The 57,671-nt window shown below is 71.8% G+C and carries 46 protein-coding genes and 2 tRNA genes (2 of these 48 cut by a window edge); 8 read left to right on the plus strand and 40 right to left on the minus strand.

The genetic code is table 11. The annotated features are described in order from the left end of the window. The 3 genes from ACGFRG_RS11925 to leuS all read right to left on the minus strand — a co-directional run. Positions 1 to 260 carry the start of a DegV family protein gene (locus tag ACGFRG_RS11925; protein ID WP_361430056.1) on the minus strand. Its footprint begins 586 nt before the window's first position, so 260 of the gene's 846 nt are visible here — the first part of the coding sequence; its start codon is at positions 258 to 260; its stop codon lies off the left edge, out of view. A gap of 158 nt (positions 261 to 418) precedes the next feature. After that, entirely contained in the window at positions 419 to 1,126 is a 708-nt protein-coding gene (locus ACGFRG_RS11930) for a hypothetical protein (RefSeq protein ID WP_393263354.1), read from the minus strand. 115 nt (positions 1,127 to 1,241) lie between these two features. Beyond that, positions 1,242 to 4,130, minus strand: coding sequence for a leucine--tRNA ligase (gene leuS, locus ACGFRG_RS11935; protein ID WP_393263356.1), 2,889 nt, complete (start codon positions 4,128 to 4,130; stop codon positions 1,242 to 1,244). 426 nt (positions 4,131 to 4,556) lie between these two features. Between leuS and ACGFRG_RS11940 the strand changes: the two genes are divergently transcribed. After that, positions 4,557 to 5,753 (plus strand): hypothetical protein, encoded by a 1,197-nt coding sequence (locus ACGFRG_RS11940; RefSeq protein ID WP_393263358.1) that lies wholly within the window; start codon positions 4,557 to 4,559, stop codon positions 5,751 to 5,753. Then, positions 5,750 to 7,318 (plus strand): ferredoxin, encoded by a 1,569-nt coding sequence (locus tag ACGFRG_RS11945; protein ID WP_361430049.1) that lies wholly within the window; start codon positions 5,750 to 5,752, stop codon positions 7,316 to 7,318. The genes ACGFRG_RS11940 and ACGFRG_RS11945 overlap by 4 nt, the downstream gene beginning before the upstream one ends. A gap of 50 nt (positions 7,319 to 7,368) precedes the next feature. Here the strand turns inward: ACGFRG_RS11945 and ACGFRG_RS11950 are convergent. Next, positions 7,369 to 7,441, minus strand: a tRNA-Ala gene (locus tag ACGFRG_RS11950). A 117-nt stretch (positions 7,442 to 7,558) separates the two neighbouring features. On the opposite strand from ACGFRG_RS11950, the gene ACGFRG_RS11955 reads away from it, so the two are divergent. Continuing rightward, a complete protein-coding gene (locus tag ACGFRG_RS11955; RefSeq protein ID WP_393263360.1) occupies positions 7,559 to 8,758 on the plus strand; it encodes a glycosyltransferase 87 family protein in 1,200 nt (399 codons plus the stop codon). Here the strand turns inward: ACGFRG_RS11955 and ACGFRG_RS11960 are convergent. The 3 genes from ACGFRG_RS11960 to ACGFRG_RS11970 form a co-directional block, all read right to left on the minus strand. Continuing rightward, positions 8,727 to 8,960: a hypothetical protein gene (locus ACGFRG_RS11960; protein WP_188278056.1), complete on the minus strand. Its 234-nt coding sequence runs from the start codon at positions 8,958 to 8,960 to the stop codon at positions 8,727 to 8,729. The genes ACGFRG_RS11955 and ACGFRG_RS11960 overlap by 32 nt on opposite strands. 1 nt (position 8,961) lies before the next feature. Continuing rightward, positions 8,962 to 9,126 (minus strand): hypothetical protein, encoded by a 165-nt coding sequence (locus ACGFRG_RS11965; protein ID WP_361430046.1) that lies wholly within the window; start codon positions 9,124 to 9,126, stop codon positions 8,962 to 8,964. 72 nt (positions 9,127 to 9,198) lie between these two features. After that, positions 9,199 to 10,560, minus strand: coding sequence for an MFS transporter (locus ACGFRG_RS11970; RefSeq protein WP_361430103.1), 1,362 nt, complete (start codon positions 10,558 to 10,560; stop codon positions 9,199 to 9,201). 181 nt (positions 10,561 to 10,741) lie between these two features. On the opposite strand from ACGFRG_RS11970, the gene ACGFRG_RS11975 reads away from it, so the two are divergent. Beyond that, entirely contained in the window at positions 10,742 to 11,611 is an 870-nt protein-coding gene (locus ACGFRG_RS11975; protein WP_361430045.1) for a helix-turn-helix transcriptional regulator, read from the plus strand. A 159-nt stretch (positions 11,612 to 11,770) separates the two neighbouring features. On the opposite strand, the gene ACGFRG_RS11980 is transcribed toward ACGFRG_RS11975, so the two are convergent. From ACGFRG_RS11980 to ACGFRG_RS12010, 7 genes are all read right to left on the minus strand, one after another. Beyond that, positions 11,771 to 11,843, minus strand: a tRNA-Ala gene (locus tag ACGFRG_RS11980). A gap of 162 nt (positions 11,844 to 12,005) precedes the next feature. Next, complete coding sequence (locus tag ACGFRG_RS11985; protein WP_188278340.1) at positions 12,006 to 12,662, minus strand: histidine phosphatase family protein; 657 nt, start codon at positions 12,660 to 12,662, stop codon at positions 12,006 to 12,008. Next, a complete protein-coding gene (rsfS, locus tag ACGFRG_RS11990; protein WP_393263363.1) occupies positions 12,659 to 13,093 on the minus strand; it encodes a ribosome silencing factor in 435 nt (144 codons plus the stop codon). The genes ACGFRG_RS11985 and rsfS overlap by 4 nt, the downstream gene beginning before the upstream one ends. 78 nt (positions 13,094 to 13,171) lie before the next feature. Then, complete coding sequence (locus ACGFRG_RS11995) at positions 13,172 to 14,902, minus strand: LCP family protein (RefSeq protein WP_393263365.1); 1,731 nt, start codon at positions 14,900 to 14,902, stop codon at positions 13,172 to 13,174. Between the two features lie 14 nt (positions 14,903 to 14,916). After that, complete coding sequence (nadD, locus tag ACGFRG_RS12000) at positions 14,917 to 15,537, minus strand: nicotinate-nucleotide adenylyltransferase (RefSeq protein WP_361430041.1); 621 nt, start codon at positions 15,535 to 15,537, stop codon at positions 14,917 to 14,919. A gap of 50 nt (positions 15,538 to 15,587) precedes the next feature. Then, positions 15,588 to 15,749, minus strand: coding sequence for a hypothetical protein (locus tag ACGFRG_RS12005; RefSeq protein ID WP_361430039.1), 162 nt, complete (start codon positions 15,747 to 15,749; stop codon positions 15,588 to 15,590). Positions 15,750 to 15,955: 206 nt separating this feature from the next. After that, positions 15,956 to 16,189 carry a hypothetical protein gene (locus ACGFRG_RS12010; protein ID WP_361430110.1) on the minus strand — a complete coding sequence of 78 codons (234 nt, stop codon included), beginning with the start codon at positions 16,187 to 16,189 and terminating at the stop codon, positions 15,956 to 15,958. A 108-nt stretch (positions 16,190 to 16,297) separates the two neighbouring features. Between ACGFRG_RS12010 and ACGFRG_RS12015 the strand changes: the two genes are divergently transcribed. Then, a complete protein-coding gene (locus ACGFRG_RS12015; protein WP_393263367.1) occupies positions 16,298 to 17,521 on the plus strand; it encodes a M48 family metallopeptidase in 1,224 nt (407 codons plus the stop codon). Positions 17,522 to 17,831: 310 nt separating this feature from the next. Here ACGFRG_RS12015 and ACGFRG_RS12020 read toward each other — a convergent pair whose 3' ends face one another. From ACGFRG_RS12020 to ACGFRG_RS12055, 8 genes are all read right to left on the minus strand, one after another. Then, positions 17,832 to 18,827, minus strand: coding sequence for a quinone oxidoreductase family protein (locus ACGFRG_RS12020; protein ID WP_393263757.1), 996 nt, complete (start codon positions 18,825 to 18,827; stop codon positions 17,832 to 17,834). A gap of 135 nt (positions 18,828 to 18,962) precedes the next feature. Continuing rightward, entirely contained in the window at positions 18,963 to 20,036 is a 1,074-nt protein-coding gene (locus ACGFRG_RS12025) for a hypothetical protein (protein ID WP_361430037.1), read from the minus strand. Positions 20,037 to 20,219: 183 nt separating this feature from the next. Further along, positions 20,220 to 20,882, minus strand: coding sequence for a hypothetical protein (locus tag ACGFRG_RS12030; RefSeq protein ID WP_361430036.1), 663 nt, complete (start codon positions 20,880 to 20,882; stop codon positions 20,220 to 20,222). Positions 20,883 to 20,983: 101 nt separating this feature from the next. Then, positions 20,984 to 22,267: a glutamate-5-semialdehyde dehydrogenase gene (locus ACGFRG_RS12035; RefSeq protein ID WP_361430035.1), complete on the minus strand. Its 1,284-nt coding sequence runs from the start codon at positions 22,265 to 22,267 to the stop codon at positions 20,984 to 20,986. A 160-nt stretch (positions 22,268 to 22,427) separates the two neighbouring features. Then, positions 22,428 to 22,913 carry a hypothetical protein gene (locus tag ACGFRG_RS12040; protein WP_361430034.1) on the minus strand — a complete coding sequence of 162 codons (486 nt, stop codon included), beginning with the start codon at positions 22,911 to 22,913 and terminating at the stop codon, positions 22,428 to 22,430. Positions 22,914 to 23,069: 156 nt separating this feature from the next. After that, entirely contained in the window at positions 23,070 to 24,197 is a 1,128-nt protein-coding gene (gene proB, locus ACGFRG_RS12045; RefSeq protein WP_361430032.1) for a glutamate 5-kinase, read from the minus strand. Positions 24,198 to 24,340: 143 nt separating this feature from the next. Continuing rightward, entirely contained in the window at positions 24,341 to 25,315 is a 975-nt protein-coding gene (galE, locus tag ACGFRG_RS12050) for a UDP-glucose 4-epimerase GalE (RefSeq protein ID WP_361430030.1), read from the minus strand. Positions 25,316 to 25,500: 185 nt separating this feature from the next. Next, positions 25,501 to 27,642 (minus strand): PIG-L family deacetylase, encoded by a 2,142-nt coding sequence (locus ACGFRG_RS12055; RefSeq protein ID WP_361430029.1) that lies wholly within the window; start codon positions 27,640 to 27,642, stop codon positions 25,501 to 25,503. Positions 27,643 to 27,860: 218 nt separating this feature from the next. On the opposite strand from ACGFRG_RS12055, the gene ACGFRG_RS12060 reads away from it, so the two are divergent. Then, a complete protein-coding gene (locus ACGFRG_RS12060) occupies positions 27,861 to 28,871 on the plus strand; it encodes a hypothetical protein (RefSeq protein WP_361430027.1) in 1,011 nt (336 codons plus the stop codon). Further along, on the plus strand, positions 28,868 to 31,684 hold the full coding sequence (locus ACGFRG_RS12065; protein WP_361430026.1) for a stealth conserved region 3 domain-containing protein: 2,817 nt from the start codon (positions 28,868 to 28,870) through the stop codon (positions 31,682 to 31,684). Before ACGFRG_RS12060 ends, ACGFRG_RS12065 begins: the two co-directional genes overlap by 4 nt. An 82-nt stretch (positions 31,685 to 31,766) precedes the next feature. Here the strand turns inward: ACGFRG_RS12065 and ACGFRG_RS12070 are convergent, their stop codons facing one another. From ACGFRG_RS12070 to rplU, 4 genes are all read right to left on the minus strand, one after another. Beyond that, the gene (locus tag ACGFRG_RS12070) at positions 31,767 to 33,503 is read right to left on the minus strand and encodes a stealth family protein (protein WP_361430025.1); all 1,737 of its coding nucleotides are present in this window, start codon (positions 33,501 to 33,503) and stop codon (positions 31,767 to 31,769) included. A 271-nt stretch (positions 33,504 to 33,774) separates the two neighbouring features. Then, a complete protein-coding gene (gene obgE, locus ACGFRG_RS12075; RefSeq protein WP_361430023.1) occupies positions 33,775 to 35,214 on the minus strand; it encodes a GTPase ObgE in 1,440 nt (479 codons plus the stop codon). Positions 35,215 to 35,341: 127 nt separating this feature from the next. Beyond that, positions 35,342 to 35,596, minus strand: coding sequence for a 50S ribosomal protein L27 (rpmA, locus tag ACGFRG_RS12080; protein WP_049715810.1), 255 nt, complete (start codon positions 35,594 to 35,596; stop codon positions 35,342 to 35,344). A 14-nt stretch (positions 35,597 to 35,610) separates the two neighbouring features. Continuing rightward, a complete protein-coding gene (gene rplU / locus ACGFRG_RS12085; protein ID WP_015033583.1) occupies positions 35,611 to 35,931 on the minus strand; it encodes a 50S ribosomal protein L21 in 321 nt (106 codons plus the stop codon). 341 nt (positions 35,932 to 36,272) lie between these two features. Here rplU and ACGFRG_RS12090 point away from each other — a divergent pair, with 341 nt between their 5' ends. Then, a complete protein-coding gene (locus tag ACGFRG_RS12090) occupies positions 36,273 to 38,096 on the plus strand; it encodes a hypothetical protein (RefSeq protein WP_361430022.1) in 1,824 nt (607 codons plus the stop codon). A gap of 72 nt (positions 38,097 to 38,168) precedes the next feature. Here the strand turns inward: ACGFRG_RS12090 and ACGFRG_RS12095 are convergent, their stop codons facing one another. The 14 genes from ACGFRG_RS12095 to ACGFRG_RS12160 form a co-directional block, all read right to left on the minus strand. Then, a complete protein-coding gene (locus tag ACGFRG_RS12095; RefSeq protein WP_393263373.1) occupies positions 38,169 to 42,245 on the minus strand; it encodes a ribonuclease E/G in 4,077 nt (1,358 codons plus the stop codon). Positions 42,246 to 42,480: 235 nt separating this feature from the next. Continuing rightward, entirely contained in the window at positions 42,481 to 43,257 is a 777-nt protein-coding gene (locus tag ACGFRG_RS12100) for a TIGR03936 family radical SAM-associated protein (protein WP_361430018.1), read from the minus strand. Between the two features lie 132 nt (positions 43,258 to 43,389). Next, positions 43,390 to 44,391, minus strand: a complete 1,002-nt coding sequence (locus ACGFRG_RS12105; protein ID WP_393263375.1) for a hypothetical protein — start codon at positions 44,389 to 44,391, stop codon at positions 43,390 to 43,392. Positions 44,392 to 44,454: 63 nt separating this feature from the next. Next, the gene (locus tag ACGFRG_RS12110) at positions 44,455 to 46,383 is read right to left on the minus strand and encodes a TIGR03960 family B12-binding radical SAM protein (RefSeq protein WP_393263377.1); all 1,929 of its coding nucleotides are present in this window, start codon (positions 46,381 to 46,383) and stop codon (positions 44,455 to 44,457) included. 88 nt (positions 46,384 to 46,471) lie between these two features. Continuing rightward, entirely contained in the window at positions 46,472 to 48,010 is a 1,539-nt protein-coding gene (locus ACGFRG_RS12115) for a CHAD domain-containing protein (protein WP_393263379.1), read from the minus strand. A gap of 91 nt (positions 48,011 to 48,101) precedes the next feature. Then, positions 48,102 to 49,292 (minus strand): rod shape-determining protein RodA, encoded by a 1,191-nt coding sequence (rodA, locus tag ACGFRG_RS12120; RefSeq protein WP_361431917.1) that lies wholly within the window; start codon positions 49,290 to 49,292, stop codon positions 48,102 to 48,104. 4 nt (positions 49,293 to 49,296) lie between these two features. Then, positions 49,297 to 51,528 carry a penicillin-binding protein 2 gene (gene mrdA / locus ACGFRG_RS12125; RefSeq protein ID WP_361431915.1) on the minus strand — a complete coding sequence of 744 codons (2,232 nt, stop codon included), beginning with the start codon at positions 51,526 to 51,528 and terminating at the stop codon, positions 49,297 to 49,299. 16 nt (positions 51,529 to 51,544) lie between these two features. After that, complete coding sequence (mreD, locus tag ACGFRG_RS12130) at positions 51,545 to 52,222, minus strand: rod shape-determining protein MreD (protein WP_361431913.1); 678 nt, start codon at positions 52,220 to 52,222, stop codon at positions 51,545 to 51,547. Between the two features lie 12 nt (positions 52,223 to 52,234). Beyond that, positions 52,235 to 53,296, minus strand: a complete 1,062-nt coding sequence (mreC, locus tag ACGFRG_RS12135) for a rod shape-determining protein MreC (RefSeq protein WP_361431910.1) — start codon at positions 53,294 to 53,296, stop codon at positions 52,235 to 52,237. A gap of 136 nt (positions 53,297 to 53,432) precedes the next feature. Beyond that, positions 53,433 to 54,452: a rod shape-determining protein gene (locus ACGFRG_RS12140; protein ID WP_053727412.1), complete on the minus strand. Its 1,020-nt coding sequence runs from the start codon at positions 54,450 to 54,452 to the stop codon at positions 53,433 to 53,435. A 305-nt stretch (positions 54,453 to 54,757) separates the two neighbouring features. Then, positions 54,758 to 55,171 (minus strand): nucleoside-diphosphate kinase, encoded by a 414-nt coding sequence (gene ndk / locus ACGFRG_RS12145; protein WP_361431907.1) that lies wholly within the window; start codon positions 55,169 to 55,171, stop codon positions 54,758 to 54,760. A 90-nt stretch (positions 55,172 to 55,261) separates the two neighbouring features. Then, positions 55,262 to 55,630, minus strand: a complete 369-nt coding sequence (locus tag ACGFRG_RS12150; RefSeq protein WP_361431905.1) for a DUF4233 domain-containing protein — start codon at positions 55,628 to 55,630, stop codon at positions 55,262 to 55,264. Positions 55,631 to 55,636: 6 nt separating this feature from the next. Then, the gene (locus tag ACGFRG_RS12155; protein WP_393263382.1) at positions 55,637 to 57,151 is read right to left on the minus strand and encodes a glutamate ligase domain-containing protein; all 1,515 of its coding nucleotides are present in this window, start codon (positions 57,149 to 57,151) and stop codon (positions 55,637 to 55,639) included. Positions 57,152 to 57,243: 92 nt separating this feature from the next. Further along, a protein-coding gene (locus ACGFRG_RS12160; protein ID WP_393263384.1) for a sensor histidine kinase crosses the window boundary here: on the minus strand, positions 57,244 to 57,671 show its final stretch. It continues 676 nt past the right edge of the window; the window shows 428 of its 1,104 coding nt (coding positions 677–1,104); its start codon lies beyond the right edge, outside the window; the stop codon is at positions 57,244 to 57,246.

Below are 57,671 nucleotides of genomic sequence, written 5' to 3' on the forward strand. Positions count from 1 at the left end.
GAGACGATCCCGGCGGCGCCCGCGTCGGCGGCGGCCCGATAGGCCGCGGCGAACACTTCGGGGCTCGGCCGCGAGGTGGTCACCGAGCGGCGTTTCTGCAGCGCCAGGGCGAGGGAGCGGGCGGAGATCTCGGTGCCCTCCTCCAGCGCCTGATCGCCGAGGACCACGGTCAGCGGCACCGCGGTGATGCCGTGCCGCTCCATCGTCTGCGGCGGCAGGTAGGCCGTTGAATCGGTGACGATCGCGACATGGCGGGACATGAGCGGGAGGTTACCCGCCAGGGCCGCCGCGCGGCAGCCCGGCCCCGGTCCAATGATCGGTTCGGGTGGACGGATGATCGGTTCCAGCGTCCGTCCCGACGTACGCGCGCACCCGCCGGCGCGTGCCGACCGCTCGGCCTCCGGCGCCCGCCCGCCGCTCAGTTCGTCGTCTCGGGCCGGGCCGTCTTCTGCCATGGGTACACGGGCGCGGGCCCGGCCGCGGCGATCGCCTGCGGGGCGTCGGCCACTGTGGCGGACTCCGGCCACTTCCGGTCGGCCTGCCCGCCGGACGTGTCCGTCGTCGCCGAGGTGGTCGGGCCCTTCGTCGCCCAGTCCCGCAGCGCGCCCGACTCGACCTCGATCTCCGCGCTGAGCGAGGCCAGGTCGTCGTCGGCGAACTGCCGGGCCCGGTCCCGCACCGCCCAGCGCAGCGAGTCCGCCGCGTGCGTGATCCGCTCCGTGCGCTCGCGCAGCTCCGGCATGCGCTCGGCCATGCGCCGCTTGTCGGGCTCGCGCTCAAGGCGCTTGAGCTCGTCGTCCAGCTCGTGGCCGTGGCCGCTCAGCCGCTCGAACAGGCGCAGCGACTCCTTCAGGGACTCGTCCTGCTCCACGCGCGCGTGGAGCGAGTCCTGGGTGGTGCGCATCGAGGTGCGCAGCGTGAGCCGCAGCTGGGCCAGTTCGCCCGCCACACCGACCTGGCCCATGCTCTTGGCCCGCAGCGTCGTGTCCTCGACCGCCTTGCGGGCCTGGGTGACCGTGCGCTCCACGCCCCGCTTGGCGGCGCCGACCGCCTTCACGGTCAGGTAGGCGCCCAGCACGACGAAGGCGACGAACATCAGCGCCAGGATCGCGATCGCGGCTTCCATGAACGTCCCCTCGGTGTCAGCTGTCTTCCCTCCACCGTAAACGGAACGGGCAGGTTGGGGGTTCCCCGGGAACCCCCAACCTGCCCGTAGGGGAAACCCCCGGTACGGCCGCGCGTCAGGCGGTGACGATGTTCACCAGCTTCGGCGCCCGCACGATGACCTTGCGGATGTCGGCGCCGCCCAGGGCCGCCACGACGGCCTCGTCGGCCAGCGCCAGCTTCTCCAGCTCCTCGTCGGAGATGGCCGGCGGGATCTCCAGGCGCGCCTTGACCTTGCCCTTGATCTGCACGACGCAGGTCACGGTCTCGTCCACGACGTACGCGGGGTCGGCGACCGGGAAGTCCTGGTGGACGACCGAGTCCTGGTGGCCCAGCTTGCGCCACAGCTCCTCGGCGATGTGCGGGGCCAGCGGCGCCACCAGCAGCACCAGGCGCTCGGCGACCGAGCGCGACAGCGGGCCGCCCGCCTTGGTCAGGTGGTTGTTCAGCTCGGTGATCTTGGCGATGGCGGTGTTGAAGCGCATCTCCGCCAGGTCGCCGCCGGCACCGTCGATCGCCTTGTGCAGGGCACGCAGCGTCGCCTCGTCCGGCTCGGCGTCGGTGACCGTGGCCTCGCCGGTCGTCTCGTCGACGATGTTGCGCCACAGCCGCTGCAGCAGCCGGTACTGGCCGACCACCGCGCGCGTGTCCCACGGCCGCGACACGTCCAGCGGACCCATGGCCATCTCGTACAGGCGCAGGGTGTCCGCGCCGTACTCGGCGCAGATCTCGTCCGGAGTGACCGCGTTCTTCAGGGACTTGCCCATCTTGCCCAGCTCGCGCTTGACCGGCTCGCCCTCGAAGAAGAACTTCCCGTCGCGCTCCTCGACCTCGGCGGCCGGTACCGGGAAGCCGCGGCTGTCCCGGTAGACGTACGCCTGGATCATGCCCTGGTTGTACAGCTTGTGGAACGGCTCGGCCGACGAGACGTGGCCCAGGTCGAACAGGACCTTCGACCAGAAGCGCGCGTACAGCAGGTGCAGCACGGCGTGCTCGGCGCCGCCGACGTACAGGTCGACGCCGCCGTGCGGCTGGCCCTCGCGCGGGCCCATCCAGTACTGCTCGATGGCCGGGTCGACCAGCTTCTCGCTGTTGTGCGGGTCCAGGTAGCGCAGCTCGTACCAGCAGGAACCGGCCCAGTTGGGCATGGTGTTGGTCTCGCGGCGGTACTTCTTGGGGCCCGCGCCGTCGCCCAGGTCCAGGGTGACGTCGACCCACTCCTCGTTGCGGGAGAGCGGGGTCTCCGGCGAGGTGTCCGCGTCGTCCGGGTCGAAGGTGCGCGGCGAGTAGTCCTCGACCTCCGGCAGCTCCAGCGGCAGCATCGACTCGGGCAGCGGGTGCGCCACGCCGTCCTCGTCGTAGACGATCGGGAAGGGCTCGCCCCAGTAGCGCTGGCGGCTGAACAGCCAGTCGCGCAGCCGGAAGTTGACGGTGCCCTCGCCGATGCCGCGCTGCGACAGCCACTCGGTGATCTTCACCTTGGCGTCGGTGACACCGAGGCCGTCCAGGGAGATGTCCGCGCCGGACGAGTTGACGATCTTCGCGTCGTACGAGGCGAAGGCGTCGTCCCAGGTCGAGGCGTCGGTGCCGCGGTCGTCCGACGGCTCGACGACACAGCGCATCGGCAGCTCGAAGGCGCGCGCGAAGGCGAAGTCGCGGACGTCGTGCGCCGGGACGGCCATGATCGCGCCGGTGCCGTAGCCCATCAGCACGTAGTCGGCGATGAAGACGGGGACCTTGGTGCCGCTGACCGGGTTGATCGCGTACGCGCCGGTGAAGACGCCGGTCTTCTCCTTGGCGTCGGCCTGGCGCTCGACCTCCGACTTGGACGCGGCGAACGCGCGGTACTTGGCGACGGCCTCGGCCGGGTTGGCGTGGCCGCCCGTCCACACCTCGTGCGTGCCCTCGGGCCAGGCGGCCGGGACGATGGCGTCGACCAGCTCGTGCTCGGGCGCCAGCACCATGTAGGTGGCGCCGAACAGGGTGTCCTGGCGGGTGGTGAAGACCGTGATGCTGTCGGCGCCGCCGGTGACGGTGTCGACGGCGAAGTCCACGCGCGCGCCCTCGGAGCGGCCGATCCAGTTGCGCTGCTGGAGCTTGATCGCCTCGGGCCAGTCCAGCGCCTCCAGGTCGTCCAGCAGACGGTCGGCGTAAGCGGTGATGCGCATGTTCCACTGGCGCAGCTTCGCCTTGAAGACGGGGAAGTTGCCGCGCTCGGACCGGCCGTCGCCGGTGACCTCCTCGTTGGCCAGCACGGTGCCCAGGCCCGGGCACCAGTTGACCGGCGCGTCCGAGGCGTACGCCAGGCGGTAGCCGCCCAGGACGTCGGAGCGCTCGGCGGCGCTGAGCTCGCTCCACGCGCGCGTACCGGGAGCCTGACGCTCACCGCTCTCGAACTGCGCGACCAGCTCGGCGATCGGACGGGCCCTCTTCGCCTCGTCGTCGTACCAGGAGTTGAAGATCTGCAGGAAGATCCACTGGGTCCACTTGTAGTAGTCCGGGTCGATCGTCGCGAAGGAGCGGCGCTTGTCGTAGCCCAGGCCCAGCCGGCGCAGCTGCGCCTTCATGTTCTCCATGTTGGCCTCGGTGGACACGCGCGGGTGCGTGCCGGTCTGCACCGCGTACTGCTCGGCGGGCAGGCCGAAGGCGTCGAAGCCCAGCGTGTGCAGCACGTTGTGGCCGGTCATGCGCTGGTGGCGGGCGAAGACGTCGGTGGCGATGTAGCCGAGCGGGTGGCCCACGTGCAGACCCGCGCCCGAGGGGTACGGGAACATGTCCATGATGAACTTCTTGGGCCGCGCGACGACCGCGGGGTCACCGGCCAGGTCGCCGCTGGGGTTCGGCGCCGCGTAGGTGCCGTCGGCGTCCCAGAAGTCCTGCCAGCGTGCCTCGATGTCAGCGGCCATGGCGGCCGTGTAGCGGTGCGGCGCGGCCGACTCTGCGGCAGCGGTGTTCGTCTCGCTCATGATCCTTAAAGCTCCATCGATCGTCTCTGCCAGCGGCTGCGACATTCACCAAACGAAAAAGCCCCTCGCACAGGAGGGGACGCCGCGCCGATTCCGGCCGGCTCTTCATCGGTCGGGACTGATCAGCGCGGCTCGCTAAGCAGAAGGCGTACGGCACGCATGGCGTCAGGGTACCGCAGGCCCCGCACGGACCGCACAGAGTAGTCGCGGGGCGCCTCAACGACCCCAGCCGGATGAGGTTACTCCGCGTACCGCCCTCTTCTGGGGCAACCAATCAAACGCCGTACCCCTCGGTATGGGGCGACCTAGCATGCGGCCACGGGACCACTTTGCTGAACCTTTCGGAGTCGCCCCATGAACCCTCACAGTCCCCGCTCAACGCTGAAACTGAACATCCCGTCCCTTAAGGGACGGTTGAAAGGAGGGATGTCCGGCGCTCTTCTGATCGCCTCGGTGGTGCTCATACCGGTGGTGGGCGCTCTCTCGGGCGGCGCGTTCCGGGCCGCCCTGGACTTCACCACCGGCGTCCTGTCCCTGGTCACGCTGTCGTCCTCGATCGCCTGGGGCCTGCTCGCCACCGACCGGCTGTTCCTGTCGATCCGCCAGCGCCTGGTCGCCCAGGCCATCCACCGCGCGACCGCCGTGTCCTCCATCGGCTTCCTCCTGGTGCACGTCACCGTGAAGATCGCGAACGGCCACACGTGCCTGCTCGGCGCCCTGATCCCCTTCGGGCTCGGCGTCTCCGGCTCCGACGCACTGATCGGTCTGGGCTCGCTCGCCGCCCTCCTCATGGTCGCCACCGCCGCCACGGGCGCGCTGCGCAGCGCCTTCGCCAACCCCGACCGGGTCGCCGGCCACTGGCGCGCGGTGCACATGCTGGCCTACCCGGCCTGGTGCTTCGCCCTGGTCCACGGCCTCTACGCGGGCCGTCCGGCGGCCGGCTGGGTCGTCACCCTGTACAGCCTCTCGCTGGCCGGTGTGGCCGGCGCCCTGGTCGTCCGCTCGCTGCCGCGCCCCGTCCAGCGCCGCATCGCCCGGCGGCTCGCCCCGCTCCTCGCGCGCGTGGAGAGCGCCCAGGCCGTCGCCCCGGACGCCTCGACCCCGCAGCCGCACCCGGCGGACCCCGCCTCGCCCCGCTACGAGGCACCCGCGCCGCATCCGTACCCGGCGGACGCCTTCGCGAGCGACCCCTTCGCGAACGGCTCCTTCTCGGCCGACCCCCTCACGGCCGACCCGTACGAGAGCGCGCAGCTGTACGACGCGGGGCAGCCGCGTGCCGTGCCCGGGCAGCCGAAGCCGGCCACCGGCATCTCGGCCGCCTACCGCGCGGTCTCGCTGGCGCCCGCCCCGCCGCAGTACGCCCCGAGCTGGCCGACGCCCACCCCGCGTCCGCCGGAGAACATGCCGGTCCACGAGAACGGCTTCAGCGGCATGGGCGGCTTCGACGAGACGGCACCGCTTCCCACCGTCCCCTACGGGGACAGTGGCCCCCTGTTCGAGAACCCTTCCGGGCCGCCTCCCGAGTACGCAGCGCCACAGCCCGAACCGTCCCCGCAGCCCAGCCCGTTCCACCAGCCCGTCGCCGGTGAGCCCTGGCACAGCCCCGCAGGAGATCGCCCGTGAACGTGCCCCTGCCCGACGTCCCCGAGGTGCGCGTCGTCGGACTGCCGCAGCTCACCGCCGGGTTCGACCTGGTCGAACGGCTCGGCCTCGACATGCATCTGAAGGTGCACGGCCCGCTGGAACCGGTGCCCGGCGAGCGCCTGGCCCAGCTGGCCGAGGAGATCTCCCTCAACGGCCGCGGCGGCGCCGGGTTCCCGTTCGCCCGCAAGCTGCGGGCGGTCGCCAAGTCCGCGATCCGCCGGGGGGTGCGCCCGGTCGTCGTGGTCAACGCGAGCGAGGGCGAGCCCGCCTGCCGCAAGGACACGGTGCTGGTGAACCGGGCCCCGCACCTGGTCCTCGACGGCGCCCTGCTGGCCGCCGAGGCGCTGGGCGCGCGCACGCTGGTCGTCGCCGTGACCCGCGACTCCACGGAGGCGTCCATCCGCGCGGCCTTCGCCGAGCGCGGGCTCGCCGACCGGCGCGGCACCGCGCTGCGCGCGCGCGTGGTGCGCACCCCGGAGCGGATGGTCTCGGGCGAGGCCTCGTCCGTGATCCGGGCCGCGGGCGGCGGCCCCGCGCTGCCGCCGGGGCGCAAGGTGCGCGCCTCGGACACCGGCATCGGCGGCGCGCCGACGCTGCTGTCGAACGCGGAGACGTACGCGCAGCTCGCCGTGGCCGCCCGGGTCGGCCCGCGCCGCTACAGCCACCACGGGCTGCCCACCGAGCCCGGCACGGTCCTGCTCACGCTCTCCGGGGCGGTCGCCCGCCCGATGGTGGTGGAGGTCCCGACCGGCGTGCCGCTGCGGTACGTACTGCAGCTGGCCGGTGCGCCGCCGGTGCCCCAGGGAGTGCTGACCGGCGGCTACCACGGGAGCTGGCTGGACGCGGCGGCCGCCCATGACGCGGTGGTCTCGCGGGACTCGCTGGCGGCTCTCGGCGGGGCGCTGGGCGCGGGCGCGATCTTGCCGATCGGGCCGGAGACGTGCCCGCTGGGCGAGTCGCTGCGGATCGCCACCTGGCTGGCCGCCGAGACCTCCGGCCAGTGCGGCCCCTGCCGGCTCGGTCTGCCGGCCGCCGCGGGCGGTCTGGCGGATGTGCTCAACGGCGGCGGCCCGGCCGCCCTGGAGGCGCTGCGCGAGGTCACCGGGGCGGTCAAGGGGCGCGGCGCGTGCAAGCACCCGGACGGCTCGGCCCGTTTCCTGACGTCGACCGTCAACGCCTTCACCGACGACCTGGCGGCGCACGTCCTGGCGGGCGGCTGCGGCCGCCCGACGCTGGGCCTGCTGCCGCTGCCGGGCGACGGCTACGCCGAGGAGGGCATCCCCAGCGGCGAGAAGGTGCTGGTCGACTGGACGCTCTGCCAGGGCCACGGGCTGTGCGCGGACCTCATCCCGGAGCTGATCCGGCTGGGCGCCGACGGCTATCCGGCGGTGGCCGACGCCACTGTCCCGATGCATCTGCGCGGGCGCGCGCAACGTGCCGTGCGCCGGTGCCCCGCGCTGGCACTCCGTATCGAGCAGGCGCCCGCCGCCATGCCCGCCCTGCCCGCCCCCGCCCGCAAGGCCCTGGGCAGCGGCCGTAGTTGACGCATGACAAGAAGGCGGCCACCCGATCCGGGTGGCCGCCTTCCTTATTGTGGAGCTAAGGAGAATTGAACTCCTGACCTCCTGCATGCCATGCAGGCGCTCTACCAACTGAGCTATAGCCCCTTGTTCTGTTTGCCGCCCGGTTTCCCCCGGCGACATCGAGAACATTACACGGTCCCCCCGGTGCTCCACCAAATCGATTGCCGTTCTGTACCGACAGGGCCGGTAACGTCCCCTTTCGTGACCGTGAACGTGCTCGCGCACACCGCCACCCGTCCCGCCTCCGCCCGCCGTCCCGTGCTGCTCGCCGCCACGGCCTGCCTGCTCTCGTTCGGCGCCTTCTGGATCGCTCAGCGGGCCGCCGGGGTCTCGATGATCGACCTGATGGTCTACCGGGCGGAGGGAGGCGCGGTACGGGCCGGGGCGGACCTCTACGCGATGCGCGCCACGCACGCGAGGCTGCCCACCACCTACCCGCCGTTCGCCGCGCTGCTGTTCACCCCGCTCACCCTGCTCGGCGTTCCGCAGATGCGCACGCTCGCCACCGCCGCGAACCTCGCCCTCCTTGTCGCGCTCGCCCATCTGTCGCTGCGCCTGGCGGGACGCGAGCGGCCCGGGGCCGCGCTGTGGGTGGCGGCGCTGGCCGTGTGGTGCGAGCCGGTGTGGACGACGCTGCGGTACGGCCAGATCAACCTGCTGCTCGCGGTGGCGGTCCTCTGGGACCTCACCCGGCGCCCGGGCCATCGCGGAGCCGGCGCGGGCATCGGGCTCGCGGCCGCCGTGAAGCTCACGCCCGCCCTGTTCGCGCTCTTCCTGCTGCTGACCGGACTCGTACGCGCGCGTGCGGACGGCTGGAACACCTGGCTGCGGCAGGCGGCGACGGCGCTCGCGGTGTTCGCTGGGGCGACCCTGGCCGCCGCCGTGGTCCTGCCACGGGACTCGCGGCGCTTTTGGACCTCCACGCTCTTCCAGACCGACCGGGTCGGCCATGCCGAGGACACCGCCAACCAGTCGCTGCGCGGGGTGCTGGCGCGCCTGCTGCACACCGGGGATCCCGGGACGTGGTGGACGGTCGCCGCGGCCGTCACGGCGGCGCTGGGGCTGTACGCGGCGGTACGGGCCGAGGTGCGCGGGGAGCGGGCCTGGGCGGCGCTGTCCTGCGCCGTCACCGCGCTCCTGGTGAGCCCGGTCTCCTGGTCGCACCACTGGGTGTGGTGCGTTCCGGTCCTGGTGCTGCTCGGGGCCCAGCGGCTGCGCGGGGCGGCCGCCGGCGCGCTGTTCTGCTCGTACGCCCTGTGGTGGGTGCCGCATGGGGCGGGCCGTCCCGAACTCGCGCAGAACGGCGTGCAGATGGCGCTCTCGGCGCTCTATCCGCTGGCCGGCGCCGCTTTTGTGGCGGCGGCCGCGCTCAGGCCGTGGCGAACGAGTAGAACCTCTTGAGGGTGCAGTGCGCCTCCAGGAGGCGGCCGTAGATCGGCTCGCCCTCAAGCTCCCGGTAGGTCTCGATCGGGTCGCCTTTTATGATCAGCGCCCGCGCGCATTCCTCGCACCAGTACTGGTAGTCGGCGTTGATCGGTTCCATGTCCCGGACGATCGGCGTACCGCTGCCGCACCAGTCGCACTTCCGCCTGTGTGCACCCATCTCAGCTCCAGCTGTGGCCGCAGGCCGTGCACACGTAGGAGACGCCACCGCCGTCGTCGCCGAGCATCTGGGCGACATGGGAGGAACCGCAGGCCGGACAGGTCAGGCGGGCGGCCGAGGTCGGTGCAGCGGACAGGTCCGGGAACTCGTCGCGGCTCGCAGGCATCGCGGTCTCCCTCCCGTTCGGTCCGTCGTCCCCCTCCGGCCGTCACGATTCTGCCATGGCCGCGCAAGAGGGTCAGCGGCGTCGTGATACGAGCGCCGTCAGCACCCCCACCAGGGCCGCTCCGGCCAGCGCGACGGAGCACGCCCACAGCGCGTCGCCGGACGCGTGCGCCCCCGCCGAGAGCCGGTTCAGGAAGAGCGTGCCGAAGCTCGCGACCCCGATGAGCTGGCCGAGCTGGTTCACCGTCGCCAGCAGTCCGCTGGCGTCGGCCGCGTCCTCGGGCCGTACGTTCGCCAGAGCCCCCGCGAACGTGGGGCTGAAAGCCAGCGCCAGACCGGCGCCGACCCCCGCGTAGGTTCCATAGATGGCGAGGCCCCCGGTGCCGCCGTTGTGCAGCAGCGCGCCCGTGGCCGTCGTGGACAGCGCGGTCAGCGCGAACCCGCCCGGCACCAGCGCCCGTTGCCAGGAGGCGGGCCAGCGCCGCCAGGTGAGCCCGACCGTGCCGAAGACGGCGGCGGTCGGCGCGAACGTGAGCCCCGCGCGCAGCGCGCTGTAGCCGAGGCCGCCCTGGATGTGCAGCGTGAGGGTGAACAGGAAGCCCGCGTTGATCGCCATCGCCACCGCGATCCTGGTGACCGCGAGACCCATGCCGGGGATCCGCAGCACCCTGGGCGCGATCAGCGGGGCGCCGCCGTGCCGCGCGAGCCGCGACTCGTACGCCCAGAAGGCGGCGAAGAGCACCGCGCTCGACGCCAGCGACAGCCAGGCCCACAGCGGCCAGCCCTCCTCCTGCCCGAGCACCAGCGGCACCGTGAGCAGCGACACGGACCCGCCGAGCAGCACCAGGCCGGGCAGGTCGAGATCGCGCATCAGCCGGGCGGCGCCGCGCCGCTCGCTCCGGTCCTTCGGCAGGTGGCGCGCGCCGAGGGCCAGCAGGGCCATGCCGATGGGCACGTTGACGAGGAACACCGGCCGCCAGCCCGCCCCGAAGAGGTCGGCGCTGACCAGGATGCCGCCGAGGACCTGGCCGGCGGCGGCGCCGGTGGCGAGCACCGCGGAGTAGACACCGAGGGCACGCACGCGTGCCTCTCCGGTGAAGTTGCGCTGGATGAGGCTCAGCACCTGCGGGATCATCAGTGCCGACCCCACGCCCTGCGCCAGCCGGAAGGCGATCAGCTGGCCGGTGCTCCCGGACAGGCCGCAGGCCAGCGAGGCGACGGTGAACACGGCGAGCCCGACGAGGTAGAGCCTGCGGTGCCCGAGCAGTTCGCCCAGGCGCGCCCCGGTGATCAGCAGGACGGCGTACGCGATGGTGTAACCGGCGACGACGAGCTGCAACCCGGCGCCGGAGGCGTGGAGTTCGGTGCGGATGGTGGGGGCGGCGACGTTGACGATGAACACGTCGAGGAGCGCCATGAACTGCGCGGCGAGCACGATCGCGAGCAGCAGCGGGGGCCGATTGTCAGTGGCAGCGTCTTTACTGAGCAAGGGACTTGGCCCCGTGCGAAGTGCTGTGGTCATGGCAGCCAGCCTGACCGCAGTCGGATACGGGTAACGAGAGCCCGCTGATGCTGGTACTGACAGCACCTGGCAGCGGTGGGCGACGGGATGGACGATGGGGGACGTGACGACTGTGGCTACACCGAACGGACGCCGCAGGCCGGAGCTGGCGGCCTTCCTGCGCGGCAGGCGGGCGCGGGTCACACCGGCCGATGTCGGCATGGCACCGGGACCGCGGCGGCGCACGCCGGGGCTGCGCCGCGAGGAGGTCGCCACGCTCTCCGGAGTCGGCGTCACCTGGTACACCTGGCTGGAGCAGGGCCGTCCCATCAACGCCTCGCCGCAGGTCCTGGACGCGGTGGCGCGCACTCTGCGCCTGGACCGGCCCGAGCGCGAGCATCTGTACCACCTGGCGGACGTGCCGTTCGAGCCGGACCGGGAGGCGTGCGCGGTGGTCGTCGGCCCGGAGGTCCAGGGCCTGATCGACGCCCTCGACCCGCACCCGGCGGTGATCTACAACGGGCGCTACGACATCCTCGCGACCAACCCCGCCTACCGGGACCTGTTCGACCTGCCCGAGATCCGCGCGATGGGCGTGCGCAACGTGCTGTGGACGATGTTCATGCTGCCGGAAGCGGAGTGCCCGGTGCTGTTCCGGGAGAAGGAACTGCCGGTGATGGTGGCGACGCTGCGCTCCGAGTACGGACGCCACGTCGGCGAGCCGGCCTGGGAGACGTTCATCGAGAGGCTCTCGGCGGCCAGCCCGTACTTCGCGGAGCTCTGGCAGAACGGCGACGTGGTTCCGCCGGGCCCGCGCGTGAAGACCTTCCGGCACGAGGCGGTCGGCGAGATACGCATGACGTCGCTGTCCCTGTCGATCAACGGCATGCCGGACTTCCGGCTCGTCACCTACACACCGAACGACGAGGAGAGCCGCGCGCGTACGGCGGCCCTGCGGGAGATGCGGGAGAAGCTCTGGGCGTGAGGTGTCCGCGCGGGCACGGGGCCGCGCGGACACCTCACTCCCGCAGGACCGCGCCGCGCGCGAGGCCGAGCCGGGCCGGGTCGGGTCGGGTCGGGGCCAGCTCTGGGGAAAACGAAAGATCCCGCCCGGTCGAACCGACCGGACGGGATCTCGTCACTGTGGAGCTAAGGAGAATTGAACTCCTGACCTCCTGCATGCCATGCAGGCGCTCTACCAACTGAGCTATAGCCCCGCTGTTCGCTTTGTTTCCCGCGCTCCTGCGCCGCGAACAAGAAGAACTTTAGCCTGTGACCTGCCGGAAAGTGAAATCCGGTGGTCGCACCGCCCGAGCGGCCGGTCGGCGCCCCTTGGCGGACGCCTCGGTCGCCGCCCAGTCGTCGCCCCGGGCGTCGCCTCAGTCGTCGTCGCCGAGGACCGGCTCGGGGAGCGTGCCGGCGTTGTGCTCCAGGAGCCGCCAGCCGCGCGCGCCCTCACCGAGGACGGACCAGCAGCAGTTCGAGAGGCCGCCCAGGCCCTCCCAGTGGTGCGCCTCCAGGCCGAGCAGGCGGCCGATGGTCGTACGGATCGTTCCGCCGTGGCTGACGACCACCAGGGTGCCGTCGTCGGGCAGCTTGTCGGCGTGGCTGAGCACCACCGGGGCGGCCCGGTCGGCCACCTCGGTCTCCAGCTCGCCGCCGCCCCGGCGCACCGGCTCGCCGCGCTTCCACGCCGCGTACTGCTCGCCGTAGCGCTCCACGATCTCCTCGTGGGTCAGGCCCTGCCAGGCGCCCGCGTACGTCTCCCGCAGCGCCTCGTCGTACGCCACCGGCAGTCCGGCCACGGCGGCCAGCTCGCCGGCGGTCGCCGCGGCCCTCTTGAGGTCCGAGGCGATGATCGCGTCCGGCTTGAGGGCCGCGAGCAGGCGCGCCGCGCGGCGCGCCTGGCCGAGACCCGTCTCGGTCAGCTCGATGTCCGTGGAGCCCTGGAAGCGGCGCTCCAGGTTCCACGCCGTCTGACCGTGCCGCCACAGGACGACGCGGCGGCCCCTGGGCTTTACGTTGCCGGCGTTCAGCTCAGCTCACCGTCCTCCGTCCCGCCGTGCAGCTGGGCGTGCTCGGCGGCCTTGCCGCGGGTCTTCACCGCGTCCTCGGGCAGCGTGATCTCGGGGCAGTCCTTCCACAGCCGCTCCAGGGCGTAGAAGACGCGCTCCTCGCTGTGCTGGACGTGCACGACGATGTCGACGTAGTCCAGCAGGATCCAGCGGGCGTCGCGGTCGCCCTCGCGGCGCACCGGCTTGGCGCCGAGCTCCTTGTTCAGGCGCTCCTCGACCTCCTCCGCGATGGACTTGACCTGGCGGTCGTTGGGGGCGGAGGCGAGCAGGAAGGCGTCGGTGATCGACAGCACGTCGCTGACGTCGTACGCGATGATGTCGTGCGCGAGCCGGTCGGCGGCCGCCTGAGCGGCGGCGGTGATGAGCTCGATGGAACGGTCCGTGGCGGTCACAAGCAGGCTTTCGTCGGCGGTCAGATCGATTCAGATCGTTCTCCAGGATCTCACGGACCGCCGACAGCCCCGAAAGGATTACTTGACCTTGTAGTCCTTGCCGAGCACCACGGTCACATCGGCGTTCGCCGCGGCCTTGCCCTGCTTGACCGCACCGGCCGGCAGACCCAGCGTCTTGGCGACCTCTTCGGCCTTCGCCTTCTGCCCCGCGTCACCGTAGGTGACGGTGGACGCCGCCTGGGTGCCCGCACCGCCGGCGTCGATGACGGCGTAGCCGCCGTTGACCAGATCGACCCGGGCCTTGTCGGCCGCCTTCGCGTTGCCGCTGCCGTTGGCCACCCCGACCCGGACCGCCGCGCCCTTGTCGGGAGCCGTGACCGTGCCGCCCAGGATGTCCTTGACCACGCTGTTGCTCGCCTGCGCGCTGAGCGTGCCGTCGCCCTGGACCGGCAGCAGGGCCGTCTTGTACGCGCCGATCTTGGCGTGCTCGGCGAGCTTGGCCAGCGAGGCGCCCAGGTCCGACTCGGGAAGTGAGGGGTCGAGGATCTGCGCGAGCGTCTGCACGGTGATCGTCGCGGCCTTGGGATCGTCCGAGATCTTGCGCAGCACGCCGTACATCACCTGCCCGAACCGCTCCAGCTGCTTGGCGTCGGCCTCGCCCGGCCCCTTGTAGGTGGCGTACGCGACGGCCATCTGTCCGGTGAGCGTCTGGTCGTCGCCCTTCTTCACCACCGGGTCCGCGCCCGCCTTGGCGCTCGGCACATCGGTGTCGGTGCTGATGTCGATGTTGCCGACCAGGTCGACCAGGTTCTCCAGGTAGGGCGTGTCCAGGCGCCAGGTTCCGGTGATCTTGGTGCCGAGCAGGGTGCCGATCGCCTCGCGCGTGCCCTGGGAGCCGTCGCCGTCGACGGACTTGCCCAGCGTGGTGCGGGTGCCGTCGTCGTTGGAGATGGCGAGCGAGTTGGGCAGCAGAACGGTGGTGCCCTGCTTGGTGGTCGCGTTGTTGACGAGCAGCGCCGTGGAGGTGCCGCCCTTCTGGGTGTTGTGCAGATGCACGACGATCACGTCCCGCTTCTGCGCCCCGACCGCCGCCGGGGCCTTGGAGCCCGAGGACGACGACAGGCCGGGCAGCTTGCCGACCGACCACAGGTAGCCGACGCCGCCGACCGCCGCGAGGGCCAGCACCACGATCAGCGCGACGATCCGGTTGCGGCCGCGGCGCCGCGCCTCCTCGCGCCGCTCGCTGCGGCTCTCGGTGAACTTCAGCCAGTCGATGACGTCTTCGGAGTCCTCGTCGGGCTCCTCGATGAACGCGAACTGCCCGGTGCCGCCGTCGCGTTCGTCCTTGCGCTGCTGCGGCAGGACCGGCACCTGCTCGGCCACCGCCTCCGGCACGGCCTCCTGGACGGGGGCCTGCACCTGAGCCTGGACCGAGGTCCGGTCCGCCGCCTCGCCGACCGCCGGCTGCTGCTGCTGCGCCGGAGCCTGCTGCTGGTTCCACTGCTCCGCGGTGTCGTAGCCGTAGCCCTGTTGCTGCTGCGGCACGGAGGGCTGGGCGCTCTGGCCGTACGGGTCGTATCCGTAAGAAGGCTGCGGTTGGGCGTACGGGTCGTACCCGTAACCGCCCTGCTCCTGAGACTGCTGGGACTGCTGGGACTGCTGCGGCGGCTGGTTCTGGTGGGACTGGGCGTACGGGTCGTACGAAGCCTGGTGCGGCACTTGCTGGTACACCGGCTGGCCGTACTCGTCATAACCGACAAGTTGCACCTGTGGTGCATAGGGGTTGTTCGGGTCCTGTCGGTCGTTCACCGGGTGCCCTTCTCTCACTCGCCGCGGTACAGCTGGCGCTTGTCGATGTAGCGCACCACACCGTCCGGAACCAGATACCAGACCGGATCGCCCTGCGCGACCCTCGCCCGGCAGTCCGTCGACGAGATCGCCAGCGCGGGCACCTCGACCAGCGACACGCCACCCTCGGGCAGACCGTCGTCCGTCAGCAGATGGCCGGGGCGGGTCACGCCGATGAAGTGGGCGAGCGAGAACAGCTCGTCCACGTCCCGCCAGGTGGTGAGGATCTGGGAGAGGGCGTCGGCGCCCGTGATGAAGAAGAGGTCCGCGTCGTTGTTGAGCGCGCGCAGGTCCCGCAGGGTGTCGACGGTGTACGTCGCGCCGCCGCGGTCGATGTCGATGCGGCTCACCGAGAACTGCGGGTTGGACGCGGTCGCGATGACCGTCATCAGATACCGGTCCTCGGCCGCGGAGACATGCTTGTGGCTCTTCTGCCACGGCTGCCCCGTCGGTACGAAAACGACCTCGTCCAGATGGAACTGAGAAGCCACCTCGCTGGCGGCCACCAGGTGTCCGTGGTGGATCGGGTCAAACGTTCCGCCCATCACGCCGATGCGGCGCTTGACCGGACCGGTAGGCACTTCCTGCTCTCCCATGCGTGCAGAGCCTACTGGCCCGGTGGAAACGCCCCGACTCGGCGGTCGCGTCAGCGGTCGCGGTTGAAGCGCGTGGTGATCCACAGCAGAAGCAGCAGGATGACCAGGGCGCCGCCACCGGTGACGTACGGGCTGAGGCTTTCGTGGTTGCCGCCGTGCTCGGTGCCCTCGGCGAGGGTGACCATGTTGGCGGCGGTGCTGGTGAGGCTCATCGTCGGCAGGACCTATCCGGGAGTCGGAGCGGAGACTTCGGGCTCATCGTATGCGGGCGGCCCGGGCACGCTCACGCCGACTCAGCCGTTCAGTCCCGGGCGGGGGTTCACGGTCGGCCTGGGGTCGGTCCCGAGTGGCGTTCGCGGCGGGGTACCCGCGCTGAGCCCGACGGCGCTCGCGGCGGGATACCCGCGGTGGGCCGGACTCAGTCCCGGGTGGCGTTCTCCGCGGCGGACCGGTCGTCCTTGCCGCGCTCGCCGGCGGGCCCGGACGTGGTCGACTCGCCCGTCGACTCGTCGTCGTTCGACCGGTAGCCGCGCAGCAGCAGCCAGGCGAGGGCGGCCCCGCCCACGATGGAAACGACCAGCACGATCCGCAGCACATTGCCGGGTCCTTGGTGGTCGGAGGCGGCGGCGAGCAGCGTCACGGCGTCCGGCATGGCAGGTCTCTCCTCGGTTATCCACAGGCCCCCGTCACACGGTAGCCCCACCGCCTAGTGTGGATGTCGTCAGGGGGACGAGCCGAGACTCTCAGGCAGGGGGACACCATGACCGACGACCTTCAGGACAGCGTGCCGAGCAGGCAGCGCCGACGCTTCCCCGGGATCTCCTCCCGGGCCTACGAACACCCCGCGGACCGCTCGGCGCTGGTCGCGCTGCGCAAGCTCAGCGGGTTCGACACCGTCTTCAAGGCGCTCAGCGGACTGCTGCCGGAGCGTAGCCTGCGCCTGCTCTTCCTCTCCGACTCGGTGCGGGTGAGCGACGCCCAGTTCGCACACCTCAACGCCATGCTGCGGGACGCCTGTTACATCCTGGACCTGGAGAAGGTCCCGCCGATGTACGTGACCCAGGACCCCCAGCCGAACGCGATGTGCATCGGCCTCGACGAGCCGATCATCGTCGTCACCACGGGGCTCGTGGAGCTGCTCGACGAGGAGGAGATGCGCGCGGTCGTCGGCCACGAGGTCGGCCACGCCCTGTCCGGCCACTCCGTCTACCGCACGATCCTGCTCTTCCTCACCAACCTGGCGCTGAAGATCGCCTGGATCCCGCTGGGCAATGTGGCGGTCATGGCGATCGTGACGGCGCTGCGGGAGTGGTTCCGCAAGTCGGAGCTGTCGGCGGACCGGGCCGGACTGCTCGTCGGCCAGGACCTCCAGGCCTCGATGCGGGGCCTGATGAAGATAGCCGGTGGCAATCATCTGCACGAGATGAACGTGGACGCGTTCCTGGAGCAGGCCGAGGAGTACGAGGCGGGCGGCGACCTGCGCGACTCGGTCCTGAAGATCCTGAACGTGCTGCCCCGCTCGCACCCGTTCACCACGGTGCGCGCGGCCGAGCTGAAGAAGTGGGCCGCGACCCGCGAATACCAGCGGATCATGGACGGTCACTACCCGCGCCGCGAGGAGGACAAGGACACCTCGGTCAGCGACTCGTTCCGCGAGTCCGCCGCGTCGTACGCCGATTCGGTACGGACGAGCAAGGATCCGCTGATGAAGCTGGTCGGCGACATAGCCGGCGGCACGGCGGACCTGGGCGGCAAGCTGTACGGCAAGTTCACGGGCGCGGGCTCCGGCTCCCGTACGTCGGACTCCCGCCCCTCGGACCGGCCGACGGACGGACCGGTGGACGGATCGCCGGACGGACCGGCGGGCCCGGACCGCCCCTCCGGCCCGGCGGCGGACGGCGGCGGACCGCACGACGAGCCGAGGGACGGCGACGGGGGCACCAAGGGCGACGGCAGCGGCGGCTCGGGCGGCGGCAAGGGCTGACCGTCGGCGCGAGAGCTGGTGACGGCGGGCACCACCACGCACTACGTACGGGAGCGCCCGGACCGCCCTGCCGCCCCAGCTCCTGGCCCGCCCTACGTGTTCTGTCCCGGGAGTTGTGGACGGGTGAGCCAGGTCTCGGCTGAGGGATCTTGAAGGGGGTGTGACCCAGATACGCCAGAAGCCCGCCAGGAACCCGCCAGACTTGATCTTGGCCTGCTGAGTGCCTGACGCTGTCGGGGATCTTGGCGATGACGGTCGGCCATGCCCTCGACATCTCAGTCTCCAAGATCCCCGACCTCGCCACCCGCGATCAGCTCCGCGTCTCCTCGCGGCGCCCAACAGCGGCCGCATCGGGTATGACGAGCAGCTTGCCGGTGGTACGCCGAGCTTCCAGGTCGCTGTGGGCCTGGGCGGCCTCGGACAATGCGTAGCGGCCCGTCACGGTGACCTCAAGCGCCTTGGAGCGCACCCACTCGAACACATCGGCGGCCCGTCGGAGCAGTTCGGACCGATCGGCGATGAAGTCCCCGAGACTGGGCCGGATCAGGGTCAGCGAACCGCCGTGGGCGAGCCGGATCGGATCAAACGGCGGCACGGCGCCACTTGCCGCGCCGAAGAGCACGAGATGGCCGCGGGGCCGCAGGCTGGCGAGGCTCGCATCGAAGGTGTGCGCGCCGACGCCGTCGAAGACAACCGGCAGTCCCTGACCGCCGTTGAGCCGCCTCACCTCGGCTGCGAGATCGTCGACCGCGGAGGAAAGGATCACCTCAGCGGCCCCGGCACGCTTCGCCAGCTCGGCCTTCGCCGTGGTCGACGTCGTGCCGATCACCCTGCCGCCGAGATGGGTGATGAGCTGGGTCAAAAGCAGCCCCATGCCACCAGCAGCCGCATGCACGAGGACCGTGTCGCCCCCCTGAACCGGGTAGGCGTCCTTGACGAGATAGTGCGCGGTCATGCCTTGGAGGAGCACGGCGGCGGCTGTCTCGAAGCCGATATCGTCGGGCAGCGGCACCAGCCGGGAGGAGTCCACGACGGCCCGCTCGGCATACGTGCCGGGAATCTCCACCCAACCGACCCGGTCCCCGACCGCGACGTCAGCGACGCCGGGTCCGACTTCGACGACCGTGCCGGCGCCCTCAGCGCCCGGGGTGAAGGGCAGCGGGAGGCTGTACCGGCCTTCGCGGTGGTAGACGTCGAGGAAGTTGACCCCGGATGCGGCGACCTCCACGAGCGCCTCGCCCGGACCCGGCCGCGGCTGGTCCACCTCGGCCTCCCGCAGCACCTCGGGACCGCCCACTTCGTACACCTGTATCGCTCGCAAGACCCCTCCAATAACGGTTCGTCCCCCACCAACCCCGTTGACGGCGATCCGATTCCCGGCGAGCAGACCAGCCCGCCGCCCCCGCCGGGAGCGGAGACGCCTGCTGACGAGGCAATACACCTAGGGCGTCGGCTGGGCGCTGGTGGCGAGGGTGCCGCAGAGGGCGGCGGTGGCGGGACCGGTCGCGTACGGGTCGGTACCCGCCGGGCCGACCGTGCTGGTCCGCTCCCCCGCCAGCAGCGGCCGCAGCTGCGCCGAGACATCGGCCGAGCACGCCTGCGGTCCGGCCTCCACATAGCTGACCTGGAGCTCCACCCGGTGCAGGCGCAGGTCGTCGCGGTCGAAGCGGAAGTGCAGCTCGCGGCGGACGGTGAAGAGCGAGGCCGCCTTGGCCGAACCGGTCGCGGCCGGGCGCAGGGCGTACGTGAAGGTGTGGTCGGACGTCACGTCCAGGGTGTCCTGGCTGGACTCGGCGTAGTGGAAGGTGCCCTGCACCCGTACCTGGGTGTCGGCGAGCGCCACTTTGGCCGGATCGAATCGCACCAGCCAGCCGGTGGCCGCGTGGCGGCCGTCGTCGGCGGGGTTGTCGATGCTCTGGTCGAACTGGGCCAGCAGGTCCGGGTCGAGCAGCGCCCGCACCTGGTGCACGGATTTGCCGGTGAGGACCTGGGGGTCGAGAGAGGACTGGACCAGATACTCCTTGGCGGTGGTCACGCCGGCGATGATCTGGCTCTCGGAGAAGTGGGAGGTCCTGCGGACCGCCGGGAGGTTGATGCCTTCGGCGCCGGTGCGGAACTGGGCGGCCGGGCTGTGGTCGAAGAGCTGAGCGGCATCGATGCCGGGAACGGCGCCCTGGGGCGCCAGGGGTATGACGGTCATGCGCAGCGGCTCGGCGGCGACGCTGCCGCCACCGGGCTGATACGGGTGGCGCAGGCCCATGTACACGGCGGTACCGAAGGCGACGAAGAGGAGGACGACGAGCGCGACTATCTGCTTGGTGAAGGGCCTGAAGGACCAGCTGGGGCGGCTGCGCACCGCACGCGCGTGCTCACGCATCCGTTCCTGTGCGGAGAACTCCTGCAGACGGGCAGCGCGGACGAACGATTCGTCGAAGACGACGGATCGGTATTCGTCCTCACCTCCGCCGGGGAGACCCTCCGGTGTCCCCTCGGGTGGCTCTCCACGCCCTGCCATACCTTCAGGGTAGGTCGCCGGAGGGGCCCGTAAACGCGCTGGTACGCGACAAGTTCTGGCGAGTTATCGACCACTCGGCCAGCGGGGCGTCAGGGAGCCGCCGCAGAGCCCTGGGAGAGCTGTCGGATGCCTGTCCCGGCGGGGCCCCAGCCTGTCCGGCGGGGGGAGCCCCCCAACCCCCGCTCAAGGCGTCCGAGGCACCATCGAAGCCCCCGCAACCCCCGACCCCACCGGCGCGGCCGAAGCCGCGGGCGCGGCCGGGGCCGAATAGTCCGCCGAGGCGCTGGGGCCCACCGTGACCGGGACGGGCAGCCCGGGCCCGTCGGCTCCGCCCGGCCGGCCGGGCCTGTCGGCTCGGTCCGGCTTGTCCATGTTGCTGGTGGCCGGGGGCGGGGCCGGGTCGTCGCGGCCGGCGGAGGCGCCCCGGTAGACGGCTGCGAAGGCCAGGGCGATCATGCCGACGCCCATGATCAGGGCGAGCAGCCAGGCGACCGGGCGGTGCCAGCGGGAGCGGCCTCGGTAGGGGCGCAGGGCCCCGCCGTGCGGGCCGTAGGGGCCCGCTTCGGCGCCGCCGGGGAGGCCGGGTCCGAAGGCGTCCGGGTCGCGGGCCGGGTAGGTGAAGTCGTCGTCCGGGCCGGCGCCGGCCCGGGCCCTTGCCGCGTCGGCCTCGGCGCGCGCCTGGGCCGCGGCCAACAGCCGTTCCACGGCGCTCGGTTCATGGATCTCGGCGGCCCGTACGAAGTCCTCGTCGAAGACCACGGAGGCGAATGCGTCGTCCGCGCCCCCGCGGTCGTCGTCGGGCTCCCAGCCGTCCGGGAACGGCCTGCCCCCCACGTCGTCCGGCACGGGTTCAGCGTAGCCCCGGCGCGGTCGTTTTGGGCAGGGAGTGTCCGAACTCTCCCCCTCGGGGCCGCCGGATCCACCCACCGGATCCACCCACCGGGCCGCTACCGGATGTGCCCGTCCCCCGTGACGATGTACTTCGTCGACGTCAGCTCGGGCAGGCCCATCGGCCCACGGGCGTGGAGTTTCTGGGTGGAGATGCCGATCTCGGCGCCGAAGCCGAACTGGCCGCCGTCGGTGAAGCGGGTGGAGGCGTTCACGGCGACGGTGGTGGAATCGACCAACTGGGTGAAACGGCGGGCAGCGGCCTGCGAGGTGGTGACGATCGCCTCGGTGTGGCCGGAGGTCCACTGCCGGATGTGCGCCACGGCCGCGTCCAGGGAGTCGACGACGGCGGCCGCGATGTCGTACGAGAGGTACTCGGTCTCCCAGTCCTCGGCGGTGGCCGGGACCACGGTCGCCTTCGTGGCCTCGGCGTAGGCCAGGACCCGCTCGTCGGCGTGGACGCTGACTCCGGCGTCGGCGAGCGCGTCGAGGGCGCGCGGCAGGAAGGCGTCGGCGATGTCGCGGTGGACGAGGAGCGTCTCGGCGGAGTTGCACACCGAGGGCCGGGACGCCTTGGAGTTGATGAGGATGTCGACGGCCATGTCGAGGTCGGCCTGGGCGTCCACGTACACATGGCAGTTGCCGGTGCCGGTCTCGATGACGGGGACGGTGGACTGTTCGACGACGGTGCGGATGAGGGAGGCGCCGCCGCGCGGGATGAGGACGTCGACGAGGCCGCGGGCGCGCATCAACTCCTGTACGGAGTCGCGGGATTCGCCGGGTACGAGCTGGATGGCGTCGGCGGGCAGGCCCGCGCCGCCGACGGCGTCGCGCAGCACGCGTACGAGCGCGGTGTTGGACTCGTACGCGGAGGACGAGCCGCGCAGCAGGACGGCGTTGCCGGACTTGAGGCAGAGGGCGGCGGCATCCACGGTCACATTCGGCCGTGCTTCGTAGATGATGCCGACGACGCCGAGGGGGACCCTGACCTGGCGCAGGTCGATGCCGTTGGGGAGGGTGGAGCCGCGGACGACTTCGCCGACGGGGTCGGGCAGGGCGGCGACGTCCCGTACGTCGGCGGCGATGGCGTGGACGCGTTCGGGGGTGAGGGTGAGCCGGTCGATGACGGTCTCGCTGGTCCCGGCCTCGCGAGCCTTGGCGATGTCGAGGGCGTTGGCCTCGACGATCTCCTGGGTGCGGGCTTCCAGGGCGTCGGCGATCGCCTGGAGCGCGTCGTCCTTGGCCGCGCGCGGCAATGGCGCGATTTCGGCGGCGGCCGTGCGGGCCCGGTGGGCGGCCTGGAGGACCGGGGACATGTTCTCGTACGGGGATTGCGCGCTCATGCACGCAGGGTAATGCTCCCGGCGTGGGCGTTCCGTCGGTATTCCACTGTCCGAGACGGGGCTCTCACAGTGCGGTCGCGGTGGCGCGGGGAGGACCGGGGCCTCGGCCCTGGTCTCGCGAGGGCCCGTTCTCTCACGGGCGGCCGCTGCCTCGAAGGGCTCAAAAGGGATGGACCCCGACCGGGGCGGCCGGGGGCGGGCCGTAGCCCTCGGCCAGGCGCTGGTGGTAGGTCTCGCGGTCGATGACCTCCAGGCCGACGATCTCCCAGGGCGGGAGTTTGGCGGTGGAGCGGTGTTCGCCCCACAGGCGCAGGGCGACGGCGGCCGCGTCGTGCAGGTCGCGGGCCTCTTCCCAGTAGCGGATCTCGGCGTGGTCGCCCGCGTATCTGCTGGTCAGTAAGAAGGGGTGGTCGTGGGCGAGCTGTTCGAGGCCGCGGCGGACCTCTTTGAGCGGGGCCTCGGCGCCGGAGACGCTGAGGGTGATGTGCCAGAGCCTGGGGGTGTCCCCGGGCTGTTCCCGCTCCTCGCTCTCGGTGATGTCGGCCCCTGTGCCCACGCTGGTCAGGGTCGGCCCGTCCTCCCCCACGGCCCTGCGGGCGTGGGTTCCCCCGACTCGGGGCGCCGCCCCCGGGCGCGCTCGTCTCACCGGCGGCCTCCTGTGATGCTGTGATGCCGTGATGCTGAGTAGTACCCCGCGACAGTCACCCCCGCGAGTACCCAGCAACAAAGTTGACCAGCCCGGGGCGGCGCGCGGGGCGGTTTTCGTGAAGGTGTCCGGTGGAAGGCTGGACTTTCAGCCGTTTCAGGGGTGCAGCACGACCAGATCGTCCCTGTGTACGACTTCGCGCTCGTACTCGGGGCCGAGTTCGCGCGCGAGTTCGCGGGTGGAGCGGCCGAGCAGCTGGGGGATCTCCTTGGCGTCGAAGTTGACGAGGCCGCGGGCGACCGCGTGTCCGGCGGTGTCGCGCAGTTCGACGGGGTCTCCGGCGCTGAACTCGCCCTCGACGGCGGCGATTCCGGCGGGCAGCAGCGAGGAGTGGCGTTCGACGACGGCGCGTACGGCTCCGTCGTCGAGGACGAGGTGGCCCTGCGGGGTGGAGGCGTGGGCGAGCCACAGGAGGCGGTCGGCGGAGCGGCGGCCGGTGGGGTGGAAGCAGGTGCCGGTGTCGCGGCCGGCCAGCGCGTCGGCGGCGTGGCTGGCGGAGGTGAGGACGACGGGGACACCGGCGGCGGCGGCGATGCGGGCGGCTTCGACCTTGGTGACCATTCCGCCGGTGCCGACACCGGCCTTGCCCGCGCTGCCGATCTGTACGTGGGCGATGTCGTCGGGGCCGTGGACGTCGGCGATGCGGGTGGTGCCGGGGGTGCTGGGGTCGCCGTCGTAGAGGCCGTCGACGTCGGAGAGCAGGACGAGCAGGTCGGCGCGGACGAGGTGGGCGACGAGGGCGGCGAGCCGGTCGTTGTCGCCGAAGCGGATCTCGTCGGTGGCGACGGTGTCGTTCTCGTTGACGACGGGCAGGGCGCCCATGGCCAGGAGCTGGTCGAGGGTGCGGTAGGCGTTGCGGTAGTGGGCGCGCCGGCTGGTGTCGTCGCTGGTCAGCAGGACCTGGCCGACGCGTACGCCGTAGCGGGCGAAGGAGGCGGTGTAGCGGGCGACGAGGAGGCCCTGGCCGACGCTGGCGGCGGCCTGCTGGCGGGCGAGGTCCTTGGGGCGGCGGCGCAGGCCCAGGGGGGCGAGTCCGGCGGCGATGGCGCCGGAGGAGACGAGCACTATCTCCTTCTCGCCGCCGCTGCGGGCTTTGGCGAGGACGTCGACGAGTGCGTCGACGCGGTCGGCGTCGAGGCCGCCGGAGGCGGTGGTGAGGGAGGACGAGCCCACCTTGACGACGATCCTGCGGGCCTGGGTCACGAACTGCCTTGCCACTGTCACACCGGCGAATCTATGCCAGGCCGCGCGGCGGGCGCGCGGCTATTCCGATCGCTGGACGGTCCGGGCGCGGGGCGGCCGGACGGGTCCGGGTCTGCTGGGAGGTGCGCAGGGCCCCGCCACGCGGCGGGGCCCCCGCGTCACGGTCAGCCGCGCGGGTGGCGCAGCAGCCAGCCCTGCCAGGCGGAGGAGACCATCTCGCGGATGTCGTGGCGGGCCGCCCAGTCGAGTTCCTTGGTGATGAGCTCGGCGGAGGCGACGACGCGGGCCGGGTCGCCGGGGCGGCGCGGCGCGGTCTCGGGGGCGGGCTCGGTGATGCCCGTCACGTCGCGGATGATCTCGATCATCTCGGCGACCGAAACGCCTTCGCCGCGGCCGATGTTGAGGATGAGCGCGGCGCTGGGGTCCTCGGCGAGGCGGTGGGCGGCGGCGACGTGCGCGGAGGCGATGTCCTCGACGTGGATGTAGTCGCGTACGCAGGTGCCGTCGGGGGTCGGGTAGTCGCCGCCGAAGATCAGCGGCGCCTTGCCGTCGGTGAGCCGCTCGAAGACCATCGGGACGAGGTTGAAGATGCCGGGGTCGCCGAGTTCGGCGCTGGCGGCGCCGGCCACGTTGAAGTAGCGCAGCGAGGCGGTGGCCATGCCGTGGGCCTTGCCGACGGCGCTGACGAGCCATTCGCCCGCGAGCTTGGTCTCGCCGTACGGGCTCATCGGCAGGCACTCGGTCTGCTCGGTGACGAGGTCGACGTCGGGCATGCCGTAGACGGCGGCGGAGGAGGAGAACAGGAAGCGGCTCACGCCGGCGTCGGCGGCGGCCTCCAGGACCGTGCGCAGTCCTTCGACGTTCTCGCGGTAGTAGTGCAGCGGGCGCTCCACGGACTCGCCGACCTGCTTCTTGCCCGCGATGTGGATGACACCGTCCACCTCGTGCTCGCGCAGGACGCGGTCGAGCACGTCCCGGTCGAGGACGGAGCCGCGCTCCAGGCGGACGCCTTCGGGGAGCCGGGCCGGGTCGCCGGTGCTGAGGTCGTCGAGGACGACGACCTGGTCACCGCCGTCGACGAGGGCCTTCACCACGTGAGATCCGATGTAACCGGCACCGCCTGTGATCATCCAAGTCATACGGACAGTCTAGGAGGTGACCTCCGGCGCTCCGGTCGCGTGTGACTTTTCGTACGTACGCCACGGGTGCCGCCGTCCGCGCGCACGGGGAGGGCGGGCGCGCGGACGAGGCGTACGGGAATGGCCCGCACGCCCCTGTTCGCTCCTGGTCCGCCCCGGCTCGGCGGGGCGGACCGGTGTGTCGGTCAGACGGTGCCCGCGCGCGGCGGGACCCTGGTCACCGCGGGGGCGGTGTTGAGGCCGAGGGTGACGACGGCGACACCTTGGCCCGCTCCCTGGACGACGGCCGGGGCGCCGACCATCAGGCCCGTGGACACGTCGCCGTGGAGGCCGACTTGCTTGCCGCTGTCGAGGTACTCGGCCGCGCCGGTGCCGGAGCGGGCGCTGAGCATGACGCCGCCGGTGGCCAGGTCCTGGCCGTCGACGAGGGCGACCGGGCCGTAACCGGTGACCTTCTGGTCGGGCAGGTCGGTCCAGCGCCCGGCCTGTCCGCCGCGCAGCTGGGACACGTTGATCTGGTCGCTGGACGGCTTGGGGTAGGCGAGCAGCACGGTGCCGTCCTTGGCGGTGGCCGCGGCGGGCGAGTCGCCGGGGCGGGTGCGCAGGTTGCGCGCGGCGCGCACCAGGGCGCCGCCCGCGTCCTTCTGGGTCCAGTGCTCGACCCAGCCGAAGGCGGAGCCGAAGACGTGGACGCGGCCGTCGCCGTCGACGGTGGCGCTGACGCCTTCCTGGATCTGGCCGCCGCCGGGCAGCTTCTCCCACGGCGACCACTTGCCCTGCTTGTCGCGGACCCGGGTGCTGATGCCCTTGGCGGCGTTGCGCACGAAGACGTGGACGGTGCCGTCGGGGGCGGCCACCGCGGTCGGCGGGCCGGTGAGGCGGGTGCGCCGGGGGTCGGTCTCGGGGTTGCCGAGGCTGATCCAGCGGTCCTCGAAGGCGCCGCCGGGCGTCTTCTGCTGGAGGAGCACTATCTCGCGGGTGTCGTCCGGGTCGGTCAGGCCCATGCTGGTGAAGCGCAGGCCGAAGACGAGGTGGCGGCCGTCGGCCGCGGCCACCGCGCTGAGCGCGGGCGCCAGCGGGCCGCCGCCGAGGTCCTCGGCCGCGCCCCAGCCGCCGCTGTAGGGGCCGGACTCGCGCCAGCGCGCGGCGCGGGTGCCGAGCACGGCGTACGCGGTCATCCGGCCGTCCTTGTCGAGGACGACCTTGGGCCCGGCGGTCGGGTAGCGCCGGTGGGTGGAGCGGACCCAGCCCTTCTTGGACTTGAGGACGCCGTTGAGGCCGACCGAGTAGTCGCCGCAGCCCGAGGCGTTGCCGCACTGCCAGCTGGAGGCGCCGCCGTAGTCGTTGAGGTACTCGGTCTTCTGGTGGACGGTGTCGCCCGGCAGGTTGTAGGGCCAGCGCTGGTTGTAGTAGCCGCGGTAGGCCTCGGTGAGGAAGCCGGGGGTGCGCGAGCCCTGGGAGCTGCCCTGGCCCCACTGGGCGAGCGCGCGCCAGGTGAACAGGGCGGCGGCGGTGTGGTCGGGGTGGTCGGAGTAGCCGACCTGGTCGCTGCCGCGCGGGTGGAGCTTGTCGTGGACCTGGGCGTCGGGGTCCGGGTCCAGGGTGCGCACCAGGGTGGGCCGGTACTTGCGCATCAGGAACAGCAGCGTCTCGGTGAGGTCGTCGCGGCTGTAGGTGTACGTCTCCTGGACCGTCGACTCCGGGGTCGGCTGGGTGCGCAGGACCACGCCGGGGGTGTTCCACAGCTGGGTCATGCCGACCGAGCCGCGGGCGGTCTTCTCGTGCATCCGCACGCCGAGGAAGATCAGCTCGGCGCGACGGCCGTTGTGCTCCAGCACGTTGAGCTCGGCCGCGCGTCCGCCGGGCAGCTTGACGACGCTGCGGTCCCAGGGGGCGAACAGGGTCGCGCCGAGCATCCGGGCGTACGCCTGGCGCAGGCCCTGCTGGCGCGCGGAGACGTAGGCGGGCACGTCGGGGCGGGCCTTGGGCTCGCCGGGTGCCTGGTTGACGCCGTAGGAGCCGCCGCCGGTGACGTACACGGAGACGACCGGGACGCCCCGCTCGATCGTGTGGAGCGTGTCCGGGTTCATGAAGAACAGGTCGTCGTCCGGGTGCGCCAGGACCGCCATGGCGAGCGGCTTGCCCGGCGCGTCGAAGCTGCTGCGGCGGTCGACCGGCAGCAGCGACACCGGCTTCGGTGGTTGACTGGTGACCGCCGCGCCTCTCGCAGACGGGTGGGAGCTGTCGCAACCGGCGATCGCGCCGGCGGCCACTACCCCCGCCATCGAGGCCAGCACGGTACGCCGGGACGTCACTTGGCGTCCCATGTTCGACCAGCGTCCCATGTCCTTCTCCCACTCCCCGCTTCACGTTCATCTGCGATCAAGCAGACCGCCATCCGAGGAGAGGGAGGAAACTTCGTTTGGGTTCCACTCGATGAAGCAATCGTGATGCATCGATAGAATTACGAAGCAACTTGCCGATCTTACGCAATCTTGGCAGCATGCAACGCTGACCATTAGCCCAGACGAGAGCTAGGTTCACCGTGAGTGACTCACTGCTGCCCTATGCGGTGGGCGCCGCCAAGCGGGCGCGCCGCGCGGCAGTACGTATGCGCCGTCGTGTCGAGCAGATGCATACCGTACCGGCCATCGACGGCGTCAAGCCGCGGCCGCTGCTCCAGGCGGTGCACTTCTCGGTCTCCGGTGGACGCACCCTCAACTTCGCGGTGGCCTTCCCCCGCCGTGCCGAGGCCATCAGCGCCGCTCACCTGGAATTCTCCCGCGGTCGCCGGGTCGTGCACGTCGACCTTGAGCAGGAGCCGCAGAGTGACGGAACTCTCCTTCTGACGGCCACCGCGCCGCTGCGCCACGACGACCCGTCGGAGACCGCGGTGCGCGGTCCGATGCTCTCGACCGGCACCTGGCGCATGGAGGTCGTGGTCACCGGGAGTGACGGCCGCGAGCTGCGGACGAAGATCTCCGCGGTCCCGTCCGCCTCCGCCGAGTCGCTGGACGGCCCCACGCTGTCCACCTCGCCCTCGCCCACCAGCGGCGCGGTCTTCCGCCCGGTCCGCTCGGTCGACGGCCGCTCCATGCTGAGCGTGCGCGGGCCGCGCCACCACGCCGAGCTGACCTCGTTCGAACTGCACTGGGACCGGGTCGTGGTGCACGGCCGGCTCATCGCGGGCCGCGCCCCGGTCTCCGAGTACACGGCGGAGGCGGTGCTGCGGCGCAGCAACAAGTCGGTCTCGGCCCCCGTCCAGTGGGACGGCGACCGCTTCACCTTCGACGTACCGCTCGCCGAGATGGCCGTGGGACGCACCACCCGCACCTGGGACATGCATCTGAAGACCGGCGGAAACCGGCTGAAGATCACCCGGCGGCTGACCGATGTGCGTTACCCCAAGCAGGTCTACCGGACACCGTTCCGTATCGTCGCTCTCGACAACGGCTCGCTCGCGCGGGTGCACGCCTATGTCACCCCGGCCGGCGTGTTCGCCGTGTCCTGTACCGGATTCGGAACCGCCCCCCGTGGCGCAGAGGAAGTTGCATGAAGATCACGTTTCTGCTCACCTGGGGCGACGAGATGGGCGGCACCGAGATGGCCGCCTACACCCAGGCGATCCATCTCGCTCCCCGGCACGACGTCGAGGTGCTGAGCGTCTTCAAGACCCGCCCGGAGCCGTTCTTCGCGGCCGCCCAGCAGGTCAAGCGGCGCTACCTGGTGGACAGGACCGGATCGCACGGCTGCCCGGTGCGCACCAGCACCCTGGACGAGGCCACCTGCCGCACCCTTGAGTCGCTGCCCAGCGAGCTGATCAAGCCGTCCTGGGAGTCCACCTTCGACCGGCTCTCGGACATCGAGATGACGGCCGCCCTCGGCTCGCTCGACTCCGACGTCCTGGTCACCACCACCCCGGCGCTGATGGCGGCGGCCGCCGAGCTCGCCCCCGCCCGGGTGATCACCGTGCACCAGGAGCACCGCGCCTCCCAGCTGCGCGGCGTCTCCGGTGAGCCGCTGCTGGTCCACGGCCCGCGCATCGACGCGCTGGTGTCGCTGACCGAGCGCACCAACGACTGGTTCTCCGACTCGCTGGGCGACGCGGCCCCCGAGCTCGCCGCGATCCCCAACGCGGTGCCCGACGGCTACCGGCCGCGCGCCGACCTGGAGTCCAAGACGATCGTCCTGGCTGCCCGGATGACCCCGGAGAAGCAGCTGGACCACGCCATCCACGCCTTCCAGCGGATCGCGGCCGACTTCCCGGACTGGCAGCTGCGCATCTTCGGCGACGGCCCGCAGGAGGTGCGTCTGCGCCGCCTCGTCGAGGGCCTGGGCATGCACTCGCGCATCGAACTGGTCGGCCGCTCCTCGCAGATGGAGCAGGAGTGGGCCAAGGCCAGCGTCTGTCTGCTGCCCTCGCGCAACGAGGCGTTCCCGCTGGTGCTCCTGGAGATGTTCGCGGCCGGCGTGCCGGTCATCGCGTACGACATCGTCACCGGGCCCGCCGAGATCATCCGCCACGACGTGGACGGCCTGCTCGTGCCGCCCGGCGACATCGACTCGCTGTCCGTCGCGATGGCCCGTCTGATGGGCGAGGACGAGACGCGGCACGCGTTCGGCCAGGCCGCCCGCAAGGGTGTCTACGAGCGGTTCGGCGGCGAGGAGATCACCGCCCGCTGGGAGCAGCTGTTCGCCAAGCTGGTGGCCCGCCGCGACAGCCCCGAGCGCCTGGCGCAGCGCGCCGACCGCACGGCGCTGCGCATCGCCGCCGGCGGCACCCGCAGCTTCAGCGTCGCCGCCCCCGTCTCGCACCTGGCGAACTCGGCGGACGAGCAGAAGGCCCGCGAGGTGATGCTCCAGGCCCAGGACCGGACCCTGATCCGCTCCGCCGGCCGCCTCGCCGAGCAGCGCGACGACCTGTCGGGCCCGCGCATGGCGCAGATCAACCTGGAGATCACCGCCAAGGTCCTGGAGGACGCGGGGATCCCGTACATCCTGCTGCGCCACGACGCCGGTGTCGCACACCGCGTCGCCGTGGCCGTCGAGCAGCGCCGCCGGGTGATGGAGGCGATGGCCACCGCCCTGCACGGCAAGCCCGTCTACGCCGAGCTGGTCACCCCGCGCGGCTCCGCGCCCGGCGCGGTGCTCGCCGAGCGGCTGCGCGAGGTCGGCGAGGTCGCCGGGCTGCGCGTCTTCAAGCCGGTCACCTCCGAGAGCCGCACGCTTCGGTACGGGCCCGCCTACGGCTGCAGCCTGGAGTTCTGGGCCGAGTCGGAGGAGGACGGCTGGCGCGAGACCCCGCGGCTGACCACCCTGCTCGGGCGCCGGCTGCCGAACCTGGAGGCCACCGCCAAGCTGCGGGTCGGCGAGCGGGACTACCCGACGCTGGCGCAGTTCACCAAGCAGCTGATGTGGGACGTGGACTACCCGGTCGACGTCGTCTACACCTGGGTCGACGACACCGACCCGGCGTGGCAGCAGCGCCGTGACACGGTGCGCCGCGCCCGGAACATGCCGACCAACGACGCCGACAGCGGCGACGTCCGCTTCCGCAACCGCGACGAACTGCGCTACTCGCTGCGCTCGCTGCAGATGTTCGCGCCCTGGGTGCGCACCATCTACCTGGTGACCGACGACCAGACCCCGGACTGGCTGGACACCACGCAGCCCGGCATCAAGGTGGTCAGCCACCGCGAGATCTTCAAGGACTCGGCCTGGCTGCCGACGTTCAACTCGCACGCCATCGAGAGCCAGCTGCACCACATCGACGGCCTGGCCGAGCACTTCCTGTACCTCAACGACGATGTGTTCATCGGCCGTCCGCTCAACCCGTCGTCGTTCTTCCTGAGCAACGGCGTGGCGAAGTTCTTCCGCTCGCCGACGGCCGTGCCGCCGACCGAGCCGTCCCCGGACGACGAGGGCTACTTCGCGGCCGCGAAGAACAACCGGGCCCTGCTTGAGCAGGCGTTCGGGCGCACCGCCACCACCAGCTTCCTGCACGCGCCGCACCCGCTGCGCCGCAGTGTGCTGAGCGAGATCGAGGACAAGTTCCCGGACGAGGTGGGCCGTACCGCCGCCAACCCGTTCCGCGCCAACTCCGACCTGTCGATCACGTCGTCGCTGCACCACCACTACGGCTACCTAATCGGCAGCTCGGTGCCGTCGGCGATCTCCTGCAGCTACATCAACGTGGGCAACTACGAGCACCACACGGTGCTGACCCGGCTGCTGGCCGAGCGCGGCCACGACGTGTTCTGCATCGGCGAGTCGGCCGACGCGGAGGTGTCGGTGGAGGAGCAGGACCGCGTACTGCGGGCGTTCCTGAGCGCGTACTTCCCGGTGAAGTCGCGGTTCGAGCGGGACTGACCCGTACGGGACGGCGAAAGGGCCCTGCCCGCGACCGAGGAGGTCGCGGGCAGGGCCCTTTTCTTTGCGTCCGCTACCGCTTCTACTGCTTCTCGAACGGGCTCGGGACCGGGAAGTACGCGTCCAGGAACGGCGTGATCAGGTCCTTCTGCTCATGCACGTCCGACTCCGTGGAGACCGTGTCGTTGACGCAGAACACCGTCTTGTCCCGGTTGGCGAGCAGCCGGCCGAGCCGCGTCTCGGTCCACGGGTGCGTCAAGTCGAGGTAGGTGTACGGGAGTTCGGAGGGAACGGCGCGCTGCGTGTGGTACGCGTAGTAGTGGTGCAGCGACGAGGAGATGGAGATGTCGTCCTCGGAGCGGAACCGGCTCGCCTCGGTGTAGCGGTACTCCGGCTCGAACTCCGTCTCGATCTCGGTGAGCAGGCTGCGGCGCAGCGGGTGCGGCATGTGCTTCATCTTCTGCACCACGACCGCCCCGTACCGCTCCTCGATCAGGCGGCGGTTGTTCTTGCCGGCGGCGGCGACCGGCGGGTCCTGGGGGCTGCGCGCGCCGAGCGGGACGAGCGCGGGCGACGGGAAGAACTTGGTGAGGCCGCTGGAGAGGAAGAAGTCCTGCGGCGTGACCTCGTTGCCGAGCATCACGTCGTCGTTGAAGTACAGGAAGTGCTCGGCGAGGCCCTCGATGTGGTGCAGCTGGCTCTCGATGGCGTGCGAGTTGAAGGTGGGCAGCAGGCCCGGGTCGCGGAAGATCTCCTTGTGGCTGACGACCTTGATGCCGGGCCGCGTGGTGTCCAGCCAGTCCGGGGTCTGGTCGTCGGTCACCAGGTACACATTGCGCACCCAGGGCGCGTACATGTGCAGCGAGCGCAGCGAGTAGCGCAGCTCGTCGCGGCTGAGGTAGCGCGCGGCGTTGGCGGACTCGGCGTGGTAGGTCTCGCCCGCGAACTGGGCGCGGCGGCGCAGCCAGGCGGGGTCGGCGCCGTTCACCCAGGTGTAGACGACGTCGATCGGGAAGGTGATCTCGTCGGTGGGGTGGATGGCGAACTCGGCGCGGGTGCGCACCAGGGCCGCGTCCGGGGCCTCGCGCGGGGCGAGGTGGGTGAAGTACGCCTCGGAGACGACGGCGGCGGGCCCCTCGGCGTGCAGCGACTCGGCGAGCTTGCCGACGCGCGGCGGCACCAGCTCGCCGTCCTCCTCGTGCCAGAACTCGACGTCGCAGCCGTAGTGGTTGCCGAGGACGAGGCGGTGGGTGGGGTCGGTGCGGTACCAGGTGACGCGGACGGTCCCGGCGGTCTTGAACCGCTTCCAGGTGGCGTCCTCGTAGCCCGGCAGGGAGGTCTCGGGGACCGGGTTGTTGCCCTTGACGTGGGTGACGTAGCCGGGCTGGTCGCCGCAGAGCGCTTCGAGCACCTTCAGTACGGCGGTGCGGTCGTCCTCGCGGACGGCGACGGCGGCGGCGGTCTCGGAGCGGCCGCGTACGCAGAAGTGGTCGAGACCCGCGGCGTGCAGGGCGCGCAGCACGGTGTCGAGGTTGGCGCGGCGCGCCTGGAGCGGGGTGACCCCGGGGGTGACGAGGGCGACCTTGGGGTCCTTGCCGACGTGCACGACGGCGCGGTCGGGGCCGGAGGCGAGGGTCTGGTAGCGCTTGGTGACCCGGGCGGCCCGCATCTTCTCGGCGACGGCCGCGCCGCCCGCGATGCGCATCTTCACTCGGCGCCGCATGTCCGCGTCGACCTGCGAGACGATCGCCTTGCGGACGCTCTCGGGCACGGCGCGCCGGTAGACCCCCAGCAGTCGAGGTGCCTCGGGATTACGCACGGGGGGCTGCTCCTTGACGTTCGTTGGACATCGTACGTTTGCTGAACGTGTCCAGTATGCCGCCGGGGCCTTGGGGCCCGGACGCCGGGTTTTGCCCCGCCCCGCCCCTTCCCGAAAGCCCTTGGCGGGCGGCCGGGTGCGTCGGCTGCGGGCCGGTGGGGGCTGCTCGCGCAGTTCCCCGCGCCCCCGGGAGGGCCCGAAGGGCCCATTCAAGGGGCGCGGGGAACTGCGCGAGCAACCCACCACGGCCCGCAGACGAAGGCTCAGCTCGTTAGAACGGCTTGAACTCGTCGTACTCCTGCTGCGCCTCGTCCCGCTCCGCGTCGCGGTCCCGGCGGCGCTGCGCGGCGGGACGCGGGGCCTCCAGGCGGTGGTCCTCGCCACGGCGGCCGAGCATCTCCGCGCCCGCCATCATCGACGGCTCCCAGTCGAAGACGACCGCGTTCTCCTCGGACCCGATGGCGACGCCGTCGCCCGCGCGGGCACCGGCCTTCATCAGCTTGTCCTCGACGCCCAGGCGGTTGAGGCGGTCGGCGAGGTAGCCGACGGCCTCGTCGTTGTTGAAGTCGGTCTGGCGCACCCAGCGCTCCGGCTTCTCGCCGCGCACCCGGTAGACCTCGGCCGCCTCGTCGTAGGTGACCGTGAAGCCCGCGTCGTCGACCGCCTTGGGGCGGATCACGATGCGGGTGGCCTCCTGGACGGGCTTGGCGGCGCGCGCCTGCGCGACGATCTCGGCGAGCGCGAAGGACAGCTCCTTCAGGCCCGTGCGGGCGACCGCGGAGACCTCGAAGACCTTGTAGCCGCGCTCCTCCAGCTCCCCGCGGATCATCTCCGCGAGGTCCTGGCCGTCCGGGATGTCGATCTTGTTGAGGACGACGATGCGGGGCCGGTCGTCCAGGCCGCCGTACTGCGCGAGCTCCGCCTCGATGACGTCCAGGTCGGAGACCGGGTCGCGGTCGGACTCCAGCGTCGCGGTGTCGAGCACGTGCACCAGCACCGAGCAGCGCTCGACGTGGCGCAGGAACTCAAGGCCGAGGCCCTTGCCCTGGCTGGCGCCGGGGATGAGGCCCGGCACGTCCGCGATGGTGTAGACGGTGGAGCCCGCGGTCACCACGCCGAGGTTCGGGACCAGCGTGGTGAACGGGTAGTCCGCGATCTTCGGCTTGGCGGCGGACAGTACGGAGATGAGGGAGGACTTGCCCGCGCTCGGGTAGCCGACCAGCGCCACGTCGGCGACGGTCTTGAGCTCCATGACCACGTCACGGGCCTCGCCCGGCTCGCCGAGCAGCGCGAAGCCGGGGGCCTTGCGCCGGGCGGAGGCGAGCGCCGCGTTGCCCAGGCCCCCGCGGCCGCCCTGGCCCGCGATGAACGTGGTGCCGTGGCCGACCAGGTCGGCGAGCACGTTGCCGTCCTTGTCCATGACGACGGTGCCGTCCGGGACCGGCAGGACCAGGTCCTGGCCGTCCTTGCCGGACCGGTTGCCGCCCTCGCCGGGCGCACCGTTGGTGGCCTTGCGGTGCGGGCTGTGGTGGTAGTCGAGGAGCGTGGTCACCGACTGGTCGACGACCAGGATGACATCGCCGCCACGGCCGCCGTTGCCGCCGTCGGGGCCGCCGAGCGGCTTGAACTTCTCCCGGTGCACGGAGGCGCAGCCGTGGCCTCCGTTACCCGCGGCGACATGCAGCTCGACGCGGTCCACGAAGGTGGTCATGGGCTTGCCTCCAGTACGTACGGAATGTCTGTGTAATGCCGTGTTTCATTAGAAACACGCGAAAGGCGGACCCGCTTCCCGTACGGGGTCCGTACGGGAAGTGAGGTCCGCCTCACGAGAGAACCGGTCAGGCGACCGGAACGATGTTCACGACCTTGCGGCCACGGTGGGTGCCGAACTGCACCGCACCGGCCTGCAGGGCGAACAGCGTGTCGTCGCCACCGCGGCCGACACCGGCGCCCGGGTGGAAGTGGGTGCCACGCTGGCGGACCAGGATCTCACCGGCGTTGACGGTCTGACCGCCGAAGCGCTTCACACCGAGCCGCTGAGCGTTGGAGTCGCGACCGTTCCGGGTGGACGATGCGCCCTTCTTGTGTGCCATGTCTCCTCAGTCCCTTACTTCGCAGCCGCGGGGATGCCGGTGACCTTGATCGCCGTGTACTGCTGGCGGTGGCCCTGGCGACGGCGGTAACCGGTCTTGTTCTTGTACCGAAGGATGTCGATCTTGGCACCCTTGTGGTGGTCCACGACCTCGGCCGTGACCTTGATGCCGGCCAGCACCCACGGGTCGCTGGTGACAGCGTCGCCGTCGACAACGAGCAGGGTCGAGAGCTCGACCGTGTCGCCAACCTTGGCAGTGGAAATCTTGTCAACCTCAACGATGTCGCCGACAGCAACCTTGTGCTGGCGACCACCGCTGCGCACGATGGCGTACACGCGGATCTCTCTCTCGCTCGGAACGGAAACCCCTGAAGCCAGCCGCTCACACGGGCCGGGGCCCGAGATGATCCGGAGTGGACGAGCGGCCTCTCCCCGTACCTGGGAAAACAGGTCCCGGGAGGAAGGTGCTCAGAGGCGGGCGCGCATGGAAACACGCCGAGGGTCAAGGTTACGGGGGTGGCGGCGAGGGGTCAAACCGGGTCGGGCGGGTGGGGAGGACAGGGCCGGCGCGGGGAGCGGGGCAGGGGCAGGAGAGGGGTCGTGCGCCGGACCCGTGGTAACCGGCTCGGCCGTTCCTGATTCAATGGACGCTCGTGTCCTTGCGTTCGCTGCTCTCCATGCCCCGCATGCTCCGCCACGGCTCGTCCGTGGGCGCGGATCTGCCGCCCGACGAGGCCGTCACGCTGGACGCCCCGGACGGCCCGATGCGCGACGCGCTGGCCGCCGTGCACGCCGGGGACCGCGGCCCCGCCGCCGCCCTGCTCGCCGCGACCCGCCTGGACGCCCAGTGGGAGCGCCGCAGCACCTATGTGACCCAGCTCGCCGCGGCCGCCCTGCACAGCCCGCACTGGCTGGACGCCTGGCTCGCCGAGTCGCCCGAGGACCCCGACGCGGTGCTGGTCAAGGCGGAGCTCTGCGTCCACCAGGCGTGGGAGGTGCGCAGCGCGGCGCGCGCCCGGGACGTGGGGCCCGAGCGGTTCCAGGCGTTCTTCGCGCTGCTCGGCGACGCCGTCCCGGTGGCGTCCGCGGCCGCCCGGCTCAACCCGACCGACCCGGTGCCGTGGCAGATCGCGCTCACCCACGCCCGGGGCAGCCAGGCCGCCCGCGAGGTGTTCGACGCGTACTGGGCGGAGGCCACCGCCCGCTCCCCGCACCACTACGGCTGCCACGCGGCGGCCCTGCAGTACCTCTCGGAGAAGTGGTACGGCTCGCACGCCGAGATGTTCGCGTTCGCCGAGCGGGCCGCCGAGAGCGCGCTGCCCGGCTCCAAGCTGCACGCGCTGCCGCTGCTCGCGGCCGTCGAGTACGTGGTGGCCTCGGACGACCCGGCCCGCCAGAGCCCGATCGAGCGCCCTCGCATCGACGCGGCGGTGGAACGGGCCCTGGAGCTCTCCAACTGGTACGAGCCGGGCGACCCGGAGGCCGCGGACTTCCGCAACCACCTCGTCCTGATGCTGATCCTGCACGAGCGCTGGGCCGAGGCTCTCGATGTGTTCCGCGCGATCGGGGTGCGGGCACGGACGTATCCCTGGGCGTATCTGGGCGAGCCGCGCACCGAGTTCATCGAGCTGCGCTCGGGCGTACGGATGCAGCTCGCCTCGCGTACGCCGTTCTTCTCCCGGCCCCGGCGGCCCGCCGCCCGGCCCGGCGCCGAGCGGCCCGTGAGCTCCGCGCTGCGCTCGCTGGCGATAGCCGCGGCCCCGCCGCACCAGGTCGCCGAGGCCGCGCTGATGTGCGGCGTCTCGCTGCGGATCGCGCCCGCGCGGACCGGGATGAGTTACGTGGAGCTCGCCTGGGACCCCTCGCCCGGGCGACGGGCGGCGCTGGCGGGGGACGACCGGCTCACCGCCGCCGCCGACAGCTTCACCACGGGCGAGAAGTGGCCCGCCCTCGTCCTGCGCCGCACCGAGTCGCGGTACGGCCTCACGCTGCTGCAGAAGGGCAAGGAGACCGCCGCGCACCAGTGGGACCCGGCGGCCCCGGTCACCGACCACACGGCGGCCGCGGCCACCGCGCAGGCCCTCGCGGCGGCGTTCTCGGTCCCGGACGCGCGGCCCCTGATGACCCTGCTGCGGGGCGCGGACTCCCCCGCCCGCCGCCAGGCCGACGTCCTGGCCGCGCTCGGCCTGCCGCCGCTGCCGCCCGGCTTCGGCGAGCGCGACGAGGTGCTTCGCACCGCCCCGGGCGCCCAACTCCTGGCCCGCCGGGGCGTGTTGCGCGGCCTGCGCGACTCCCTGTCCACGGACCTGGGCACCCCGGCGATCCCCATCCCGCGCACCCGCCGCTGGTGGCGTCTGCGCTGTGCGGCCCTGGCGGTCCTGGTCCCGGCGTCGGCGTACGCCTGGACGACCCCGGACCCGTACCGGGCCACGATCCCGACGCTGGCGTCCCTGTATCTGACGAGCCAGCTACGGACGGCCTGGCGCGGGCGGCGCGCGTAACGTCCGCCGAACGCCGAAGGCCCGGCCCCGGGAATCCGGGACCGGGCCTTCGGCGTACTACCTGAGTGCTGCTCAGCTGTCGGCCGAGGACTCCGCAGCGGCGGACTTCTTGGCCGCCGCCTTCTTCGCGGTCGTCTTCTTCGCCACGGTCTTCTTGGCCGCCGTCTTCTTGGCGGCCGCCTTCTTCGCGGGGGCCTTCTTCGCCGCCTTGCGGGCCGTCTTCTTGACCGGGGCCGCCTCCTCGGCAGGCTCCGGCTCCGAGACGACGGCCGGCTCGGCCGCCGGGGCGGACTCGACCACGAGCACCGCCGCCTCCTGCGCGCCCGAGGGCGAACCGGCGGGCGCGGTGGCCTTGCGGGTCACCCGGCGACGGGCCCGCGGCGCGGCGGCGACGGGCGCCTCCTCGACAGCGGACTCGGCCACCGGCTCGACGACCGGCTCGGCCACGACGACCTCGGCCACCGGCTCGGCCACCACGGGCTCGGGCTCGGCCACCACGACCGGCTCGGCCGCGACCGGCGAGCCCGCCGGGGCGGTCGCCTTGCGGGTGGCCCGGCGACGGGTGCGCCCACGCGGCGCCTCGTCCTCGATGAACGACGCGACGGTGACCGCCTTGGGCTGCGGCTCCGGCTCGGCCTCGGCCACCGGCTCCACGACCGGCTCGGCCTCGACGGCCGGCTCGGCGGCCCGGCGCGGCGCACCGGCCGGGGCCGACGCCTTGCGGGTCGCCCGGCGGCGGGTGGGGGCACCTCCCTGGCCCTTAAGGCCTCGGGGGAGGCCGCCACGGGCCGCCGCCTCCGCCTCGGCCGCGCTGTTGTACAGCTCCTCGTCCGGGACGAACGCGGGCTCGGCGAGCGCGACCGGAGCCGCGACCTCGGCCGCCACCTCCGCCTCGGTCTCGACGACCTCGCCGTCCACCTCGGTGTCGACGACCTCGTGCTCGTGCGTCTCGTGGGCGTGCTCGTGCTCACCGGCGCCGCCACGGCCGCGCTTCTTCGAGCGCTTGCCGTTGCCGCCGCCACCGACCGAGGTCGGCTGCTCCATGTGCACGATCACACCGCGCCCGTTGCAGTGGACGCAGGTCTCGGAGAACGACTCCAACAGACCCTGGCCGACCCGCTTGCGGGTCATCTGGACCAGACCCAGCGAGGTCACCTCGGCGACCTGGTGCTTCGTACGGTCACGGCCCAGGCATTCGAGCAGGCGCCGCAGCACCAGGTCCCGGTTGGACTCCAGGACCATGTCGATGAAGTCGATGACGACGATGCCACCGAGGTCGCGCAGCCGCAGCTGACGCACGATCTCCTCGGCCGCCTCCAGGTTGTTCCTGGTGACGGTCTCCTCCAGGTTGCCGCCCTGGCCGGTGAACTTGCCGGTGTTGACGTCGACGACGATCATCGCCTCGGTCTTGTCGATCACCAGCGAACCGCCGCTGGGCAGCCAGACCTTGCGGTCCAGCGCCTTCATCAGCTGCTCGTCGATCCGGTAGGTCGCGAAGACGTCGACCTCGGAGGTCCACTTCGACAGCCGGTCCGTGAGGTCCGGGGCGACGTGCGAGACGTATCCGTGGATGGTCTCCCACGCCTCGTCACCGCTGACGATGACCTTGGAGAAGTCCTCGTTGAAGATGTCGCGCACGACGCGGACGGTCATGTCCGGCTCGCCGTACAGCAGGCTCGGCGCGGAGGTCGAGATCTGCTTGGACTTCTTCTGGATGTCCTGCCACTGCGCCTGGAGGCGCTCGACGTCGCGGCGCAGCTCGTCCTCGCTCGCGCCCTCGGCGGCGGTGCGCACGATGACGCCCGCGTCCTCGGGGACGATCTTCTTGAGGATGGTCTTCAGACGCGCGCGCTCGGTGTCCGGGAGCTTGCGGCTGATGCCGGTCATCGAGCCCTCGGGCACGTACACCAGGTAGCGGCCGGGCAGCGAGACCTGGCTGGTCAGGCGGGCGCCCTTGTGACCGATCGGGTCCTTGGTGACCTGCACCAGGACCGACTGGCCGGACTTGAGCGCGGCCTCGATGCGGCGCGGCCCGTTGGCCATGCCCAGCGCCTCGAAGTTGACCTCACCGGCGTACAGGACGGCGTTGCGGCCCTTGCCGATGTCGACGAAGGCGGCCTCCATCGACGGCAGCACGTTCTGGACCTTGCCCAGGTAGACGTTGCCGACGTACGAGGTGGCCTGCTCCTTGTTGACGTAGTGCTCGACGAGCACGTTGTCTTCCAGGACGCCGATCTGGGTGCGCTCGCCGCTCTGGCGGACGACCATCACGCGCTCGACGGCCTCGCGGCGCGCCAGGAACTCCGCCTCGGTGATGATCGGCACCCGGCGGCGGCCCTGCTCGCGCCCCTCGCGGCGGCGCTGCTTCTTGGCCTCCAGACGGGTCGAGCCCTTGATGGACTGCACCTCGTCGGACGGCTCGGCCTTCTCGCGGGCCGGGCGCGGCTCACGGACCTTGACGACCGTACGCTCCGGGTCGTCCGAACCCGTACCGGCCTCGTGGTCACCACCGTCACCGCTGCGGCGACGGCGCCGACGACGGCGACGGCTGCTGCTGGTACCGGCGGCCGACGGGGTGCCGTCGGCCTCCTCGTCCTCGTCGTCATACTGCTCGCCTGCGGCCTGCTCGGCCTCGGCGGACTCCTCGGACTCCGCCTCCTCCGCGCCCTCTTCGCCCTCGGCGCCGGCGGACTCGCCCCGGCGACGGCGGCGGCCACCACGGCGGCGGCGGCGCGAGGGACGGTCGTCCTCGTGCTCCTCGGCGGCCTCCTCGGCCTCCTCCTCCGCTTCCTCCTCGACGGCCTCGGCCACGGGGGCCTGCGGCTCGGGCGCGGCCTCGGCGGGCTCACCGCGACGGCGGCGGCGACGGCGCGAGGGGCCCTGCGGCTCGGCCTGCTCGACCTCGACGACGACGGCCTCTTCCTCCTCGGCCTCCGTCTCGTCCTCGACCTCGACGGCGGCCCGCGCGGCGGCGGCCGCGGCGGTCTCCGGGGTCTGGAACATCGGCTCGTGGAAGACCGGCGCCTGGAAGACGGCGACGGCGGGGCGGGTGGCGCGGCGGCGCGACCGGCCGACCGGCTCGGCGACCGGGGCCTCGGCCTCGGCCTCGGCGGCCTGCGGCTCCTTCGCCGGGGCGGCCTCGGCGGCGGCCGGCGTGAACTGCGGCGCGGTGGCCTTGCGGGTGGCACGGCGACGGGTGCGCCCACGCGGCGCCTCGTCCTCGACAGCCTCTGCTGCGGGAGCCTCGACGACGGCCTCGACCACGACCGGCGCGGCCTCGACGATCTCCTCGGCGGCCTTCGGCGCACCGGCGGGCGCGGTGGCCTTACGGGTCGCACGGCGGCGGGTACGAGCGGGCGCGGCGGGCTCCTCGGCGGCGGCCACGACAGCGGCCTCCTCGGCAGGCGACGCGACCGGGTCCTCGGCGGCGACGGCGGGCGGCGCGCCGACGGCGGCCGGGGCCTCCTCGGCGGCGGGGGCACCGGCGGGCGCGGTGGCCTTACGGGTGGCACGACGGCGGGTACGCGCCGGGGCGGCCTCGACGACCGGCTCCTCCTCGGCCTCGGCCTCGGCGACGACCGGGGCGGCCTCGACGACCTCCACGGCCTCCTCGGCGGCCTTGGGCGCACCGGCGGGCGCGGTGGCCTTACGGGTGGCACGACGGCGGGTACGGGCCGGAGCGGCCTCAACGACCGGCTCCTCCTCGGCCTCGGCAACGACCGGGGCGGCCTCGACGACCTCGGGGGCCTGCTCGGGCGCACCGGCGGGCGCGGTCACCTTGCGGGTGGCGCGGCGACGGGTACGGGCGGGTGCGGCCTCCGGCTCGGCAGCGGCCGCGGCGGGGGCCTCGGCGATCTCCTCGGCGGCGGCCGGGGTCTCCTCGACCACGGGGGCGCCCGCCGGAGCGGTGGCCTTGCGGGTGGCACGGCGGCGGGTGCGCGCCGGGGCGGCCTCCGGCTCGGCGGCGGCCGCGGGGGTCTCGGCGACAGGGGCCGATTCCGTCGTCGCCTCGGGGGCGTCGCCGGTGGCGGCACCCGGCGGACCGGCGGGCCGCGACGCCGCGCGGCGCCTGCGGCGCGGCGGCAGCGTGTCGCTGGGGCTGTTGTCGTCCCCGGTCACGCCGGGTTCGTTCTTCTCGTTCTCAAGCATGCGGGCGTAGCTCCCGTCACGCTCCCGGGCGCCGCGCCTTGGTCCGGTCCGGCGGCACGACCGCGTGATGTGCGCGGGTGCCGTCGTCCGGGGCGCGGGCGCCGCACGGGAGCTGTATGTCCGGCTCGCCGGTTCCGTCCGCGATGTACGTACGGCCTGGCGAAAGTCTCCTGGTCAGTGCGCGGCCCGACCCAGGTGGCTCCCGAGTACCAGGGCTGCGCTACAACGACTGCCCCTACGCGGCTGGACCTTCCGGCGCCGTCGCAGAAGCCGTCCCGGCGGCCTTGGGTGGAGCGGCCGGGGCTGCCTCGCGGTCGGGCGCGAGCGGGTCGGTCACCGTGCCGGACTCCTCGTCGAAGAGCCCCTGCGCCAGCCTGGTCACCGCTGCGGGGACCGGCGGCGCCAGGTCGGCCACAGCTCGGAGACCGGACAGGACGTCGTCGGGTCGCACGGCAGGTGTCAGGTGCCGTACCACCAGGCGCAGTATCGCACAGGGCTTGTCCACCGGCCTATCGGCCTGTGGAAGCGCCTGGAGCTCGACGACCGCGCCGCGCGTGTCGAACGTGCGCATTCCGTTCTTCGTCCGGCGCTGGACCTCGACGGTCTCGGCGGCCAGGAACGCCTCGACGGCCTTGTGGGCGTCGTCGACGGGCACGCCTTCGAGCCGCAGCTCCCAGACGGAGGCGGTCAGCCGGTCGGCGAGACCGGAGGTGCGCGCCTCGACCGCGTCGGTGATGTCGAGCCCGGCGGGCAGCGACTCGTCGAGCAGCTCGCGCAGCGTCTCCGGGTCGCGGTGCTCGGTGAGCGCGATCTCCAGGTACTCGGCCTCGGAGCCGGTGCCGGTGGGGGCGGCGTTCGCGTACGAGACCTTGGGGTGCGGGGTGAAGCCCGCCGAGTACGCCATGGGCACCTCGGCGCGGCGCAGCGCGCGCTCGAAGGCGCGCTGGAAGTCGCGGTGGCTGGTGAACCGGAGGCGGCCGCGCTTGGTGTAGCGCAGTCGGATGCGCTGCACCGCAGGTGCGGGCGGCGGGCCTTCGGGCTGTCGCTTGCCCAGTGGTTCTTCTCCTCGTGCGGGGCGGGCGCGGTGGGCGCCGCCCACCTGTCCTGTGGGGGCCCTCCGGTCACAGCCCGCGCGCCGCCCGGCTCATCCCTCCGTCTTGCGCAGGGAGATCTCGGGGGCGGGCACCGCGCCGGAGGCAGTAGTTGTACGACCCAGAGTACGCGCCGGATGCGGTGCCGGTTCCCGGGGCGGCCCGCCCACCAGCGCCCGCCAGGCATCGGCGCGGGCCTGGCGCACGGTGTCCCGGGCCGAGGCGAGCGCTTCGCGGGCGCCGCGTCCGGCCGCGCCCAGCGCCTCGCGCGCGGCCCGTCCCACGACGGCCGCCGCCCGGGCCGCCGGGGCCCACAGGGCGTCCCGCACCCAGTGCAGCACGGGCGCGCACAGGGTCCGCCACACCCAGCGCACGGGCCGTCCGACCAGCTGCCCGCCCAGCCATTTGAGCCCGCGCCCGACGGCTCGCCAAAGCTGCCCGGCGATCCGCCAGGCGTGGCCGAAGGCGGCCCCGACCTCTCGCCCGACGAGCGCGATCGCGTGCCCGACGGGTGTCAGCACCCGCCGCCAGAACCACCCGACAGGTACCACAATCAAGATCAAACCCACCCGAACGAGGGCCATCCAGACCCCGGAGGCGACCCACGCGACCCCGGCCGCCACACCGGAGGCGACCCACGCGATCCCCCGCCCCAGGGGCGTCAGCGCCCACCGGTACAGCCACTGCGCCGGGGCGGCCACCCCGTATCGCCACAGCCAGGCCAGCGGCGTGAGCACGAGCACGCGGCCCGTCCAGGCCAGGGCGCGGCCGAGATACGTGAGCGGAACCACGATCAGCACGCGGCCCGTCCAGGCCAGGGCGCGGCCCAGATACGTGAGCGGAACCACGATCAGCGTGCGCCCCAGCCAGGCCAGCGCGCGGCCGAGCGGGCGCAGGGCCGTGCGATGGACGGCACGGGCCCCGGCGGCCAGCACGTCCCAGACCATGCGGACCGGCACGACCAGGACCAGGACGACGATCCGTACGGGGACACGGATCGCCACGGTCAGACAGCCCTCGGGCTGTCTCGGCGGCGGCTGCTGCTGGAGTTCCATGTCCGTAAAGACGCGGCAAAGGCCCCGCACCGTTGCGGTGCGGGGCCTTCCGTGATCGAGCGGTTACTTGACGACCGTCAGCGGCAGCAGCTTCTTGCCCGTCGGACCGATCTGGATGGACGTGTCCATCTGCGGACAAACACCGCAGTCGAAGCACGGCGTCCAGCGGCAGTCCTCGACCTCGGTCTCGTCGAGCGCGTCCTGCCAGTCCTCCCAGAGCCAGTCCTTGTCCAGACCGGAGTCCAGGTGGTCCCAGGGCAGGACCTCCTCGTACGTGCGCTCACGCGTCGTGTACCAGTCGACGTCCACGCCGAACGACGGCAGCGTCTTCTCGGCGCTCGCCATCCAGCGGTCGTAGCTGAAGTGCTCGCGCCAGCCGTCGAAGCGGCCGCCGTCCTCGTAGACGGCCCGGATGACCGCGCCCACGCGGCGGTCGCCGCGCGAGAGCAGGCCCTCGACGATGCCCGGCTTGCCGTCGTGGTAGCGGAAGCCGATGGAGCGGCCGTACTTCTTGTCGCCGCGGATCTTGTCCCGGAGCTTTTCGAGCCGCGCGTCCGTCTCCTCGGCGGAGAGCTGGGGCGCCCACTGGAAGGGGGTGTGCGGCTTGGGCACGAAGCCGCCGATCGACACCGTGCAGCGGATGTCGTTCTGGCCCGAGACCTCACGGCCCTTGGCGATCACGTTGACCGCCATGTCGCCGATCTGGAGCACGTCCTCGTCGGTCTCGGTGGGCAGGCCGCACATGAAGTACAGCTTCACCTGGCGCCAGCCGTTGCCGTACGCGGTCGCGACCGTACGGATCAGGTCCTCTTCGGAGACCATCTTGTTGATGACCTTGCGCATGCGCTCGCTGCCGCCCTCGGGGGCGAAGGTGAGGCCCGAGCGACGGCCGTTGCGGGTCAGCTCGTTGGCGAGGTCGACGTTGAACGCGTCCACGCGGGTGGACGGCAGCGACAGGCCGATCTTGTCCTCGGTGTAGCGGTCCGCGAGGCCCTTGGCGATGTCACCGATCTCGGTGTGGTCGGCACTCGAAAGGGACAGGAGACCGACTTCCTCGAAGCCCGTGGCCTTCAGACCCTTGTCCACCATCTCGCCGATGCCGGTGATGCTTCGCTCCCGCACGGGGCGCGTGATCATGCCGGCCTGGCAGAAACGGCAGCCGCGGGTGCAGCCGCGGAAGATCTCCACCGACATCCGCTCGTGGACCGTCTCCGCGAGCGGGACCAGCGGCTGCTTGGGGTAGGGCCACTCGTCGAGGTCCATGACGGTGTGCTTGCTGACCCGCCACGGCACGCCCGACTTGTTGGGGACGACACGGGCGATCCGGCCGTCGGGCAGGTACTCCACGTCGTAGAAGGCCGGCACGTACACGCCGCCGGTCTTGGCGAGGCGGAACAGGACCTCCTCGCGGCCGCCGGGACGGCCTTCGGCCTTCCACGCGCGGATGATCGTGGTCATGTCGAGGACGGCCTGCTCGCCGTCGCCGATGACCGCGCAGTCGATGAAGTCCGCGATCGGCTCGGGGTTGAACGCCGCGTGGCCGCCCGCGAGCACGATCGGGTCGTCGATCCCGCGGTCCTTGGACTCCAGCGGGATGCCCGCGAGGTCCAGGGCCGTGAGCATGTTGGTGTAGCCGAGCTCGGTGGAGAAGCTGAGGCCGAAGACGTCGAACGCCTTGACCGGCCGGTGCGAGTCCACCGTGAACTGGGGCACCTGGTGCTCGCGCATCAGGGCTTCCATGTCCGGCCACACGCTGTACGTGCGCTCGGCGAGGACGCCCTCGCGCTCGTTCAGCACCTCGTAGAGGATCATGACGCCCTGGTTGGGCAGGCCCACCTCGTACGCGTCCGGGTACATGAGCGCCCAGCGGACGTCGCACTCCTCCCAGGGCTTGACGGTGGAGTTGAGCTCACCGCCGACGTACTGGATGGGCTTCTGCACATGCGGGAGCAGAGCTTCGAGCTGTGGGAAGACCGATTCGGCGGCAGTCATCTCGACGAACTTTCGTGAGCTGGCAGGGGGCGACTCTCTAGCGTAACCCGCTCGCGGGGCGCTCCTCGCCCGCCGGATCCCGGGCGGCTCAGGCCATGAGCCGCTCCCGCAGTGCGGGCCTGGACGCCTTCGCCCACACCTCGGGCAGCTCCCGCTCGCGCTCGGCCGCCGTCGCGGCCTCCTGCCCGTACAGCAGTCCCCAGGTGAAGGCGGACTCGCCCGCGAGGTGCGCCTGGACGGCCAGGCCCCGCAGGGCCTCGCGGGCCACCACGCTGTCCTGGTGGTCGCCGAGCACCGTCTGTACGGCCTTCATCCGCTTGGCGAACTTCTTCGCGGGCCCGCCGAGCGCTGGGGCGGCCGCCTCGGCGGCGTACCGGGCGCGCTTGGCGGCCTTGCGGGCGTCGTGCATCGCGAGGTCGCGCGGGACGCCCGGGTCGAGCGCGAGGGCGTGCGCTATCCGTCCGGCCAGCCGGTCGTACTCCCTGATCACGGCCTTGGGCACGACGTCGGCGACCGGGCGCCCGGCGGCCGGGCGCAGCGGCGGGCCGTCCAGGAGCGCGTCGAGGGTGTCGAGCAGGACGAGGTAGCGCTTGCTGTCCAGGACGGCGAGGGTCTTGCGGCGCGAGCCGCCGCGGCGGGCGGTGCTCCAGATGCGCAGCCGCCCGCGTACGGGGCCGAGGAGCAGCGTGCGGGGCAGGGCGGCGATCCGGCTCTGGAGGCGTTCGGTGAGCACTTCCTGGTCCCGGTCGACCCCGAGCTCGCCCGCGAGCCACTTCAGCTCCTCGCCGACGGGGTCCGTGACGGTCCGGTCCAGGACCTTTCCGTACGACTTGAAGGCGCTGCGCAGACGTCGGGTGGCCACCCGCATCTGGTGCACGGAGTCGGGCAGATCGCGCCGGACGGCCGGGTCGAGCGCGACGAGGGCGTCGCGCTGGGCGCGCAGGTAGTCCAGGACGTGCGAACCGGCGGTGGGCTCCCTCACCCCGACCGACTCCTGCGCCGGGGGGACAGTGCCGGTCTGCGCCAGCGCCCTGGCCAGCTTCGACGCGCTCGCCGAGGGGCGCAGGCCCGCCTTGCGCAGGCGTTTGCCGACCCGGTCGAGCAGGGCCGGGTCGACGTCGTCGGCGAGCTCGACCTCGATCTCGGTCCAGGAGGCGGCCGCGGGCGGCTCGGGCGCCCGCGGCGGGGTCAGGCGCTCCGCCCGCACCGCGTCGACGCTCACCTCGGCGAGCAGGGCGCCGTGCTCGTCGAGCAGATGGCGTACGTCCCGGGACGACAACAGCCGTACCACGGGGGCGAGTTGGGTGTCGCGGACGCGGGAGCGCAGCAGGGCGGCCAGGGTGCGCGGGAGGGCCGGGGAGAGGGGGGCGCGGATCTCGTCGCGGATGCCGGTGGCGACGGGGAACTTCAGATGCCAGCCCGCGTCGTCGCCGCCCGTTCTGCGGCGCAGGGTGAGCGAGTGCGCGGCCAGGCGCAGGTCCGGGGTGTCGTAGTAGACGGCGTCCAGCTCCGCCACGCCCTTGTCCACGACGGACGCGACGCCCGCGACCCTGGTCAGGTCGGGCAGGCGCACGTCGTCGCCGGTGGCTTCGTACTTCCGCTCGATCTCGCGCTTCGTCTCCGCCATGAATTGAATCTAGACGCGAAAACGGGCCCTGGGCAGAGCGCCGGACCGGCCATTCGTCCGATCCGGCACTCTCCTGCCACAAGGCCCCGCACTAAGCCGTTATCGGGCGCTGCACTCTGATCGACTGGAGCAGTCCGATCGCCACCCAGACCGCGAACATCGATGATCCTCCGTACGAGACGAAGGGCAGCGGGATGCCGGCGACCGGCATGATGCCGAGCGTCATGCCGATGTTCTCGAAGGACTGGAAGGCGAACCAGGCGATGATGCCGGCCGCCACGATCGTGCCGTACAGCTCGGTCGTCTCGCGGGCGATGCGGCAGGCGCGCCACAGGACGACGCCGATCAGCACGATGATCAGACCCGCGCCCACGAAGCCGAGCTCTTCACCGGCGACCGTGAAGACGAAGTCCGTCTGCTGTTCGGGCACGAACTGGCCGGTGGTCTGGGAGCCCTTGAACAGGCCGGTGCCGGTGAGGCCGCCGGAGCCGATCGCGATCCTGGCCTGGCTGGTGTTGTAGCCGACGCCGGCCGGGTCGAGGTTGGGGTTGGCGAACGCGGCGAACCGGTTGATCTGGTACTTGTCCAGTATCCCGAGCGAGGCGACCAGGACCGCGCCGACCACTCCGGCGCCCAGCAGTCCGAAGATCCAGCGGTTGGAGGCCCCGGAGGCGAGCAGCACGCCGAGGATGATCACCACGATGACCATGGTGGAGCCGAGGTCGGGCATCAGCATGATGCAGCCGATCGGCACCATCGCGAGGCCGAGCGCCTTCGTCACCGTGCGGTGGTCGGGGTGGAGCTGGTCGCCCGCGTCCACCCGGGCCGCGAGCAGCATCGCCATGCACAGGATGATGGCGATCTTCGCGAACTCGGAGGGCTGGAGCGAGAATCCGCCGCCGAGCACGATCCAGGAGTGCGCGCCGTTGACGGTGGCGCCGAGCGGTGAGAGCACCGCGAGCAGCATCAGGATGGACAGCCCGTACAGGACCGGCACGGCGCCGCGCAGGGTGCGGTGGCCGAGCCAGATGGTGCCGGTCATCAGGCAGAGGCCGATGCCGGCGTTCATGGCGTGCCGGATCAGGAAGTAGTACGGGTCGCCCTGGTTGATGTAGGTGCGGTTGCGGGTGGCGGACCACACCAGGAGCGAGCCGATGAAGCAGAGCGCGAGCGCCGCGAGCAGCAGCGGCCAGTCGAGCCGGCGCAGCACCGAGTCGCGCGCGGTCAGCCTGGCGAAGCTGGAGCGCTGGGGGGCGTAGCGCTGGACGGAGAAGCCTGCCATGTCGCTAGTCCCTCCGTCCGTTGCGGTTGTCGGTGGTGGTGGCCGTGGTGTTCTGGGTCGGCTGTCCGGCGGGGGTCTGCTGCGGCTGCCCGTCGGGGGTCGGCTGATCGGATGCCTTGGGCGCGGGCCGCTCGTAGGGCGTGACCGTCGGCGCGTCGATCGAGCCGTCGGGCTGGATCTTGGGCAGGGACTGCTCGGGCTGCGGCAGCAGGGCCTTCTTGAGGTCCTGGTGTCCGGCCTCGTCGATGCCGTACATCGCCTCGTAGATCTTGCGCACGGCCTCACCGGAGGCGCCGGAACCCGTACCGGCCTGGGCGATCGTCATGACGACCGTGTAGTCCTTGGAGTACGTGGCGAGCCAGGACGTGGTCTGCTTGCCGTAGACCTCGGCGGTACCGGTCTTGGCGTGCAGCTCGATCTTGTCCTGCGGCCAGCCCTGGAACTTCCAGGCGGCGGTACCGCCGGTGACGACGCCCGCGAGGGCCTTGTTGAAGCCGTCGAGGGTGGCCTGGGTGACCGGCAGCCTGCCGTTGACCCTCGGCTTGATCTCCTGGACGGTCTTGCCGTCGGCGCTGACGATCGCCTTGCCGATGGTCGGCGCGTGCATGGTGCCGCCGTTGGCGATCGCCCCGTAGATCATGGCCTCCTGGACCGGCGTGACGAGGGTGTCGCCCTGGCCGATGGAGTAGTTGATCGAGTCGCCCTCGCGCATCTTGTTGCCTTCGAGGCAGTTCTCGTACGCGATCTTCTCGACGTAACTGCCGTCCTTCTTGCCGGTCTTGCACCAGGCGTCCTTGTTGGCCGCCCAGTAGCTCTCCTTCCACTGGCGGTCCGGGACGCGGCCGGTGACCTCGTTGGGCAGGTCCACACCGGTGGGCTTGCCGAGGCCGAACTGGTGCGCGGCCTTGTAGAAGTAGTCCTTGGGCTCACCCTTCTTCGGGTTGATGCCGCCGTCCCGCTTCCACTCGTTGTCGGCGAGCCCGTAGAAGACGGTGTCGCAGGAGACCTCCAGGGCGCGGCCCAGCGAGATGGGGCCGAAGTTCTCGCCCTCGAAGTTCTTGAAGACCTGCCCGCCCACGGAGTAGGAGCTGGTGCAGGGGTAGCCGCCGTCCCACTTGTAGCCGGCCTCGACGGCGGCGGCCGTGGAGACCACCTTGAAGGTCGAGCCGGGCGCGGCCTGACCCTGTATGGCCCGGTTCAGCAGCGGGTAGTCGCTGTCCTTGCCGGTGAGCGCCTGGTAGTCCTTGCCGGAGATGCCGCCGACCCAGACGTTCGGGTCGTACGTCGGGGCGGACGCCATGGCGACGACCCGGCCGGTCTTGGCCTCCATCACGACGACCGCGCCGGAGTCCGCCTTGTAGTTCTCGTTGGTGATCTTGTCGAACTGCTGGCGGGCGGCCTTCATCGCGTAGTCCAGCTCGTATTCGGCGACCGCCTGCACCCGTGCGTCTATCGACGTGACGATGTTCGCGCCGGGCTCGGCCTTGTCGCTCTGCGCCTGCCCGATGACCCGGCCGAGGTTGTCCACCTCGTACCGGGTGACCCCGGCCTTGCCGCGCAGCTGCTTGTCGTACGTGCGCTCAAGGCCGGAGCGGCCCACCATGTCGGAGCGCAGATACGGCGAGTCGGTGTTCTTCGCCTTGACGATCTCGTCGTCGGTGACCGGCGAGAGATAGCCGAGCACCTGGGAGGTGTTGGCCTTGCCGGGCGCGGGGTAGCGGCGCACGGCGGTGGGGTCGGCGGAGATGCCGGGGAAGTCCTCGGAGCGCTCACGGATCTGGAGCGCCTGCTGGGTGGTCGCCTTGTCGGTGACCGGGATCGGCTGGTACGGCGAGCCGTTCCAGCAGGGCTTGGGGGTCTTGGCGTCGCAGAGCCGGATCTTGTCCATGACGTCCTGCGGCTTCATGCCGAGCACGCCGGCGAGCCGGGTGAGGACCGCCTTGCCCCGGTCGGGCATCTTGGTGAGATCGGTGCGGGAGGCGGAGACCACGAGCCGGGTCTCGTTGTCCGCGAGGGGCACTCCGCGCGCGTCCAGGATCGCGCCGCGCACGGCGGGCTGGACGACCTGCTGGACGTGGTTGTTCTTGGCCTCGTCGGTGTACTCCTGGCCGTTGCGGATCTGGAGGTACCACAGCCGCCCGCCGAGGGTCAGCAGGAGGGAGAAGACCAGGACCTGGATGATGATGAGCCGGATCTGCACCCGGGGGGTGCGGCCCGTCTCGGGGATGTTGCTCACGCCGTGGCCCCCTGGTTCACAGTCGCTTGACGCCCTTGATGCGGCCGGCCCGGGCCGCGCGGTTGCGGGCGGCCTTGATGCGCAGGCCGCCGCGCTGCTTGCCGATCCGCAGTCCGGTGCCGCCGGAGAGCCAGCCGGAGGTGATGGAGGCGCCGCTCTTGGCCGGGCCGCCGGATGTCTCGGCGAGCGGATCGTTGTCGGCGCGTCTGGCCAGAGCCATGATCAGCGGCACGGTGAACGGCGCAAGCAGCAGGTCGTAGACGGCGGCCGTGAACATCAGGTTCACCAGGCCGACATGGCGGGCCGCGGTGTCGCCGACCAGGGCGCCCACACCCGCGTACAGCAGCGTCGAGCCGATGGCCGCGCAGACCACCACGAGCATGGGCCCGGTCGCCGAGCGCAGCCGGCCGTGGTCGGGCTTGGCGAGCCCGGCGGCGTAGCCGACGAGGCACAGGACCATCGCGTAGCGGCCCGCCGCGTGGTCGGCGGGCGGTGCGAGGTCGCAGAGCAGCCCGGCGCCGAACCCGACGAGGGCGCCGCCGACATGCCCGTACACGAGTGCGAGGCCGAGGACGGTGAGCAGCACCAGGTCCGGGACCGCGCCCGGCAGCTGGAGCCGCGCGAGCACGCTCACCTGGACGACGAGGGCGACGACGATGAGGGCGGAGGACAGCACGACCCTGTTGATGCGCATCTGGATCAGCTCCTACCGGCCGCGGTTGTCCACGGCGTTGTTCGCGTTCGCGTTGCCGTTGGCGTTCGGATCGCGGTTGGGGTTCGCGTTCCCGTTGGGGTTCGGGTTCGGGTTCCCGTTGGGATTCGCCTCACCCGCCGCGTTGTTGGGGTTCGCGTTGCCGGTCGGCGACGGGGTGACCGTCACCGTGACGGTCGGCGTCGGGGTCGGCTTGGGCTTGGCGGGCAGCACCTCGTCGCGCGGGTCGGTGCGCGGGGCCTGGACGACGATGCCGACGATGTCGAGCTTGGTGAACCCGACGTACGGCCGGACGTAGATGGTCCGGGTCAGGTCGCCGCCGGAGGGGTCGACCTTGACGACCTCGCCGACCGGGACGCCCGGCACGAACGGCTTGCTTGCCTGGGAGCCGAAGGTGACCAGGCGGTCGCCCGCCTTGACCTTGGCCTTGCCGTTGAGCAGTTGGACCGACAGCGGCCGGTCGCCCTGGCCGGTGGCGAAGCCCAGCTCGTCGCTGTTCTCCATCCGGGTGCCGACCGTGAAGTCCGGGTCGTTGGCGAGCAGGACGGTCGAGGTGGACGGGCCGACGGTGGTGACCCGGCCGACCAGGCCCTCGCCGTTCAGTACGGTCATGTCACGCTTGATGCCGTCGCGCGAGCCCGCGTCGATGGTCACGGTCCAGGAGAAGCCCTGGGCCGCTCCTATCCCGATGACCTGCGCGGCCTTGATGCCGTACTGGCCCTCGCCCGCGGTCTTCATCATCGCGTCGAGCTGGTTCAGGCGCGAGCGGTTGCGGGCGTCGCTGCCGAGCTTCTGCTTCAGCGCCTCGTTCTCACGCTGGAGGTCGGCGATCTTGTTGTGCCGCTCCCCCGAGTCGCGTACCGCGCCGATGGCGTTGCCCACCGGATCGACGGCTGCCGCCATGCCGTTCTCCACCGGCCCGAAGACGGTGGCGGCGGCCTGCCGAGCCCCGTCCACCGGTGAGTTCTCCCCGCCATGGATGTCGAGTGTGATCAGCGCGAACGCTACACCGATCAGCAGCACCAGGAGCAGCCGGCTCTCTCGTGTGTCCCTCACGTGCGACGGCCGTGCCTTCCTCGTCGGAATCTGTTCGATCTGTATATCAACGATCCGCCGTACGGGTTGGCAGTGGCCCGTACGGGCGGTCCCCCCGGCCACTGGGTGACCCGGGGGGACCGATGACTTTGTGCCGTTATCGGCGCGGCTGGGCGTCCAGGACCTGCTGCAGGGCCTCGAACTCCTCGACGCACTTGCCGGAGCCGAGAGCGACCGAATCCAGCGGGTCCTCGGCGATGTGGATCGGCATGCCGGTCTCGCGGCGCAGCCGCTCGTCGAGGCCGCGCAGCAGGGCGCCGCCGCCGGTCAGCACGATGCCGCGGTCCATGATGTCGCCGGAGAGCTCGGGCGGGCACTTGTCGAGCGTCGTCTTCACGGCGTCGACGATCGCGTTGACCGGCTCCTCGATGGCCTTGCGCACCTCGGCGGCCGAGATGACCACGGTCTTGGGCAGCCCCGAGACGAGGTCGCGGCCGCGGATCTCGGTGTGCTCGTCCTTGTCGAGGTCGTACGCCGAGCCGATGGTGATCTTGATCTGCTCGGCGGTGCGCTCACCGAGGAGGAGGCTGTACTCCTTCTTGATGTGCTGGATGATCGCGTTGTCCAGCTCGTCGCCGGCCACCCGGATGGACTGCGCCGTGACGATTCCGCCGAGCGAGATGACCGCGACCTCGGTGGTGCCGCCGCCGATGTCGACGACCATGTTGCCGGTCGCCTCGTGGACGGGCAGGCCCGAGCCGATGGCGGCGGCCATGGGCTCCTCGATGATGTGCACCTGGCGGGCGCCGGCCTGCGTGGAGGCCTCGATGACGGCGCGGCGCTCGACTCCGGTGATACCCGAGGGCACACAGACGACGACGCGCGGGCGGGCCAGGTAACGACGCTTGTGGATCTTCAGGATGAAGTAGCGGAGCATCCGCTCCGTGATCTCGAAGTCGGCGATGACGCCGTCCTTCAGCGGTCGTACGGCCACGATGTTGCCCGGCGTACGGCCGATCATCTTCTTCGCCTCGGCGCCGACCGCCAGGATGCCGCCGGTGTTGGTGTTGATGGCGACGACGGACGGCTCGTTCAGGACGATTCCGCGGCCCCTGACGTACACCAGCGTGTTGGCGGTCCCGAGGTCGACAGCCATGTCACGGCCGATGAACGACATGTTGTTGCTCCCCATGAGGATGCGTCCGGCCTTCCCTAATCGAGCGTTGACGGCTTTTTAGGTCGGCGAGGTGGGTGCTGTGGGCGTGAGGCTCCATCGTAGTGCCGCCTGCACGGACACGGCGCGTTGGTCCACCTCTAGTAATGGTGACGATGTGTCGGAGCGATGAGTTCCCGATGTGGCCGTGCATATGCCGAGGGGCGACCGAAATTCCTTCGGTCGCCCCAGGTCATGAGCGCTATATGGCTGACACCCGGTCATGAAACGGGTGTCCTCGGGTATCGCGCCGGGCCGGGCCCGAGCGGTCAGGCGAGGCCCGGGAAGAAGATCTTGATCTCGCGCTGCGCGGACTCCTCGGAGTCCGAGGCGTGGATCAGGTTCTCCCGGACGATGGTGCCGAAGTCGCCCCGGATGGAGCCCGGCGCGGCCGCGATCGGGTCGGTGGGCCCGGCCAGCGCGCGCACGCCCTCGATGACCCGCTCACCCTCGACGATCAGGGCGACGACCGGGCCGGAGAGCATGAACTCGACGAGCGGCTCGTAGAACGGGCGGCCGACGTGCTCGGCGTAGTGCTGCTCCAGGGTGGCCCGCTCCAGCGTGCGCAGCTCCAGCGCGGTGATCCGCCAGCCCGCCTTGCGCTCGATACGGCCGATGACCTCGCCGACCAGCGAGCGGCGGACGGCGTCCGGCTTGAGGAGGACGAGGGTGCGCTGGGTCATGGTGTGCGGCTCCTTGCAGACATACGTGTGCGGTGAGCCGAGGCTACCGGGTGCGTCCGAACGAGCGGCACCCGGCACCGGCACCCCCGTTCACCCCGCCTGCGGGGCCTCAGCCTCGGCCTGCGCGTCCGCCTGCGCCGCGAAGCGGGCCTTCGCCTCGTCGACCTTGCGGCCGAAGTGGATCGAGGCCCACCACAGACCGCCGAAGACCGCGCCCAGGAAGAACATGTGCGGGACCACGAAGCCGCTCGCGATCAGGGCGATCTGCAGCGCCCAGCCCAGCTGGAGGCCGCCGGGGCGGGTCAGCACGCCGCACAGGAGCAGCGAGAGCAGCATGCCGATGCCGCTGATCGTCCAGACGGTGGCGACCGTCAGGTCCGGGTCCTTCATCGCGACCAGGCCGGCGAAACCGATCACGAAGAATTCACCGATGAGGGTGGAAGCGCAGAGCGTACGCATCGGGTGTCAGCCCCTCCCCAGGAGCAGCCGGGCCTCGCCGACCGTGATCACGGAACCGGTCACGAGCACTCCCGCACCGGCGTACTCGTCCTCTTCCTCGGCCAGCGTGATCGCCGCCTCCAGGGCGTCGTCCAGGCGCGGCTCGACGACCACCCGCTCGTCGCCGAAGACCTCCACGGCGATCGCGGCCAGCTCGTCGACGTCCATCGAGCGGTGGCTGGAGTTCGCGGTGACCACGATCTCCGCGAAGACCGGCTCGAACGCTTCGAGCAGCCCCTTCACGTCCTTGTCGGCGCTGGCCGCGACCACACCGATCAGCCGCGAGAAGCCGAACGCCTCGGTCAGGCCCTCGGCGGTGGCCAGCGCGCCCGCCGGGTTGTGGGCGGCGTCCAGGACGACGGTGGGCGAGCGGCGCACGACCTCCAGGCGGCCGGGCGAGAGAACCGAGGCGAACGCCTTGCGGATGGTGTCGACGTCCAGCGGCCGGGCGTGCTCCGAGCCGATGCCGAAGAACGCCTCGACGGCCGCGAGCGCGACCGCCGCGTTGTGCGCCTGGTGGGCGCCGTACAGCGGAAGGAAGATCTCCTCGTACTCGCCGCCCAGGCCGCGCAAGGTCAGCAGCTGGCCGCCGACCGCGATCTCGCGCGCGACGACGCCGAACTCCATGCCCTCGCGGGCCACCGTCGCGTCCGCCTCGACGGCCTTCTTCAACATCACCTGGGCCGCGTCGACCGGCTGCTGGGCGAGGATGACGGTCGCGCCCTGCTTGATGATCCCGGACTTCTCGACGGCGATCTCGGCGGGCGTGGAGCCCAGCCGGTCGGTGTGGTCGAGGGAGATGGGGGTGACGACGGCGACCGAGGCGTCGATGACGTTGGTGGCGTCCCAGCTGCCGCCCATGCCGACCTCGACGACGGCCACGTCCACCGGCGCGTCCGCGAACGCCGCGTACGCCATGCCGGTCAGCACCTCGAAGAACGACAGCCGGTACTCCTGCTGGGCGTCCACCATCTCCACGTACGGCTTGATGTCCTCGTACATCTCGATGAAGCGCTCGGCCGGGATCGGCGCGCCGTCCAGGCTGATGCGCTCGGTGATCGACTGGACGTGGGGCGAGGTGTAGCGCCCGGTGCGCAGGTCGAAGGCGCCGAGCAGCGCCTCGACCATGCGGGCGGTGGACGTCTTGCCGTTGGTGCCGGTGATGTGGATCGAGGGGTAGGCCCGCTGGGGCTCGCCGAGCACGTCCATCAGCGCGGAGATACGGGAGACCGACGGCTCCAGCTTGGTCTCGCCCCAGCGCGTCGCCAGCTCCGTCTCGACCGCGCGCAGCGCCTTGTCGACCTCCGGGTCGGCGGGCCGGGCGGGCACCGGGTCGGCCTGCGGCGCCCCGCCGTGCGTCCGCAGGGTGCGGCTACCGGCCTCGATCACCGCCAGGTCGGGGTCGCGATTCGTCTCGGCCTCGACGATGTCATCGAAGTGGTCGTCGTCGGGGCTGCTGCTGTGGTCGGGCTGCTCGGTCACGACCCCAGTCTACGGAGGGGCACCGACAAGGCCACGGACCCGCCCCTGTCGGGCTCGCCCGTCGCGGCCATCTCCGCTGTGGGCGGACCGGCTTACGCGGTCCCCGACGGCAGCGTGGCCTCGACCTCGTAGGTCGTCGGGGTGCGCCGGGTCGTCAGCGCGCCGCCCATGCTCTCCACCCGTTCGCGCATCGAGAACGTGCCCGTCCCCGAGGAGACCGGTGCCGTCGCCGGTACGGCGGAGGGCAGGCCGTTGCACACGCGTACGCACAGCTCACCGCCGCGCACCGCGATCACCACCGAGACCCTCTCTCCCCCGGCGTGCTTGACCGCGTTGGTGAGGCATTCCTGCACCACCCGGTACACCGCTGCCTGGCGCAGCGGCGAGAGGCCGTACGCCCGCTCGGCCACGTCCAGTTCCACCGGGGTCCCCGCCCGCCGGGTCTGCGTGGCGAGTTCCGCCAGGCCCTCCAGGCCCGGTGTCGCGGTGCGTCCGTCCGCCCGCTGCACGATGATCTCGT

The organism is Streptomyces sp. NPDC048696, assembly GCF_043198895.1.
Classification (GTDB): domain Bacteria; phylum Actinomycetota; class Actinomycetes; order Streptomycetales; family Streptomycetaceae; genus Streptomyces.

Coding starts and splice junctions, on each gene's coding strand:
- ACGFRG_RS12015 (WP_393263367.1), top strand. CDS start 16,298: ATGACCGACGACCTTCAGGACAGCGTGCCGAGCAGGCAGCGCCGACGC.
- ACGFRG_RS12110 (WP_393263377.1), bottom strand. CDS start 46,383: ATGACTGCCGCCGAATCGGTCTTCCCACAGCTCGAAGCTCTGCTCCCG.
- ndk (WP_361431907.1), bottom strand. CDS start 55,171: ATGACCCAGCGCACCCTCGTCCTCCTCAAGCCGGACGCCGTCCGCCGC.
- ACGFRG_RS12115 (WP_393263379.1), bottom strand. CDS start 48,010: ATGGCGGAGACGAAGCGCGAGATCGAGCGGAAGTACGAAGCCACCGGC.
- ACGFRG_RS11940 (WP_393263358.1), top strand. CDS start 4,557: ATGTCCGGCGCTCTTCTGATCGCCTCGGTGGTGCTCATACCGGTGGTG.
- ACGFRG_RS12150 (WP_361431905.1), bottom strand. CDS start 55,630: ATGCGTACGCTCTGCGCTTCCACCCTCATCGGTGAATTCTTCGTGATC.
- ACGFRG_RS11960 (WP_188278056.1), bottom strand. CDS start 8,960: ATGGGTGCACACAGGCGGAAGTGCGACTGGTGCGGCAGCGGTACGCCG.
- ACGFRG_RS11975 (WP_361430045.1), top strand. CDS start 10,742: ATGGGGGACGTGACGACTGTGGCTACACCGAACGGACGCCGCAGGCCG.
- ACGFRG_RS12010 (WP_361430110.1), bottom strand. CDS start 16,189: ATGCCGGACGCCGTGACGCTGCTCGCCGCCGCCTCCGACCACCAAGGA.
- leuS (WP_393263356.1), bottom strand. CDS start 4,130: ATGAGCGAGACGAACACCGCTGCCGCAGAGTCGGCCGCGCCGCACCGC.
- ACGFRG_RS12025 (WP_361430037.1), bottom strand. CDS start 20,036: ATGGCAGGGCGTGGAGAGCCACCCGAGGGGACACCGGAGGGTCTCCCC.
- ACGFRG_RS12065 (WP_361430026.1), top strand. CDS start 28,868: ATGAAGATCACGTTTCTGCTCACCTGGGGCGACGAGATGGGCGGCACC.
- rodA (WP_361431917.1), bottom strand. CDS start 49,292: ATGGCAGGCTTCTCCGTCCAGCGCTACGCCCCCCAGCGCTCCAGCTTC.
- obgE (WP_361430023.1), bottom strand. CDS start 35,214: ATGACCACCTTCGTGGACCGCGTCGAGCTGCATGTCGCCGCGGGTAAC.
- ACGFRG_RS12090 (WP_361430022.1), top strand. CDS start 36,273: ATGCCCCGCATGCTCCGCCACGGCTCGTCCGTGGGCGCGGATCTGCCG.
- rpmA (WP_049715810.1), bottom strand. CDS start 35,596: ATGGCACACAAGAAGGGCGCATCGTCCACCCGGAACGGTCGCGACTCC.
- nadD (WP_361430041.1), bottom strand. CDS start 15,537: ATGGGAGAGCAGGAAGTGCCTACCGGTCCGGTCAAGCGCCGCATCGGC.
- galE (WP_361430030.1), bottom strand. CDS start 25,315: ATGACTTGGATGATCACAGGCGGTGCCGGTTACATCGGATCTCACGTG.
- ACGFRG_RS12095 (WP_393263373.1), bottom strand. CDS start 42,245: ATGCTTGAGAACGAGAAGAACGAACCCGGCGTGACCGGGGACGACAAC.
- ACGFRG_RS12055 (WP_361430029.1), bottom strand. CDS start 27,642: ATGGGACGCCAAGTGACGTCCCGGCGTACCGTGCTGGCCTCGATGGCG.
- ACGFRG_RS12105 (WP_393263375.1), bottom strand. CDS start 44,391: ATGGAACTCCAGCAGCAGCCGCCGCCGAGACAGCCCGAGGGCTGTCTG.
- mreD (WP_361431913.1), bottom strand. CDS start 52,222: ATGCGCATCAACAGGGTCGTGCTGTCCTCCGCCCTCATCGTCGTCGCC.
- ACGFRG_RS12140 (WP_053727412.1), bottom strand. CDS start 54,452: ATGTCGTTCATCGGCCGTGACATGGCTGTCGACCTCGGGACCGCCAAC.
- ACGFRG_RS12005 (WP_361430039.1), bottom strand. CDS start 15,749: ATGAGCCTCACCAGCACCGCCGCCAACATGGTCACCCTCGCCGAGGGC.
- ACGFRG_RS11965 (WP_361430046.1), bottom strand. CDS start 9,126: ATGCCTGCGAGCCGCGACGAGTTCCCGGACCTGTCCGCTGCACCGACC.
- ACGFRG_RS11930 (WP_393263354.1), bottom strand. CDS start 1,126: ATGGAAGCCGCGATCGCGATCCTGGCGCTGATGTTCGTCGCCTTCGTC.
- ACGFRG_RS12035 (WP_361430035.1), bottom strand. CDS start 22,267: ATGAGCGCGCAATCCCCGTACGAGAACATGTCCCCGGTCCTCCAGGCC.